Origin of the sequence: Escherichia sp. MOD1-EC5950 (assembly GCF_002965345.1) — a bacterium.
GTDB classification, from domain to species: Bacteria; Pseudomonadota; Gammaproteobacteria; order Enterobacterales; family Enterobacteriaceae; genus Escherichia; species Escherichia marmotae.
This window is the reverse complement of sequence record NZ_PTSR01000017.1, coordinates 1-57,671: the sequence shown is the minus strand read 5'-3', so window position 1 is coordinate 57,671 and position 57,671 is coordinate 1. Positions and strand designations below refer to the sequence as shown.

The following is a 57,671-nucleotide window of genomic DNA, read 5'->3' as shown; positions in this document are numbered from 1 at the left end:
GCTCTGGATCTTTTTTGTCCTTCGCTTCAAATACCAGCGCGTTGCTCTTCTCATTGAGCGTTTTCAGCACTGGTTGCAATTCACGCAAGACCTGATCAAGACGCTGCATATCCGCCACCATCTTGTTGTAAGCTGCGGAGCCAGGCTGGAAGCCCTGCATACTGCGATTCAGCTCACGCAACGTTGACTGCATATCCGTCGGCAACTGCTGCATCGACTGGCTGGCCAGAATCTTGTTCATACTATCCAGCGTAGTTTGCAGGTTTTTCATCGTGCGCTGGCTTTCCGACAGCGTGCTGGTCGCCTGCTCAATCATCGGATTCAACGGAAGTTTGTTGATCTTATCCAACGCCTCCATCAGACGCTGCTGGATTTGCGCCAGGCCGCCGCTAACGGTCGGGATAATCTGATAACCATTAAACTCTCGGATCCCGGTTATCGCTGGCGTATTCGGGTAGAAATCGAGATCAACATAGAGTGCGCCAGTAACCAGATTTCCGGTTTTCAGCGATCCACGTAAACCACGCTTCAACAACTCTCCGAGATGCTTAACGACATCCGCATTTTCGCCAAGCTGCATTTTCAGTCGTTCCGGTTCAATGCGAATGAGTACCGGAATACGGTAATCATCATTAAATGTCTGACGCATATTCGGCGCAAAGAAAGGCACCTTACTTACTGTACCCAGGCGAATACCACGGAATTCCACTGGTGCGCCAGGCTGCAGGCCGCGTACCGAATCTTTAAAGAACATCAGATAATCAATGTGATCGGTGTACAGCGAATCCTGAATGCTCTTCTGATCGTCATACAAAACGAATGCTGTTTTCGGTGCAACAGGCTGCCCTAAATCCAGCCCTTCAGGCACGTCAAAGCTGACACCGCCGCTGAGTAGCGTTGTCAACGAACCCATCTCCACGCGCATTCCCGCTGACGTGAGATCAACCGCAATGCCACTGTCCTTCCAGAAGCGAACATTGCTGGTCACCAGTCGGTCGTAAGGCGCGTTAACAAAGAGCTGGTAACTAATATTACGTTTTTGGGTATCAAACGTGCTGGTTTCCACCGAGCCAACCCGAAAGCCGCGGAATAACACCGGATCCCCCGGAGAAAGTTGCCCGGCTTTTTTACTGTCGAGTATCACCCGAATCCCTTTCGCATCCGGCGGAGCCAACGGTGGTGAATCAAGCAAATCGTATCTCGTCTGCTTGCCCCCTTTCGCCCCAGGCTGCAGCTCAATATAAACCCCTGACAGCAGAGTCCCCAGGCCGCTAATGCCCTCGCGACCAATCTGCGGTTTTACTACCCAAAAAACGGTATCTTTATGCAGCAGTTTTTCCATACCTGCGTTCAAACGCGCTTTGATTTCAACGTGCGTCAAATCATCAGCCAGTGTGGCGCTTTCAACCACGCCGACATCAACACTACGGCTTTTAATAGTGGTCTTGCCACCTTCTATCCCTTCCGCATTCGCGGTGATCAGGGTCACTTCCGGCCCCTGATGGCTGTAATGATAAAAAAGAACCCACGCTCCTATAAGCGCCGTGACGATAGGAAATATCCACACGGGAGACCAGTTCTTCACTTTCTGGATTTTGGCTTCCCCATTATTAGATTCCATACTGTCAGGACTCCTCATGCTCTGGTTCAGGTTGACGATCCCACGACAAACGCGGGTCAAACGTCATCGCAGAAAACATTGTCATTATGACGACTAAAGCAAACATTAATGCACCCATTGCCGGATAAATACTCATTAAACCTCCCATACGCACCAGCGCCGAGAGCACCGCAATCACGAAAACGTCAATCATTGACCAGCGGCCTACAAACTCAACAACTTCGTAAATCAAATGCATTCTTTCGCTGTCACGCTTGCCGTGTCCTTTGGCATCCCAGCACAACCAGCCAATGGCGATCATTTTTAAGGTCGGAACCATGATACTGGCCAAAAAGATAACCGCAGCGACCGGATAAGAACCTTCGCTCCACAGCAAGATCACCCCGGCGAGAATAGTCGACGGCATCTTTGAACCTAAAAAATCGGTCACCATGATGGGCAAGATATTGGCAGGGAGATACAGCATGATCGACGTAACGAGCAACGCCAGCGTCCATTGCAGACTGTTTTTACGTCGAACATATCCTTTGGTGCTACAGCGTGGGCACACCGGTTCATCGGCAGGAAGGATTGCTGTGCAACAAGAACAGGAGCGCAGCCCCTGGTTAATACCTGTCACCCCCGGTTTCAGCGGCTGATTCAGCGCAGGCATAGGAGCAATATCATCCCATAACCAACGGCGATCGACACACTGAAAGGCACGCAACTGAAGCACGCAGAACAAACACCAGGGAATAAAACTGCTGCCTACGCCAATGCTGCCATAAGCCATCAGTTTAACGAAACTCACCAGTACACCAGCGAGGAAAATCTCCGCCATTCCCCAGGTTTTAAGTTGAAAAAGCACCCGTCCTAAGTGCTCTTTCAGGCGAACTGGCAATTCCGCGCGGTTGACCAATAACAAAATAGTTATCAGGCAAAACGCAGGAACCAGTTGCACAAATAACAGAAAGAAAGTGCCAAGGCTGGCATAGTTTTCGGAAAACAACACGCCAGGAATTTCCAGCAACGTAATTTCGCTGGTTACCCCGGCGACGTTCATTTTCACAAAAGGAAACAGGTTGGACAGCAACAGCATAAACAGTGCAGCCAACGCGTATGCTGTGGGGCGCTGACGTGGGGCATCCCACGCAACAGTTAACGTCGTGCCACACCGGGGACATGCCGCTTTCTGACCATGCTCAAGGTGGGGTAACGCCACCAGCATGTCACACTGCGGGCACAAAATATGCTTCGCGGCATGATGATGTTCGCACATTGGTACTCCTTAATGATGCGCTATTTTACAGATTGCTGACAAAGTATTCGTTTTTCATGCCGGATGCGGCGCGAGCGCCTTTTCCGGCATGATAAATTGTACAAATCCAATAAATTGAGGTTTCCCTCATGCCTGATAAGCGTAGCGCATCAGGCAATTTATCTTTGTCATCAGCCTCTATATCAAACAACTGTTTTGCGATCAGCCACCATTTTTCAACGCTTCAAGATACTCCCAACGCTCAAAAGCTTGTTCCAGCTCCTGCTCAGCAGCAGCCAGATCGGCAAGCACTTTTTGCGTATGTTCATGAGACTGACTGAAGAAGGAGGCATCTGCCACCTGTGCCTGTAAGGCTTCCAGCTTTGCTTCCAGCTCTTCAAGTAATTGCGGGAGCTGTTCCAGTTCGCGCTGCAGTTTATAGCTTAGTTTGCTCGTGCTGCGTTTTACAGTTTCTGCTTTTGGCACAGGCACTTCTTCGGTTTTCTTCACCGCTGGTTGCTTAAGCGCCACATACTGTTCTTGCTGACCGCGAGCGTCGTGATAACCGCCAACATAACGACCGATTTTACCTTCACCTTCAAAGATCCAGCATTCTGTTACGGTGTTATCGACAAACTGACGATCGTGGCTCACCAGCAACACCGTGCCCTGGTAGCTGTCGATGAGTTCTTCAAGCAGTTCCAGCGTTTCGACGTCAAGGTCGTTGGTCGGTTCATCAAGGATCAGTAAGTTACTTGGTTTGAGGAACAGACGCGCCAGCAGCAGACGGTTACGCTCCCCACCAGAAAGTGCACGTACCGGCGTCATCGCCCGTTTCGGATGGAACAGGAAGTCCTGCAAATAGCCCAGCACGTGGCGTGGTTTACCGTTAACCATCACCTCTTGCTTACCTTCTGCCAGGTTATCCATCACCGTTTTATCGGGATCGAGTTCCGCACGATGCTGATCGAAATAAGCCACCTCCAGTTTCGTCCCGACATGGATGCGCCCGCTGTCTGGCTGAAGTTGCCCCAGCATCAGTTTTAACAACGTGGTTTTTCCGCAACCATTCGGGCCAATCAACGCAATTTTGTCGCCACGTTGCACCTGAGCGGAAAAATCTTTCACCAGTTGTTTGCCCTCAACCTGATAGCAAACATCTTCTATTTCAAAGACGATTTTACCGGAGCGGCTGGCCTCTTCGACCTGCATCTTCGCTGTGCCCATTACCTCGCGGCGCTGGCTACGTTCACGACGCATCGCTTTCAGGGCACGTACACGACCTTCATTACGGGTACGACGCGCTTTGATCCCCTGACGGATCCACACCTCTTCCTGTGCCAGTTTGCGATCAAACTCAGCATTTTGTAGTTCTTCAACGCGCAGAGCTTCTTCTTTTTCCAGTAAATACTGGTCGTAATTCCCAGGATAGGTCACCAGCTTACCGCGATCGAGGTCGACAATACGCGTCGCCATATTGCGAATAAATGAACGATCGTGGGAGATGAAAATTATCGTCCCGTTGAATGTTTTAAGGAAACCTTCCAACCAGTCGATAGTTTCGATATCCAGATGGTTGGTCGGTTCGTCGAGCAGTAACACGCGCGGATTGCTAACCAGCGCACGTCCTAATGCCGCTTTACGCAACCAACCGCCAGAAAGCGACGACAGCGCAGCATTGGGATCTAATCCCAATTGTGCCAGTACTTCGTTGATGCGGTTTTCCAGTTGCCACAGGTTATGGTGATCAAGCTGTTCCTGAACTTTCGCCAGTTCGTTAAGATTTTTCTCGCTCGGGTCATTCATCACCAGGCGTGAAATATCGTGGTAGCGTTTCAGGTATTCCGCTTGTTCTTCAATACCTTCAGCGACGAAATCATAAACGCTTCCCTCAACGTTACGCGGCGGATCTTGTTGCAGACGAGCAACGATTAAATCTTGCTCGTAAATAATGCGACCGTCATCCAGCCCCTGTTCACGGTTGAGGATCTTCATTAACGTCGATTTGCCCGCGCCATTACGGCCCACCAGACAAACACGTTCGTTATCTTCGATATGCAGCTCTGCATTATCGAGAAGTGGCGCGTCGCTGAACGACAGCCATGCGCCATGCATACTGATTAATGACATTACTATTCCTTTCAGGCTGCGGTAATCAGCCAGCAGTTGTGGATCTGGCGGTTACGGGCAAAATCCTGGGAAAGTGTTTTTTGCGTAATTTCTTGTGCTTTCAGCCCCAGTTTTGCCAGTCCGTCGAGATCCATACGAAAACCGCGTTTGTTGTTTGAGAACATAATCGTCCCCCCTGCGCGCAGCAGACGCTTCAGATCTTTCATCAGCGCCAGATGATCGCGCTGAACATCAAACGCATCTTCCATTCGTTTTGAGTTAGAGAAGGTTGGCGGATCGATAAAGATTAGATCGAACTGCTCATTAGCCTCACGCAGCCACGCCAGGCAATCGGCCTGAATCAGTCGATGCGCACGGCCAGTTAAGCCATTCAGACGCAGGTTGCGTTCTGCCCACTCCAGATACGTACGCGACATATCCACCGTAGTGGTGCTGCGTGCGCCGCCTAATCCCGCATGCACGGTGGCGCTACCGGTATAGGAGAAGAGGTTGAGGAAATCTTTGCCTTTGCTCATTTGACCGAGCATACGGCGTGCGATGCGGTGATCGAGGAACAGACCAGTATCGAGGTAATCCGTCAGATTCACCCATAAGTGAGCGTTGTATTCAGTGACTTCAAGAAACTCACCTTTTTCGCCCAGTTTCTGATACTGATTTTTACCCTTCTGCCGTTCACGGGTTTTCAGCACCAGTTTGTTTGGCGCAATCCCCAATACCGAAATGGTCGCGGCGATAATATCGAACAGGCGCTGACGCGCTTTGTGCGCATCAATCGTTTTCGGCGGCGCATACTCCTGCACCACCACCCAGTCAGCATAGCGGTCAACGGCAACGTTGTATTCTGGCAAATCGGCGTCATACAGGCGATAACATTCAATCCCTTCCTGGCGTGCCCACTTCTCGAACTTTTTCAGGTTTTTACGCAGACGGTTAGCGTAATCTTCCGCCACCATCGCTGGTTTGCTGTCCGGAGTACTTTCGGCAACGTGGTAATTTTTCTGCACGCAGTCCAGCGGTCCGTTTTTCGCTTTGTACTGTTTGTCTGCGCGCAGTTGCAGGCAACTTAACAGATCCGGCGAAGCGCTGAATAAAGAGAGATTCCAGCCACCAAACTGGTTTTTCATGGTTCGACCCAGCAGGCTATGTAGCGCAATCAGCGCCGGTTCGCTGTCCAGACGTTCACCGTATGGCGGGTTGCTCAGTACTGTACCGTACGGCCCTTTTGGCAGCGGATTGGTCAGTTGCGCGACATCTTTCACTTCAAAAGTAATCAGTTCGCCAATACCGGCGAGGCGGGCGTTAGTGCGTGCGCGTTGAATCACCCGCGCATCGCTGTCGGAACCGTAAAAATGAGAGCTGTATTCCGCCAGACCTTTACGGGCACGGGTCTGTGCTTCAGCTTTTACTTCCTGCCAGATGGCTTCGTCGTGCTGCGCCCAGCCGCTAAATCCCCAACGCCCACGGTGCAAGCCCGGTGCGCGATCGGTCGCCAGCATCGCCGCTTCAATCAGCAACGTACCGGAACCACACATCGGATCGAGCAGTGGTGTTCCCGGCTGCCAGCCGGAACGCATTACAATAGCCGCCGCCAGGGTTTCTTTGATTGGCGCAATACCCGCACGATCGCGATAGCCACGCAGATGTAAACCGTCACCGCTTAAGTCGAGAGCAATGCTGGCGGTTTCTTTATTCAGCCAGACGTTAACGCGGATATCCGGCGTATCGCGATCAACATTCGGACGCGGCAGATTCTTACGCGTGAAAGCATCAACGATGGCATCTTTCACTTTCATCGCGCCATACTGGCTGTTACGGATGGTGTCATTCAAGCCGCTGAAGTGAACAGCGAAGGTCGCGCCTGGATTAAACATCTCTGTCCAGTTGATCGCCTGAACACCGAGATAGAGGTCTAAATCGCTGTAAACCTTGCACTCGCTCAGCGGCAACATAATACGCGAGGCCAGGCGGCTCCACATCAGGCTCTGGTAAACAAGCCGCGTGTCGCCCTTGAAATGGACCCCACCCTGAACCACCTGGCATTCAACGGCCCCCAGGTTTTCCAGTTCAGTTTTTAACAGCTCTTCCAGCCCACGGGCCGTACTGGCAAACAGAGAATTCATATCGTCACTTTTACTCTAAGAGCCTACCGCAGTAGGCGTAATTGTTGCAGTCAGTCAGGAGATGGGCAGCGCGGAGAAACCGGTGCGTACACGTAGCACCTAATGATTTCGGGCGCAGCCCAGGGCCGAACTGACAAATAAAATAGCCTATTGGTATAGGCTCTAAGAAAATTGTTGCGCATTATAGCTAATAAGTGCGTCATGTCATAAAGTTGAGGGCTTATTTTCATTTGAGGACCGCTCCGTGGCGACATTAACCCGGCTTTTTATTCATCCTGTTAAATCCATGCGCGGCATTGGTCTGACACACGCTCTTGCAGATATCAGCGGGCTGGCCTTCGATCGAATTTTTATGCTGACAGAACCCGACGGCACATTTATTACCGCCCGTCAGTTTCCACAGATGGTGCGATTTACCCCCTCTCCCGTTCATGACGGTCTGCATCTCACTGCGCCCGATGGCAGCAGCGCGTGGGTACGCTTTGCCGATTTCGCCGTACAGGACGCACCAACGGAAGTGTGGGGCAACCATTTTACTGCACGTATTGCTCCAGCCACGATCAACACATGGTTAAGTGGATTTTTCTCCCGCGAAGTGCAGTTGCGCTGGGTGGGGCCGCAGATGACGCGGCGCGTAAAACGCCACAACACTGTACCCCTGTCATTCGCTGATGGCTATCCGTATCTACTCGCGAATGAATCCTCATTACGTGATGTACAGCAACGCTGTCCGGCAAGCGTCAGAATGGAACAATTCCGCCCCAATCTGGTTGTTTCTGGCGTGCCTGCGTGGGAAGAAGACACCTGGAAAGTGATTCGTATTGGCGATGTGGTGTTCGATGTGGTGAAGCCATGTAGCCGTTGTATTTTCACCACCGTTAGCCCGGAAAAAGGGCAAAAGCATCCGGCTGGCGAACCATTAAAAACGTTGCAATCTTTCCGTACTGCCCAGGATAACGGTGATGTCGATTTCGGTCAGAACCTGATTGCCCGCAACAGCGGTGTTATTCGTGTTGGCGATGAAGTGGAAATTCTGGCAACGGCACCGGCAAAAGCCTACGGCGCAGCCGCAGCGGACGACACTTTCCCAGCGACACAACAAGCGGACGCAAATGTAGATATCGACTGGCAAGGGCAGGCATTTCGCGGTAATAACCAACAGGTATTACTGGAACAATTAGAAAATCAAGGGATTCGTATTCCCTATTCTTGCCGTGCTGGCATCTGCGGAAGTTGTCGTATCCAGCTTCTGGAAGGCGAAGTCACCCCGCTGAAAAAATCAGCTATGAGCGACGACGGAACAATTCTTTGCTGTAGTTGTGTGCCGAAGAGTGCATTGAAACTGAAAGGTTAAACGGCTTGTTCAAGGCTGACGCTGTCATAACTCACGTGCGGTCTCAGCCTGTCATTCATAATTTTGATAGCGTCACCCAGTTGCATGGCGCGCCCGGCGATGACGACGCAAGGCTGTGCCAGCAGGCACAGTGCAGCATTTTCGCCAGATTCAATAACCAGTAAATTGACTTGCTCATTGGTGTCGCTTAACCAGACACAGGCTGCATCACCCGATACTGGTGCCCACATTTCGCCATGAGAAACAAAATGCCAGCTTTTCGGCATTTGCGGTTTGAGGTAACGAATCGCCACCAGCGCATTAAGCACCAGTTCGGCTTTTTGTTCTTTTGATAAGTTAAGGTCGCGGCATTTTTCTTCAAACGTGAAATAGAGCGCGGCGTCATCAACGCAAAATCCCGCAGGAGAAAAAGCATCCGGTGTCAGCATTTTACGAGCAAAACGTGAGCGAAATAGCATACCATTGGCTAAATCAAGCATCATTCGATCATGCTCTTCATCGTAATACCAACGCCAGTTATCATCTGGTTTAATTCGCATATGCCTCTCCTCTACCCTATAAATCTACCGCAACACATTCCATTGTCGCTTTGCTTAATAACCTCAACAAGAAAAGTACAAAATATCTAAATAAGTAACAGGAATGAATATAAAACAACCAGGGCTGAAAATAAAGCCCTGATTATCTTATAAAGAGAAAATGAAAGAAATAATTAGATATGGGTAATGATTTCTTTAATCAGCGGCGGGCCTTTAAAAATAAAACCAGAATAAATTTGCACCAGTGATGCACCCGCAGCAATCTTCTCACGGGCGGCGATGACCGAGTCAATACCACCAACACCAATGATTGGTAAACGGCCGTTTAATTCCTGCGACAAGCGGCGAATAATTTCTGTACTCTTTAATTGTAACGGGCGACCACTTAAACCACCGGTTTGCTCGCAATTTTTCATTCCCTGAACTAAAGAACGATCGAGGGTGGTATTAGTCGCAATAACACCATCAATATTATGGCGAACCAAACTATCGGCCACCTGGATCAACTCCTCTTCAGAAAGATCCGGCGCGATCTTCACTGCAATTGGCACATATTTATGGTGGATCGCCTGTAAATCATTTTGCTTATTTTTAATTGCAGTTAATAAATCATCCAGTGCTTCGCCATATTGTAAAGTGCGTAATCCTGGGGTGTTTGGCGATGAAATATTGATGGCAATATATCCCGCATAGGCGTAGATTTTTTCCATACAAATCAGATAGTCATCTTTACCCTGCTCTACCGGCGTATCTTTATTTTTGCCGATGTTAATTCCCAGAACACCGTCATAATGGGCTTTTTTAACGTTCTCTACGAGATTATCAACGCCGAGGTTATTAAAGCCCATACGGTTGATCAAACCTTCCGCATCCACCAGGCGAAAGAGACGAGGCTTATCGTTTCCTGGCTGTGGACGCGGGGTGACAGTACCGATCTCGATCGATCCAAATCCCATTGCACCTAAAGCGTCAATACACTCCCCGTCTTTATCAAGACCGGCAGCCAGACCAAGCGGGTTTTTAAAGGTCAGTCCCATGCAGTTAACCGGTTTCGCTGGAACGTTCTGCCGAACAAGTGCTTCAAACGGCGTTCCGGTAATGCGGCGTAATTGCTGAAAAGTAAATTCATGAGCGCGCTCAGGATCGAGCTGGAAAAGGGCTTTACGAACGAAGGGGTAGTACATGAACTCTCCTGGATTCCCGGTGTGCAAACCGGGGGCGTATTATGTGCAAGTTCAGCCAAAAAGGGAATTGACCTGCGGCAATAAATAGCAAACGTTTTCTTATTGCGCCTTTTTTATGCTTTTTTTGGCTTTCCTTCACCAGATAAATCATTTCGACTCACCAGCTCCCTCTGTCAGACTGACCCAATTGTTATCAATGTTAACGAAATAAGAACAATTAGTTATAAGGAGAGAGTATGCGTGTCATTACCCTGGCTGGAAGTCCTCGCTTTCCTTCTCGCTCCAGTTCCTTACTGGAATATGCGCGAGAAAAGCTGAATAGCCTGGATGTGGAGGTTTATCACTGGAATCTGCAAAACTTCGCCCCGGAAGATTTGCTCTATGCACGTTTCGACAGCCCGGCTCTGAAAACTTTCACTGCACAACTGCAAGAGGCTGACGGGCTGATTGTCGCGACCCCCGTCTACAAAGCGGCTTATTCCGGGGCGTTAAAAACCCTTCTCGACCTGCTACCTGAACGCGCACTGCAAGGCAAAGTGGTTTTACCACTGGCAACAGGCGGCACAGTGGCTCATCTATTGGCGGTCGATTACGCACTCAAACCGGTACTAAGCGCTTTAAAAGCGCAGGAGATCCTGCATGGTGTGTTTGCCGATGACTCGCAGGTGATTGATTTCCAGCATAAACCGCAATTCACGCCGAATCTGCAATCCCGTCTTGATGTCGCACTCGAAGCCTTCTGGCAGGCGTTGCACCGTCGTGATGTCCAGGTTCCTGATCTTTTCTCTCTACGAGGAAACGCCCATGCGTAACATATTTAAACTGGCGCTGGCGGGATTACTTAGCGTCACTACGCTCGCGGTTGCTGCGGAGTCTTCGCCTGAAGCGTTACGGATAGGTTATCAGAAAGGCAGCATCAGCATGGTGCTGGCAAAAAGCCATCAACTCCTGGAAAAACGCTATCCGCAAACAAAAATTTCATGGGTGGAATTTCCTGCGGGTCCGCAGATGCTGGAAGCACTCAACATCGGCAGTATTGATCTTGGCAGCACGGGCGACATTCCACCTATCTTTGCCCAAGTTGCTGGTGCGGATTTGGTATACGTCGGTGTCGAGCCGCCAAAACCAAAAGCCGAAGTCATTCTGGTGCCAGAAAACAGTCCCATAAAAACCGTGGCTGAACTGAAGGGCCACAAAGTCGCATTTCAGAAAGGTTCCAGTTCGCACAACCTGTTACTACGCGCACTGCAACAGGCCGGGCTTAAATTCACCGATATCCAGCCCACTTACCTGACACCTGCTGATGCCCGCGCGGCCTTCCAGCAAGGTAACGTAGATGCCTGGGCCATCTGGGATCCTTACTACTCTGCTGCATTATTACAGGGTGGTGTGCGGGTATTAAAAGATGGTACTGGTCTGAATCAGACCGGGTCGTTTTATCTGGCGGCCCGCCCCTATGCAGAAAAAAACGGTGCCTTTATTCAGGGCGTACTGGAGACCTTTAGCCAGGCCGATGCGTTAACCCACAGCCAGCGCGAGCAAAGTATCACCTTGCTGGCAAAAACGATGGGCTTACCGGCACCGGTAATAGCCTCTTATCTTGGCCACCGTCCTCCCACCACCATCAAACCAGTGAGTGCCGAGGTTGCCGCTTTACAGCAACATACTGCCGACCTGTTTTATGAAAATCATCTGCTGCCGAAAAAAGTCGATATTCACCAGCGCATCTGGCACCCCACTCAACTGGAAGGAAAACAATTATGAGTCTGAATATATTCTGGTTTTTACCTACGCACGGTGACGGTCATTATCTGGGAACGGAAACAGAGTCTCGTCCGGTTGATCACGGTTATCTGCAACAGATCGCGCAAGCGGCGGATCGTCTTGGCTATACCGGCGTGCTGATCCCTACGGGCCGTTCCTGCGAAGATGCGTGGCTGGTGGCGGCGTCGATGATCCCGGTTACGCAAAGGCTGAAGTTTCTTGTCGCCCTGCGCCCTGGTGTAACGTCACCTACCGTTGCCGCCCGCCAGGCCGCCACGCTCGACCGTCTGTCGAATGGCCGTGCGTTGTTTAACCTGGTAACAGGCAGCGATCCACAAGAACTGGCGGGAGACGGCGTGTTCCTCGACCACAGCGAGCGTTACGCAGCCTCGGCGGAATTTACTCAGGTCTGGCGACGTTTATTGCAGGGAGAAACTGTCGATTTCAACGGTAAGCATATTCATGTGCGCGGGGCAAAACTACTCTTTGCACCGATTCAACAACCGTATCCTCCGCTTTACTTTGGCGGATCGTCAGACGTCGCCCAGGATCTGGCCGCAGAACAAGTTGATCTTTATCTCACCTGGGGCGAGCCGCCAGCACTGGTAAAAGAGAAGATCGAGCAAGTGCGGGCAAAAGCGGCCGCACATGGTCGCAAAATTCGTTTCGGTATTCGCCTCCATGTGATTGTCCGCGAAACCAACGACGAAGCGTGGCAGGCCGCAGAACGGTTAATCTCCCATCTTGATGATGACACCATCGCCAGAGCACAGGCTGCATTTGCCCGCACGGATTCCGTGGGGCAACAGCGAATGGCTGCGTTACATAACGGCAAGCGCGACAACCTGGAGATCAGCCCCAATTTATGGGCAGGCGTTGGTCTGGTACGCGGCGGTGCGGGGACGGCGCTGGTAGGCGATGGTCCGACAGTCGCCGCACGAATCAACGAATACGCCGCGCTTGGCATCGACAGTTTTGTCCTCTCAGGATATCCACATCTGGAAGAAGCGTATCGGGTTGGCGAATTACTGTTCCCACATCTGGATGTTGCCATTCCACAGATTCCCCAACCACAGCCATTGAACCTGCAAGGCGAAGCGGTAGCGAATGAGTTCATCCCACGTAATGTCGCGCAAAGCTAAGGAAGAAAATGATGGCAACGCCAGTGAAGAAGTGGTTATTGCGCGTTGCCCCCTGGTTTTTACCGGTGGGCATCGTGGCGGTGTGGCAACTGGCCTCCTCGGTTGGCTGGCTGTCGACGCGTATTTTGCCCTCTCCGGAAGGAGTGGTGGCCGCGTTCTGGACGCTCTCGGCCAGCGGTGAGCTGTGGCAGCATCTGGCGATCAGCTCCTGGCGGGCGCTGATTGGTTTTTCGATTGGCGGATCGCTGGGGTTGATTCTGGGATTGATTAGCGGCCTGTCGCGCTGGGGAGAACGGTTGCTGGACAGCTCAATTCAAATGTTGCGCAACGTGCCGCATCTGGCGCTGATCCCGCTGGTGATTTTGTGGTTTGGCATTGATGAGTCTGCAAAAATTTTCCTGGTAGCGCTCGGCACGCTGTTCCCCATTTATATCAATACCTGGCACGGCATCCGTAATATCGATCGCGGGCTGGTGGAGATGGCGCGTAGCTATGGCTTATCCGGCTTGCCGCTGTTTGTGCATGTGATCCTGCCTGGTGCCCTGCCCTCAATTATGGTCGGCGTGCGTTTTGCGTTGGGCCTGATGTGGCTGACGCTGATTGTTGCCGAAACCATCTCTGCCAATTCTGGCATTGGTTATCTGGCGATGAATGCGCGGGAGTTTCTGCAAACGGATGTCGTCGTCGTCGCCATTATTCTCTACGCCCTGCTCGGCAAACTTGCTGACATTAGCGCCCAATTGCTAGAGCGTCTCTGGTTGCGCTGGAACCCGGCTTATCATCTGAAGGAGGCCACGGCATGAATACTGCCCGTCTGAACCAGGGTACACCACTGCTACTTAATGCGGTGAGCAAACATTACGCAGAAAATATCGTGCTGAATCAACTGGATTTGCATATTCCGGCAGGTCAGTTTGTGGCTGTTGTTGGTCGTAGCGGCGGCGGTAAAAGTACTCTGCTGCGTCTGCTGGCGGGGCTGGAAACACCAACCGCAGGTGATGTACTGGCGGGTATAACACCGCTGGCCGAGATTCAGGATGATACGCGGATGATGTTTCAGGATGCGCGTCTGCTGCCATGGAAATCGGTGATTGATAACGTTGGGTTAGGTCTTAAAGGCCAATGGCGCGATGCGGCGCATCAGGCACTGGCTGCTGTAGGGCTGGAAAATCGTGCCGGGGAATGGCCTGCCGCACTTTCTGGCGGGCAGAAACAGCGTGTGGCGCTGGCAAGAGCGTTGATTCATCGTCCGGGTTTATTGTTGCTCGATGAACCGCTGGGCGCACTGGACGCCTTAACGCGACTGGAGATGCAGGATTTAATTGTGTCACTTTGGCAGGAGCACGGCTTTACCGTCTTGCTGGTGACGCATGATGTGAGCGAAGCGGTAGCGATGGCTGACCGGGTGCTGTTGATTGAAGAGGGAAAGATTGGCCTGGATTTGACGGTGGATATTCCTCGCCCGCGCCGATTAGGGTCGGTACGGTTAGCGGAACTGGAAGCGGAAGTGTTACAGCGGGTGATGCAGCGAGGGCATTCTGAACAACCAGTTCGGCGTCATGGTTAACATGCCAGATGCGGCGTGAACGCCTTATCAGCCTACAAAACCAACAATTCCAACGGGTTTGTAAGCCTGATAAGACGCGCCAGCGTCGCATCAGGCACTTTTGTATTAAGCCAGTGCTTTGGTGATCTTCTCGTAAAGATCGCCAGAGAGATTATCCAACCCTTTCAATTGTTCCAGCGCCGCACGCATTTTCTCCTGACGTTTGACATCGTAACGTTTCAGGCGAATCAGCGGCTCAATCAAACGTGAAGCCACCTGCGGATTACGGCGGTTCAGATCGGTGAGCATTTCCACCAGGAACTGGTAACCACTGCCATCTTCAGCATGGAACGCTGCCAGGTTGCTGCCTGCAAACGCACCAATCAACGAACGAATACGGTTCGGGTTGCTCATGGTGAATGAGCGATGCTGTAACAGACCACGCACCGTCTCCAGCACATTCGCCGCTGGACTGGTGGCTTGCAGGATAAACCATTTATCCATCACCAGACCGTCCTGATGCCACCTGTCGTCGTACTCCTGCATCAACGCGTCACGGCACGGTAACTGCGCAGCAACCGCCGCCGAAAGTGCCGCCAGCGAATCGGTCATATTGTTCGCTTTATGGAACTGCTTACTCACTAACACGTCAGCCAGATGCGTTTCACCAAAGGCGAGGAAGCGCAGGCAGGCATTACGCAGAGTACGTTTCGCAATGTCTTCATGTTCAACACGATACTCACTCTGGTGATTGGCGTTATAGATAGCCAACAATTCATCCGCCAGTTCAGTCGCCAGTGTACGGGTGAGTGCTTCGCGAACTTCGGCAATGGCAATCGGATCGATGATATCGAATAGTTCCGCCATTTCATTGACAGAAGGCAGTGTCAGGATTTCTGCCGCCAGCGCCGGGTCGATCTTCTCATCGAGCAGCACAGCGCGGAAAGCATCTGCAACATGTGCTGGCAGCGATAACGGCTGCCCTTGTTGATGGCGAGCGACATTCAGTTTGATGTACGTTGCCAGCAGACTTTGCGCCGCATCCCAGCGGGAAAAATCATTGCGCGCATGACGCATCAGGAAGGTCAGTTGCTGATCGCTCCATTTATATTCCAGTTTCACCGGCGCGGAAAATTCACACAGCAGCGCAGGCACCGGCTGGAAGTAGACGTTATCAAAAACAAAAGTCTGTTCCGCCTGGGTGACATTCAGCACTGAATTGACCGGATGACCGTCCTTCTGCAACGGGATTACTTTGCCCTCGTTGTCATACAACTCAATAGCAAACGGAATATGCAGCGGCAGTTTTTCTGCCTGATCTGGCGTAGCTGGCGTGCGCTGACTGATGGTCAGGGTGTACTGCTCAGTTTCTGGATCGTAGTCGTCTTTAACAGTCACAATCGGCGTGCCGGACTGGCTGTACCAACGGCGGAAATGAGAGAGATCGACATTTGACGCATCTTCCATCGCCTGGACGAAATCGTCACAGGTTGCCGCACTGCCATCATGACGCTCGAAATAGAGCTGCATCCCTTTCTGGAAATTTTCTTCGCCCAGCAGGGTGTGGATCATTCGAATCACTTCTGCGCCCTTCTCGTAAACGGTCAGGGTATAGAAGTTGTTCATCTCAATGACCATGTCCGGGCGGATTGGGTGAGCCATTGGGCTGGCGTCTTCCGCAAACTGCAACCCGCGCATGGTGCGCACATTGTTGATGCGATTAACGGCACGGGAACCCAGGTCAGAGCTGAACTCCTGATCGCGGAACACGGTTAAACCTTCTTTCAGGCTAAGCTGGAACCAGTCGCGGCAAGTCACACGGTTACCGGTCCAGTTGTGGAAATATTCATGGCCAATAACGCGTTCAATGTCGAGATAATCTTTGTCGGTAGCGGTGTCGGTGCGCGCCAGTACATATTTGGAGTTAAAGATGTTAAGACCTTTATTCTCCATTGCGCCCATGTTGAAGAAGTCCACGGCAACGATCATATAAATATCAAGGTCATACTCCAGACCAAAGCGCTCTTCATCCCACTTCATGGAATTTTTCAGCGAGGTCATCGCCCACGGCGCGCGGTCAAGGTTGCCGCGATCGACATACAACTCCAGCGCCACTTCACGGCCAGAACGCGTGGTGAAGGTGTCGCGTAGCACATCAAAATCGCCTGCCACCAGCGCAAACAGATAGCACGGTTTCGGGAACGGGTCCTGCCACTGTACCCAGTGACGTCCGTTTTCCAACTCACCTTGCGCAACGCGGTTACCGTTAGAAAGCAGGAACGGGTATTTGGTTTTATCGGCAATAATTTTAGTCGTAAAACGCGCCAGCACGTCCGGGCGATCGAGATAGTACGTAATGTGGCGGAAACCTTCGGCTTCACACTGGGTGCAAAGCGCATCGCCTGACTGGTAAAGCCCTTCCAGTGCAGTGTTGGACGCAGGGCTAATTTCATTAACGATCTTGAGCGTAAAACGCTCCGGTAAATTACTGATGACCAGTGCGCCCTCTTCTTCTTTCCAGGCGGACCACGGCTCATCATTAATATGAATAGAGACCAGTTTAAGATCTTCGCCGTCAAGACGAAGTGGAGCATCTGATGCACCATGACGGACAGCCTGGCTGATCGCGGTAACCACCGTCTTTTGCGCGTCCAGGTCAAAGGTCAAGTCAATATCAGTAATCTGGTAATCCGGCGCACGATAATCGTGACGGTATTTGGCTTGTGGCTGTTGAGTCATAAATAACCTTTAGCATCTTTTATAGAGTCAGGTGTTCAGTCTATTCCTGTTGTATAAATCTCGCTACGCAGAATCTTCATCTTTTCAGGTACAAACGCTTTTATTGCTACATTTTTATAACATACAGAGCGCAACGCCATCGACCATAAACGTGGCATATGGTGTGATCGGGGTTCAATAAATTGCGAAACAAGGTATACTCCAGCAGTTCCTGAAGATGTTTATTGTACTAAACGCTCCCGTACGAGGACGCTACTGCGCACCTATGACACAATTCGCTTCTCCTGTTCTGCACTCGCTGCTGGATACAGATGCTTATAAGTTGCATATGCAGCAAGCCGTGTTTCATCACTATTATGATGTGCATGTCGCGGCGGAGTTTCGTTGCCGAGGTGACGATCTGCTGGGTATTTATGCCGATGCTATTCGTGAACAGGTCCAGGCGATGCAGCGTCTGCGCCTGCAGGATGATGAATATCAATGGCTCTCTGCCCTGCCTTTTTTTAAGGCCGACTACCTCAACTGGTTGCGCGAGTTCCGCTTTAACCCGGAACAGGTCACCGTCACCAACGATAACGGCAAGCTGGATATTCGTTTAAGCGGTCCGTGGCGTGAAGTCATCCTCTGGGAAGTTCCTTTGCTGGCGGTCATCAGTGAACTGGTACATCGCTACCGCTCACCGCAGGCCGACGTTGCGCAAGCCCTTGATACGCTGGAAAGCAAATTAGTCGACTTCTCGGCGTTAACTGCTGATCTCGATATGTCGCGCTTCCATCTGATGGATTTCGGCACCCGCCGACGTTTTTCCCGCGAAGTCCAGGAAACCATCGTTCAACGTTTGCAACAAGAATCTTGGTTCGTTGGCACCAGTAACTACGATCTGGCGCGTCGGCTTTCCCTCACGCCAATGGGAACTCAGGCTCACGAATGGTTCCAGGCGCATCAACAAATCAGCCCGGATCTTGCCAACAGCCAACGTGCCGCACTTGCCGCATGGCTCAATGAATATCCCGATCAACTGGGAATTGCGTTAACCGATTGCATTACTATGGACGCATTCTTGCGTGATTTCGGCGTGGAATTTGCCAGCCGCTATCAGGGGCTGCGTCATGACTCTGGCGACCCGGTAGAATGGGGCGAAAAAGCCATCGCGCATTATGAGAAGCTGGGAATCAACCCTCAGAGCAAAACGCTGGTTTTCTCTGACAATCTGGATTTACGCAAAGCGGTCGAGCTTTATCGCCACTTCTCTTCCCGTGTGCAATTAAGTTTTGGTATAGGTACACGCCTGACCTGCGATATCCCCCAAGTCAAGCCACTGAATATTGTGATTAAGCTGGTGGAGTGTAACGGTAAACCTGTGGCGAAACTTTCTGACAGTCCTGGCAAAACAATCTGCCACGACAAGGCGTTTGTTCGCGCACTTCGTAAAGCGTTCGACCTTCCGCACATTAAAAAAGCCAGTTAATATCATCAGGGAGCCATAACGGCTCCCTTTTTTACCTTTAATTCCGAAATCTTTCGCTGCATCTGCGAATTCTGCTTGTCTGATTGCGGATGCCAGGTAACATAGGTATCCCCCCATTTCACGGGTGGACAAGTGTTTATTTTTTCCGACTATTAACAGAGAGAATATTATGAGCGTTGTGCCTGTAGCCGACGTACTCCAGGGCCGCGTAGCCGTTGACAGCGAAGTCACCGTACGCGGATGGGTACGTACCCGCCGAGATTCAAAAGCTGGCATCTCCTTCCTCGCCGTTTATGACGGTTCCTGCTTTGATCCTGTACAGGCTGTCATCAATAATTCTCTGCCCAATTACAATGAAGACGTACTGCGTCTGACCACCGGTTGCTCGGTCATTGTGACGGGTAAAGTCGTGGCGTCGCCGGGCCAGGGGCAACAATTTGAAATTCAGGCCAGCAATGTTGAAGTCGCTGGTTGGGTTGAAGATCCAGACACTTACCCGATGGCAGCAAAACGCCACAGCATTGAGTATCTGCGTGAAGTCGCTCACCTGCGTCCACGTACCAACCTGATTGGTGCCGTTGCGCGCGTTCGCCACACGCTGGCGCAGGCACTGCATCGATTCTTTAACGAACAAGGTTTCTTCTGGGTTTCTACACCGCTGATCACCGCATCCGATACCGAAGGCGCTGGCGAAATGTTCCGTGTTTCAACACTGGATCTGGAAAACCTGCCACGTAACGATCAGGGCAAAGTTGATTTCGACAAAGATTTCTTCGGTAAAGAGTCGTTCCTGACCGTATCAGGCCAGTTAAACGGCGAGACTTATGCCTGTGCGCTGTCTAAAATTTATACCTTCGGCCCGACTTTCCGTGCAGAAAACTCCAACACCAGCCGTCACCTGGCGGAATTCTGGATGCTGGAGCCGGAAGTCGCGTTTGCTAACCTGAACGATATCGCCGGCCTGGCAGAAGCCATGCTGAAATACGTCTTTAAAGCGGTTCTCGAAGAACGTGCTGACGATATGAAATTCTTCGCTGAACGCGTGGATAAAGATGCAGTTTCACGTCTGGAGCGTTTCATTGAGGCAGACTTCGCGCAGGTGGATTATACCGACGCGGTAACCATCCTCGAAAACTGCGGTAAGAAATTTGAAAACCCGGTTTACTGGGGTGTGGATCTCTCTTCCGAGCATGAACGTTACCTGGCAGAAGAACACTTTAAAGCGCCGGTAGTCGTGAAAAACTATCCGAAAGACATTAAAGCGTTCTACATGCGCCTTAACGAAGACGGTAAAACCGTTGCAGCAATGGACGTTCTGGCTCCGGGTATCGGTGAGATCATTGGTGGTTCCCAGCGTGAAGAGCGTCTGGACGTTCTGGACGAACGTATGCTGGAGATGGGCCTGAATAAAGAAGATTACTGGTGGTATCGCGATCTGCGTCGCTACGGTACTGTTCCACATTCCGGTTTCGGTCTTGGTTTTGAACGCCTGATCGCCTACGTGACTGGCGTTCAAAACGTGCGTGACGTAATTCCGTTCCCACGCACTCCACGTAACGCCAGTTTCTAATTTAACTTTTCCGAGAGCCAGCACCCGCTGGCTCTTTTTTATCCCCTTCTGTCAAGTTATCTGTTTGTTAAGTCAATCAATCTAATTGCAACCCTGCCAAAGCAATCTTCCTGTTACGGAATGTTTCTTTGCAACATTTGCGAACAAAAAATAACCCATAGCCTTATTGCGGATTAGTCATTTCTTATCTGATAGCACAATTTTTATACTTATTATTGGCTTTCTGGATGGCTGAAAGTGTATTAGAGAGAAGTCACAGAGAGAAATCATCAGAAAGAAAATTTCTGTTTAGTTAGATTTAATATAAGTAAATCATATACATATATAAGATCCGCCATAAATATCATTAAATCCTGGTGGAAATATGACGGTGTTCACAAAGTTCCTTAAAATTAATGCTTGGTTACACATTTTTTCTTTTTGTAACTATATCTTTATCTTTGTAGCACTTTCACGGTAGCGAAACGTTAGTTTGAATGGAAAGATGCCTGCAGATACATAAAGACACCAAACTTTCATCAATAGCTCCGTAAATATTTATTGACGAAACTTATTGACGGCAGTGGCAGGTGTCATAAAAAAAACCATGAGGGTAATAAATAATGATGAAGCGCAACATTCTGGCAGTGATCGTCCCTGCTCTGTTAGTAGCAGGAACTGCAAACGCTGCAGAAATCTATAACAAAGATGGCAACAAAGTAGATCTGTACGGTAAAGCTGTCGGTCTGCACTATTTTTCCAAGGGTAACGGTGAAAACAGTTACGGTGGCAATGGCGATATGACCTATGCCCGTCTTGGTTTTAAAGGGGAAACTCAAATCAATTCTGATCTGACCGGTTACGGTCAGTGGGAATACAACTTCCAGGGTAACAACTCTGAGGGTTCTGATGCCCAAAATGGCAACAAAACCCGTCTGGCGTTCGCTGGTCTGAAATTTGCTGATGCTGGCTCAATCGATTACGGTCGTAACTATGGTGTTGTTTATGACGCACTGGGTTACACCGATATGCTGCCGGAATTTGGTGGTGACACTGCATACAGCGATGACTTCTTCGTTGGTCGTGTTGGCGGCGTTGCAACTTACCGTAACTCCAACTTCTTTGGTCTGGTTGACGGCCTGAACTTCGCTGTTCAGTACCTGGGTAAAAACGAACGCGACACCGCACGTCGTTCTAACGGCGACGGTGTTGGCGGCTCCATCAGCTACGAATTCGAAGGCTTTGGTATCGTTGGTGCTTATGGTGCTGCTGACCGTACAAACTTGCAGGAAGCCCAACCTCTCGGCCAGGGTAAAAAAGCTGAACAGTGGGCTACTGGCCTGAAGTACGATGCGAACAACATCTACCTGGCAGCAAACTACGGTGAAACCCGTAACGCTACGCCGATCACCGGCGGCTTTGCTAACAAAACGCAAGATATCCTGTTAGTTGCACAATACCAGTTTGACTTCGGTCTGCGTCCGTCCATCGCTTACACCAAATCTAAAGCGAAAGACGTAGAAGGTGGTATCGGTGATGTTGATCTGGTGAACTATGTTGAAGTGGGCGCAACCTACTACTTCAACAAAAACATGTCTACCTATGTTGACTACATCATCAACCAGATCGATTCTGACAACAAACTGGGCGTAGGTTCTGACGACACAGTTGCTGTGGGTATCGTTTACCAGTTCTAATAGCAGACCTCTTTGTTAAATGCCGAAAAAACAGGACTTTGGTCCTGTTTTTTTTATGCCTTCCAGAGCAATCTCACGTCTTGCAAAAACAGCCGGCGTTTTCATCAGTAATAGTTGGAATTTTGTAAATCTCCCGTTACCCTGATAGCGGACTTCCCTTCTGTAACCATAATGGAACCTCGTCATGTTTGAGAACATTACCGCCGCTCCTGCCGACCCGATTCTGGGCCTGGCCGATCTGTTTCGTGCCGATGAACGTCCCGGCAAAATTAACCTCGGGATTGGTGTCTATAAAGATGAGACGGGCAAAACCCCGGTACTGACCAGCGTTAAAAAGGCTGAACAGTATCTGCTCGAAAATGAAACCACCAAAAACTACCTCGGCATTGACGGTATTCCTGAATTTGGTCGTTGCACCCAGGAACTGCTGTTTGGTAAAGGTAGCGCCCTAATCAACGACAAACGCGCCCGCACAGCTCAGACCCCTGGTGGTACTGGTGCGTTACGCGTGGCTGCCGATTTCCTGGCAAAAAATACCGACGTTAAGCGTGTGTGGGTGAGCAACCCTAGCTGGCCGAACCATAAGAGCGTCTTTAACTCTGCAGGTCTGGAAGTACGTGAATACGCTTATTACGACGCGGAAAAACATACTCTGGACTTCGACGCCCTGATTAACAGTCTGAACGAAGCCCAGGCTGGCGACGTGGTGCTGTTCCACGGTTGCTGCCATAACCCAACCGGCATTGATCCTACACTGGAGCAATGGCAAACGCTGGCGCAGCTTTCCGTTGAGAAAGGCTGGTTACCGCTGTTTGACTTTGCTTACCAGGGTTTTGCTCGCGGTCTGGAAGAAGATGCTGAAGGTCTGCGCGTTTTCGCAGCTCTGCATAAAGAACTGATCGTCGCCAGTTCCTACTCTAAAAACTTTGGTCTGTACAACGAGCGTGTAGGCGCATGTACGCTGGTTGCTGCGGACAGTGAAACCGTGGATCGCGCATTCAGCCAGATGAAAGCGGTGATTCGTGCGAACTATTCTAACCCACCCGCGCACGGAGCTTCGGTTGTTGCCACTATCCTGAGTAATGATGCGTTACGTGCTATCTGGGAACAAGAGCTGACTGATATGCGTCAGCGTATTCAGCGTATGCGTCAATTGTTCGTTAATACGCTGCAGGAAAAAGGCGCAAACCGCGACTTCAGTTTCATTATCAAACAAAACGGCATGTTCTCTTTTAGCGGTCTGACTAAAGAACAGGTACTGCGTCTGCGTGAAGAGTTTGGCGTGTATGCTGTGGCTTCCGGTCGTGTGAACGTAGCCGGGATGACGCCAGACAACATGGCTCCGCTGTGCGAAGCGATTGTGGCTGTGCTGTAAGCATTAAAACCAATGAAGCCCGCTGTGAAAGCGGGCTTTTTTATGCGCCTTTACCAGACGGGAATTTCGTCTTGCAGGAAGGGGTTATGCAACCGTTCATAGCCGAGGGTGGATAACGGCCCGTGCCCTGGAATAAACGTCACATCATCGCCAAGCGGCAGCAGTTTATCTTTGATAGAGGAGATCAGTTGATTATGGTCGCCACGTGGGAAGTCACTGCGCCCTACTCCACCTTTGAAAATGACGTCGCCAGAAATCAGCAGTTTTGACTGATTATCAAAAAAGACCACATGACCCGGTGTATGCCCTGGGCAATGTAACACCTGTAAAGTCACATTCCCTATGCTGATCGTGTCGCCTTCATTCAGCCAACGATCCGGCGTCAGTGGCTGACACTCATCCAGGCCAAACATGCGGCTTTGCGCAGGCAAGCCTTGCAGCCAGAACTCATCTTCCTTTTCCGGACCAAGTACTGGCACGCCGTAATGTTTTGCCAGTTCCGCCGCTGCACCAACGTGATCCAGATGGCCATGTGTCAGTAGGATCTGCATCAGCGTCAGGCCGCTGGCATCAACTTCCTGTTTAATTTTTTCCGCATCACCGCCAGGATCAACCAGTGCTGCCAGGCGAGTTTGTTCACACCAGATCAATGAGCAGTTCTGGGAGAATGCAGTGACCGGAATAATACGATAATTCATACTGCCCCTGTTTCGTTAAGCGATTGCTACCAGTGCCGTGCAGGTCCGGTATCAATATGCACAAAGTTACTACGTGGGTAATATCCTACACCACCTGCGCGCATAGATAACGCGGCTTTGCGAATATTGCTTAACGCGACGCCTTCAATATGGAAATCCATCGCCTGGCCTTTGGTGTGATAGCTTTTCTTCGCTACTCCACGGCTGTGTGCGCGTAATTCATTATTGGTGTCGATAGAACGGTAACCAGAAATTAACTGTACCGGCTTGCGAGTACCTAACAGGCCTTGCAGGCGATACAACTGGTCGAATAATCCTGGATCGATGGACTTTATTTTGTTCGCGCGGAAATCGCGGAAAAAATGGTTTAGTTTTGCCAATTCTTCCTGAATATAGCCTCTGCCATCGAAAAACTCCGCTTTAATTGACTCTCCAGTATGGAGATTGTTGAGTGTCAAAATACGCGGGCGTGGGGTGGAGAGTGTCGCAAACGCAGGGGTCGGCAAGATGGCAGCACCAAGTGCAACGCCACCAAGCGCCAGTAGTTTGCGGCGATTAGCGTCGAATTTGTCCATGGTAATCAAGTCTACAGGTCAATGTTATCGTTTATATGCACTTCTGGCGCACAAGAGTGCACCTTAACCGCCCATAAAGCTAACGTCAAGGTGACTCAACCCCAGCAGTGATGGGGGCTACAAGGAATAGCCCCCAATCATGCCAATTATTACGACAACTGATTTCCCCGAACTACTTCATTTACCTGATTAATTGTTCCGCTTTCGATACAATTTGCGAGCTGGATCGCGCAGGCAGATCATAATTGTAAATATCTGTACGATATTGAGTACGCCCATCTGCGCCGACAAATGCTGTCAGGTAGTAGAGATTAACCGGGATAGACTGACGGATATTGACGTAACGGGTATCTCCCTGCTTCAGAGCATCGGAAATACGCTTGTCATTCCAGCCTGCATCCTGCAACAGCATGTTTGCCAGATCGGATGCCTTATTCACCCTCACACAGCCAGAGCTCAACGCACGCGTATCACGCTTGAACAGATTGTGATTAGGCGTGTCATGTAAGTAGATAGCGTCTGAACTCGGCATATTAAATTTATACCGTCCTAGCGAATTTCGTGGGCCTGGAGCTTGCTGAAAGCGGAACGGTAAATTCGACGCGGTAATCGTCGACCAGTCAACCTGCCACGGGTCAATTGCTTCTTTGCTGTTCCAGCCACGCATCACCGTATAGCCATGGCTTTCCAGATAGCCCGGATCATTACGCACTTTCGGCAGAATATCTTTGCGTGCCAGCGTCGGCGGTACGTTCCACGGCGGATTCACTACCACATTGTTTAAGGCACTGCTCATCATTGGTGTTTTGCGGTCAGGACGGCCGACAATCACCCGCGAGTCCAGCACCTGATTACCGTTCTGGTAATAGACCAAAGAATAGGCCGGTATATTGACCATGATGCCGGTAGAAAGCTCCGCAGGCAGCAAACGTAAACGCTGGATGTTGAGCGCCAACACACCTGCACGCTGTGCAGGTGTCACATTGAGCCAATCACGTGTGGCTGGACCAATAGCACCATCTGCCCCCAATCCTTGCCATGCCTGAAAACGTTTAACCGCTTCAACAAGCTCATTATCGTAGGCGGCACGTACAGTTGGCTTAGGTTTACTAAGAAACTTTGTTTGCTTTTCCGCAGTTTCGACGGCAACGGCAGATGGGCTAACGACTGCATCAGCGGGTGTTTCATCGCCAGGCAGCGTAATTTTCGGCCCACCATCGAGCATACCTGTGCGCTGCAATATTTCGCGCAGTGCTGGTACGTCATTACTCCACTGGCCAGGACGCAACGTTGCTTTACCGGTTAGTTGTGGCCACGGTTTGGTATCACTGAGCAAGGTCAGTAAAGATTCATGCATCGCGGCATATTGCGGATGCTGCGGTGCCAGTCCTGCAACAAACGTTGGCAATTGGCCATTATTTAGCGCCACCTGCCATTGGTTAATGACCGAGAGCGGTGGTGTTGAGAGCGCATAAGGTTTACTGCTGTATAGCCAGCGCGTGCCTTTGACCGGAATGTTAGCAACGAAATGAAGGTAACCCAGCATTGCATCCGACAACACTACGTCACGTGCCAGACCGTTAACACCTGGGTCAGTCAGTAACTCTACCCATTTATTAAACTGCGGCTGAAAACCGGCAATCGCCACTTCCGCCAGTTGCTGCTGGAAAGCTTTAACCGCATCACGGTTTTCCCACATCGGCTGCATATCACGTGCGGCATACAGCAGTTGAAGCTGGTTAAGATAAACCGGCTTATAACCTGCGGGTAATTGAGATTCGATTTGTGTGCGAGCGTTTTCCGCCGCACCCTCTGGTAGCGGTTGGATCCCCGCCATAATTGCCGTCGCTTGCGCTTGCGGCAGTACATCTCCCTGTTCGCTGACAGCCACCGGGCTGTCGCCAGGGATTACTTCAGGCTCATCAGCCTGCACACTGAACAGTGGAGCGAATGTTACGGCCAGACAAAAACTTATTGCCGAAAGCCGACGACCACACATCATGTTAAGCAACATCCCTTGCCCCCTGTTTTTATCATACTTTGAATAGCCAGGCTGCTTTTCTCTACTTGCCTGTACAACGCCAATACTCACGAAAGTATGACGAGCAAGCCTGTTACTTATCAGGCTTACCTTCAGTATATAAACGTCGATACGTTTTTACACAACCTAATGTAAAGAAGTTTAAAGAAAAGCGCACCGTAATGCGGCATTTTTTTAGTGCAGAAACGGAGTTTTCGAAAAAAAAGGCGACATCGCTGCCGCCTTAATCTTAACTTGCCTGGGAAGACGCTTCGTCAGTTCCTGGAAGCGTTTCAGGAAGCTGCGGCGCAAAGCCACGCAAACCAACCACATGTACGTGTTCGGTATTCTGGAATACCTTACGCACCAGTTTGTAGGTGGTGCCTTTTTCCGGACTAATATTTTCTGGTGCCGCGATGATGAGCTGCATTTGCAAACGTTCACACAATTCAAACAACGTGGCGATAGAACGGGCATCCAGGCGCGCTGCTTCATCGAGGAACAGCAGACGACAAGGAGAAATATCTTTACCGCGCAGACGACGGGATTCATCTTCCCAGCTCTGTACCACCATCACCAGAATCGACATCCCTGTACCGATGGCCTCACCCGTTGACAACGCGCCTGACTCCGCACGCAGCCATCCATCGGAACCACGGTTAACTTCAACTTCCATCTCCAGGTAGTTGCGATAATCCAGCAGCTCTTCACCAATGGTCTGCGGCGTGCGCTGCCCCATATCAATTTGCGGGTTAAGGCGCTGATACAGTTTCGCCAGCGCTTCCGAGAAGGTCAGACGGTTGCTGTTAAACAAATCCTGATGTTGTTCATGCTGTTCAGAAAGCACATCCAGCAACATGGCGTGCGTTTCACGCACATTCACGTTCAGACGTACGCTGTTCACCTGGCCGAACGACACGTTCTGCAAGCCCTGGTTGAGCATACGGATACGGTTCTGTTCGCGCTGAATGGTTTTGCGAATAATGTTCGACACACTGCGGGAACTGATCGCCAGTTTCTGCTCACGGGAGGTTAATTCTTCGGTCAGACGGCTAAGTTCGATCTCCATCTGCTCGATAGCTTCTACCGGATCATCGGTACGAATAATATCCTGGCGAATTCGTTCGCGCAGATGCTGGTAAACCGCCACGAAGAACTGGATTTTACGTTCCGGACGTTTTGGATCTTCCGACATACGCAGCACGTCGCGTAGATGTTCGTTATCCGCTACTGCCAGACGCAGCGCACCTAACGCCTTATCCGACATGGAACGCAAATCATCAGCAGAAAGATAAGCCAGCTCGCGACGGTGCAAGCGGCGTTCGACGCCGTTGTCTTTCACCATGCGCATTACCGCGCACCAGCCCGCTTTGGCGGTCACCACCTGCTCGCGCATCTCGTGATAATCACGCTCCAGCTTGCGCAGTTTACGGGTCAGGTTGTCCATCTCCGCTTCGCAGAAGGTGAGCGCTTTTTCCAGTTGGTTGCGACGGGAACGGTTATTACTGAGTTGCGCATGTAGCTCGTCACGGCGAATACGCGCGCGCTCTTCTGCGCCGCTATCGGCACGCACACCGATATCCTGCAATTCGCGTTGCAGATCGTTAAGCAGTTCTTTTTTAGTGTCATAAGAACTTTTCAGCGATGCCAGCACCTGATTGTACTGGTTCAACTGTGTAGCATGACCACGCAGTGCTTCACGAGCACGGGTACGCTCTGCTTCCGCATGTTCCAGACGTTCACGCAATTTTTCGTTGAGATCGCTGTTACCACTGAGCATTTCTGCCGAGTCGGAGTAGCTAAAGTGTGCGCGACGCTGCACCACTTCCGTCAGGGCAAATGCCTGCTGACGGGCATCGCGCTGCATCTGCTGGGAGTATGCGTAATCTTCTTTTAACTGTTCAAACTGTTCCGGATCGCTTTGCAACACTGAAACGATTGGCTCCAGTTTCGCCAGTTGATTACCGAACTGCTGAACAAAACGCGCCGCTTCCTGGGCTTCATCCAGACGTTCGCGGATTTCATCGACGCGATCTGCCAACGTATCGTCAGTCAACAGGTTAAGGCGTGGCAGGATGCGGTTAAGCGCTGTCACGCCCTCTTTCGCCTGCTCAAACTGAATGCGTTGCTGCTGGTTATCATTTTCATGATTACTCAACGCCCGCTCCAGTTCGACGCGGCGGCTGTTCAGTTGACGGATTTCAGCTTCCGGATCGGACTCAAATGCCACCGCCAGATGGCTGCCGATAAAGCGACTGAAAGCCTGATGCAGGCGCTGAGTTTTCTGTACATCAAAGGAGAGCGTGGCGAAGCGTTCGGAAAGCACTTCACGTTCGGCATGAAGGCTTTCAATACGGCTTTCGCGCGCCGCACGACCAAACAACGGCACTTCAGGGAAGCGCGAATAACGCCACTGACGGTCGGCAATTTTCACCACCACCGCTTTTTCCAGTTCATCAACGCTGAACACGCTGTCATCGAATGACTGCGGATCACCTTCGATCAGATAGAGATCTTCCGGGCAATCGGTTAAACCTTCCAGTTGTTCGGCAATCTGCGACAGATCGGGCACTACGATGGCGTGACGAGAGGGGCCATACAGCGCCGAGAAGTACGGCGCATCTTCCAGGCTAACGTCGTCATAAATTTCTGACAACAGCACGCCGCCAAAACGTTCCGCCAGCGCATTCAGGCGCTGATCTTCAGAGCCCCCCGGCTGACTTAAACGCTCGATCTCTTCGACAACGGCGTTTTTGCGCGCGCCCACTTCGTCACGTTCAACAATCGCCTCGCGCTCGCGCTCCAGCAACTGTTGCATGTATTCAGTGACATCCTGACTGGAGGTGAACTCTTCACCGCACTGCTCGCTCAACTGATTGAGGCTGTTTTGCGCAGCCAACCAAACCGGCGCACGCTGCATCAGACTCTGAATGCGTGATTGCAGTTGTTCCTGTTCCTGACGCAGCGCCATGCGCTCTTCACGGGCATTAGACACGCTGTCAGAAAGGGAGGCAATGCGTGCTTCCAGTTCCTGATGCAGGGCTTCCAGTTCATCGATATCAAAGTTCTTGCCCTGGCGTTTGCAGAAATCCGCCAGCAGGCGCTCGGCTTCCTGTTGCTCACGCAGGCGCTGTTCCAGTTCGCTTAAGCGCATCCGCAGCGGCTGAACCTGTTCTGCAAGGTGACGTTGTTCGACCCCTTCGCGCAGCAGTTCACGAGCAACATCCCACGCTTCGTTACGCGCCAGCGGACCGTTAATGGCTGCGACTAACTGATAAGCCTGCTCAAACTGGCTATGCGCGGTTTGTGCCATGCTCATTTTCTGCTCAAGAGAGAGCATTTTTTCGGTGGCTTCCAGCTCTTTCGCCTGGAAGGTTTCCAGCCACTCGGCGGCGCTGTCGGCAGTTAAGTCCGGCAGATGACACAGTTCTTTAGCGCGGTTAAGTGCAGTAATCGCCTGGTTGTACTGGATCGCGCGCGTTTGCTGGACGTCCAGTGCCTGCTGGTAGTCAGCAAGCTGGTTTTTCAGCTCGTCCACTTCCAGTTCGGCGGCTTCCGCGCGCGCTTCATTCTCTTCCTGACGTTCGATGGCCTCTGCCACCACTTCGTTTTGCTCTTCGAGACGGATCTGCAATTCATCGAGATCCGCTTCGTAACGTTCGATCTTTTCCTGCTGACGCAGTGCGGTTTGCACGAGGTTCAGGTGATCGCTGGCTGCCTGATAATCTGCTTCCAGATCGCCTTCCGCACCGTTGTGCTCTGCCAGTTCACGCGCCATATCGACGTGTTTGTACTGCTCCGCCGCTAGTTGCTGACGAGAAGTGTGTAGCTCACGACGAAACTCTAGTGCCTTATCCAGATGAACGCGACGTTCGTTGGCGTGACGCATATAGTCCGCCGCCACATAGTTGGTGGCTTCACTGATCAAATGCTTAAACAGGTCGCGATCGGACTGCGTTACACGAATCGCTTCCAGCGTCATGCGGTTTTCACGCAGCGCTGCTTCCATATCCTGGAACGCTTTACGCACGCCGCTGTTTTCTGGCAGCAGGTAGTCACGCAGAGAACGGGTAATGGCACTGGAAATACCGCCGTACAGTGAGGCTTCGATCAGACGATAGAATTTACTACGATCAGACGCCGAGCGCAGACGACGCGCAATGATGCCCAGATCGAACATCAGTGAATGGTAATCGGTGATGGAATTGAACTGCTTAAACTGCACGCCTTCCATCGCTTCGAGCTTCTCTTTCAGCTCATTAAGCGGCAGCACGCGCGCCTGGCGTTCGTTCAGGGTTTCTGTCACCAGTTGCGTCGGCAGCACCGACATCGGTAGCCCCTGAATCGCAAACGGTTTGATATCCACTTTACGATCGCGCCCGGCAACCTGTTGCAGACGCACACCGACCACCACGCGCTGATGGCGCGAGTTGATGGTGTCGAGCATCGAATAACAGACGCCCGCTTTTAGCTTACCGTGCAAACCTTTATCGCGCGAACCACTGGTGGCCCCGGCTTCCGTGGTGTTACGGAAGTGCAGCAGGGTCAGGTCAGGAATAAGCGCCGTAACAAACGCCGCCATAGTGGTGGATTTACCTGCACCGTTACCGCCGGAAAGCGTTGTGACCAGCTCATCGAGGTCAAAGGTACGGGCAAAAAAGCCGTTCCAGTTAATCAGCGTCAGTGAGCGAAATTTACCGCGTTCAATCATTATTCTTCCTCTCCGCTATCTGGCTGATTCTCTTCGGTTTCGTCGTTGAGTTGCAGGTGATTTTCCAGAGACATTGCTTCACCATCGCGAATCAGGCGACGTTGGGCTTCGCGCGGATCGTCACCAGCACGCACATCCGCACCAAAACGGAACACCGATTCTGTAATGCGGAACTTGCTGCTGTCGTGGCCCATAAACCACACCATGCCCAAACGACGCAGACGATTTAGCGAAGAACGTACTTTTTCCTGCAACTTCTGGCGGTCAACGTCTGAACCGGTAGAACGGTTGTTTACCAGTTTCAGCAGTTTCGCTTCGTCAGCCAGGGTGAGCAGTTCGTCATACAGTTCCTGCTGAGTAAAGATCCCCTCGTTCGCCAGCCGTTCCGGGCTGAGATAGAGATAACAGAGGATTTTCCCAACCATCATATCCAGTTCGGACAACACGGAACGAGGGATCAACGTGGTGGAACGTGGACGCAAATAGAAGAAACCTTCCGGCGCGCGAATAAGCTCAACGTTATAACGCGCGTAAAACTCTTCCAGGTATTCCTGAAAATCCATCAGGAATGCATGGTTGTCCAGTTCGTCAAGACCGATATGGCGACCTGAACGTAAGGCGCTATCCAGCGCCGGAAATAACGGATTCGCCAGCGCTTGCGCCAGCTTAACCGGCATCACTTGTTCAATATTTGTCGATGACATGCGCCTGTACCTTGGCTCCGTAATCATTAATCGGCTGCCATTTCGCTGGCAGTCCGGTGAAGTCTGCTTGCGCTACGCCGAGGCGTACCGCCTGATCAATAACAATGCGCGCAACATCAAAGTGACGCGCACGCGGATACTGCGCCAGATATTCGCGTACCACCAGACCAAGATCCAGCGGTACTTGTCTGGTTTTATAGACGGCGAGCTGCTCTTCGATGATTGCCGCCAGTTGTTCGCGGATCTCGTTAAACTCTTCGTACTCTAAATCTGGCGGAAGTTCCCCGGTCACTTCTTCGTCACGCAGTGCCATCTCTTCGTCACGCATATCCAGCAGACGATCGGCATTGGCGTAAGTCAGCGCCCACGGGTCATCAAAATAGGTTTGTACCGACTGACGTAATCGCTGGGCAAAGACACGGTTTTTATCCATATCGATCGCGGTACGGATAAATTTATGTACGTGGCGGTCATAACCGATCCATAAATCGATGGATTGCTGACCCCAACTGATAATACGATCGAGTTTGCTTTGCAGGTCGTACACCAGACGATCGACAAAATGCAGATCGTCATGGGTCATGGTCGCATCCTGGATGCGCAACAGGTTAGCCTGTAATTTGTCGCCCGCCGCTTCCAGCGTATCTTGCAATTCACGCAGCGTACCAGAGGTTTCCGAAAGCAACATTTCACAGCTTGAGATCGCCGCCCGCCAGTCTTTATTCAGTAACTGGGCGATATCGTCTTTCACCTGTTGCTGCTGTTCGTCCATCAGACGTTGCGTCAGGTCGATACTGTCGAAAATTTCTGCTACCGAGTATTTCAGCGGCGCATAGACGTTACGGTGCCAGTGAAACTCATCGCCGCCCTCTTCTGCCGCATCCGCCGCACGCTTCAGTTCGCCTGCAACGATCGACAATTGCATAGAAAGACGCAGCGTAGAAAACTCGCGCTGACGGATGTAGTAATCAGTAATGCCGATGCCGAGCGGCGTCAGACGGTAAATGGCGTTCCCTTCCGCCTGTTCGCTTGTAAAGCGGTTCAGCAGACGTTGACGCACCATATCGTTGATCGCGTTGTTGGCGCGCACGCCGATGGTTTCGCTGGTTTGCTCAAACGCATCACTCACGTGGCGGAATGCATCCACCAGCTCACCTTCACTCATCTCGCCGTCCAGACGCTCGCCGTTCAGCGTGGCCACCGCCAGCAGAAAAGAGAGACGGTCTACCGGCAGCGAGATGGAGAAGTCGTTTTTTCTGGCCCAGGCAACCAGTTCGGGGACTGTCTGGGAAAATTCACTCATACTTTATCCTTGCTCTGCGGTTTGCGCGCGGTGACATGAATATAACGCCCCAGGCTAATGTAAGGTTCCTGACGGCAATAACGCGTTTCTAATTCAAGTAATGCTTCGTAGCAATCGCGCTGTTGGTGCTTTTCACGCAGATAATCATGAAACACGCGAACGCCGGTCTTGCCGGTAATTTGCCAGCCAGCTTCTTCCAGCCACTGATATACCTGCGCCGGATCGCGCGGAGAGTCTGGCGAAAGCGTCCGTTTTTTCTTTTTCGGCATTCCCGCCTGCACGTAATCAAAATTCCCTGCAACCATGTTGTGCATCAGCAAACCGTGCGCATTGTAGAACATTAACGACAACATGCCTCCTGGGCGCAACACTGACCACAGAGTCTGTAACACGCTACGGGGGTCCGCGACCCACTCCAGCACCGCATGGAACAATATCAGATCAACGGGCGTTTCCAAATGCGAAGCAACATCCTGAGCAGCGCAATGTATAAATTGCATGTTGCCGCTCACACCTTTTGCTTCTGCCGCCTGCTTTGCGCGGTCGATCATCTGCGCAGAAAGATCGCATAAAATGACCTGATGCCCACGCCCGGCCATTTTGATCGCCGTCTGCCCTTCACCACCGCCAGCATCCAGCACTCGCAATTTTTGCGAGCCTATTTCCGCCAGCACACGATCGAGATCCTGCCACAGAATAGCCTGTCGAAGCTGTCCTTTGGTGGTGCCGTAAATGTTACGGGAAAACTTTTCCGCAATATCATCAAAATTGCGATCCTGCATTGCTTTCTCCACCGGTTGGCTAAGACGTTTTCTGATAAAGGCGCTATTTTGTCACAGCCGAGGCGAGAATGAACCCGTCTGGTGTAATATCACTGCCGATCCCTCGCTATATGGTTAAAAAAGGAACCAGAAAGGATGCTTTTTACACTGAAAAAAGTGATTGGCGGTATGCTGCTGCCACTTCCGCTGATGTTGCTGATTATTGGTGCTGGCCTGGTGCTGCTGTGGTTTAGTCGTTTTCAAAAAACCGGGAAGATATTTATTAGCGTAGGATGGCTGGCACTTTTGTTATTAAGTTTGCAACCGGTAGCAGATCGTCTGCTGCGCCCCATCGAAAGCACCTATCCGACATGGAACAATGTACAAAAAGTGGACTATATAGTGGTGCTGGGCGGCGGCTATACCTGGAACCCGCAGTGGGCGCCAAGTTCAAATTTAATCAATAACAGTCTGCCACGCCTGAATGAAGGCGTGCGTTTGTGGCGTGAAAATCCGGGATCAAAGTTAATCTTCACGGGTGGTGTGGCAAAAACCAATACGGTGAGTACAGCAGAAGTGGGGGCCAGAGTGGCGCAATCGCTGGGTGTCCCACGCGAGCAGATTATTACGCTGGATTTACCGAAAGATACCGAAGAAGAAGCCGCAGCAGTGAAACAGGCAATTGGTGACGCCCCTTTCCTGTTGGTGACCTCTGCGTCTCATTTGCCGCGCGCGATGATCTTTTTTCAACATGCAGGGTTAAATCCGCTACCTGCCCCCGCCAATCAACTGGCGATCGATTCACCGCTTAACCCGTGGGAACGGGCAATCCCGTCTCCGGTCTGGTTGATGCATAGCGATCGGGCCGGTTATGAAACGCTTGGCCGCATCTGGCAGTGGTTAAAAGGTTCATCAGGCGAGCCACGGCAAGAGTGATTTTGATGCCAGATCGAAGTTGCTCCGACTAAACCGTCCGGTATTGACCAGTTGCGCAACTTCATCCCATAACACATATAGCCAACGTCGCCAGATGAACGACTCCGCCACTGGCGCGCGTTGCAGGTAACTCCAGAGTAAATCTTCTGCCAGCGTATTATCCATTAGTCGGAACAGTTCATACTCTCGCGGTGCCCAAAGCATTAATCCCGGCCCGACCATCGCCAGTAGTTGATCGCTGCGCGAATCTTTCAACATGCTACGCAAACAGAAATTGCCGTGAATCAGCACACAATTGTCGTTAAATCCTTCAAATAATGCTGGAAGACATTCGCGGGTGCGGAACAGAATCCGCTTATCCTGCATGGTTAAACCGGTGTTATTGAACTGATTGAGCGTGGTCCATAACACTTCAATATGTTGCCGATACCAGGAGGGCCAGAAATTTTCCTGGGTATTATCCACTGCGCCAACGCAACCGCGACTGTCCTGTCGGTGCCAGGCCAACAGAGCTTCAACAATTTGCTCTTTCAGATGCTCCCAACGTTCCGGTGTACGTGCAGGTGCTTCCACAGAAACACCACGCATCCGCTCCAGTAACAGGACATCGGGGCCTGGGTGTTCTTCATGTGTCATCACACCATAAATAGTTGGCATACGGATAGTCCCGCTGCGCGCCAGCATGGTGGTTTTCCATGCCAACTGTCGTGCTTGCCCTGGCGTACTAAAGCTTCTTGCCAACAGCGGCATTGGGTTTCCCTGGCTGTCATACAAAGCCCACAACGCCGTATTCGCTTTTTCATTGACACACTCAATACGACTGAGTTTTTCACCCAGTAAATGGCTTAATTCGGCACGCAGCTGTTCCATTCAGATTACCCTCATAAAAGCTACTGCCTTCATAATGAGCGCCAATGTAAAAGATGTCACCTGAATGAGATCAATTGTTGAAAAGAAAAATGAGGAAAATCGTAACGGTACGACACTCCCCCGAAAATCGGGTGGAGTGTCGTGAAATTAACTTAGCGCATTTCAGCGCGAACGCGCTCGAGATCTTCAGGGGTATCCACACCTGTACCAGGAACTTCCCGGGCGACAGCAACATGGATTTTTTCGCCGTACCACAGTACGCGAAGCTGCTCTAACATTTCGATGTGTTCTAACGGGCTTGGCTGCCAGTTAACATAACGGCGGATAAAACCTGCACGGTAGCCATAAATACCGAGATGCCGCAGGAAGTTATCACCAACGGTTTCCAGACTTTTTGCAAAACGGTCACGATCCCACGGAATGGTGGCACGTGAAAAGTAAAGCGCATAACCTTCAGCATCAAGAACCACTTTAACCGCATTCGGATTAAAGACTTCTTCCGCATTGTGGATAGGTACAGCCAGGGTAGCCATTCCCACTTCACGCTGGGCGAGATTATCGGCAACCTGACGAATGATTGTTGCAGGGATCATGGGTTCATCACCCTGCACATTAACAATCACCGTATCGTCACTGAACGCGCATTTTTCGACAACTTCCGCCAGACGCTCAGTGCCTGATTGATGATCGGCGCGCGTCATGCATACTTCACCACCCGCAGCTTCAACGACGCGGGCGACATCGTCATGATCGGTTGCCACGATGATGCGATCGGCACCTGATTCGCGGGCGCGCTCAAGGACATGAACGATCATGGGCTTGCCGTTAATATCGACCAGCGGTTTACCGGGCAGACGCGTAGAAGCGTAGCGCGCGGGAATAATGACCACAAAACTCATGATTTACTCTCATCGGCAGTCAGTACACGGGCTTCCGTTTCCAGCAGAACTGGAATGCCATCGCGCAGCGGGAAAGCCAGGTTATCCAGTTTGCAAATCAGTTCTTGTTTTTCCTGGTTATACCAAAGTTTGCCGTTGCAAACCGGGCAGGCAACGATTTCAAGCAGACGATGATCCATAGTTCCTCCAGATGGATCGGGTTATGAATGCATAAATCTTATCATAATCATTTATGCGTAGGGGGCTATTTCCCAGCCAGTGCGGCAATCGGTAAAAAGATCGGGTGGGCAGCGCCCTAATGTCACTCGCGTCGCCTGCTGCCAGCTAGCAAAATCGGTAATCGCCAGGCGTAACCCTTTTTGAAGAGAAGCTGTCGGTTTGATGCCATCCTGTAACCAGAGGGAGATAACTTCAAGAATGCCCGCCTGGCGATGTATTTTGGCATCCATTCGCCCGACTAATTGCCCACGATGTAGTAACGGCAGAACGAAATAGCCATACTGGCGTTTCGGCGCTGGCGTGTAGCATTCCAGCCGGTAGCTAAAATCAAAAAGTTGCTCTGCACGTTTACGATCCCAGACGACAGGGTCAAAAGGTGACAGTACAGTGCTATGCGTCGCGGTTAGTTTCCCCGCGAGAGCTGTTTCGAGAAGAGGCAACAAGTCAGCATGCAGCCAGAGTTGTCCTAATCTCTCCACATTTATGGGGATAATTTGTTGCTGTTCAGCACATAGATCACGCCAGGCCGACAGTGCAGGACGTTTCAAACGATAATAATCCGCCAGCCACTGTTCGCGGAATATTCCCAGGCAACGCGCGCTGTTATCCAGCATGGCGATTTCTGCTTCTGTTTGCGAAACGAGATCACGCTCATCATCCCAGTGAGGCATGACGCGATGGGTTAGATCATAAACTCGCTGGAAGTTGCGCCGTTCAACTACCATGACTTTTCCGGCAGTAAATAAGCCTTCCAGATGCCGTTTATGGGGCTTCCACTCCCACCAACCGCTTGCCCCTTTTCGGGGATGTTCAAAATCGGCTGAACGTACCGGTCCGTTATCTTGTATGTGCTGAATTAACTGTTCAATTTCTGCTACATGTTCCTGCATCCAGGCGTCTTTGTATTTCCAGCCCATTTTTTCAGGTGCCAGCATTCGGTGGCGAATAAGACGAAAATCGCTACGCGGCATAAAGCAGGCTTCATGCGCCCAGTACTCCATTAATTCGCCACGTGTCAGTGACTCATCCAGCCACTGCGGAGAATAATTACCAAGGCGACTAAAAAGTACCAGATAAGGGCTGCGGGCAACGATATTGATAGTGTCGATTTGTAGCAGGGAGATACGGGAGATAGTTGACAGGATATCTTCTGGCGACGCACGACGGCGGGATTTGTTTAACAGGCCTTGCGCGGCAAGGTGAAGATTACGCGCATCGGCAAGGGAAATATACGGCAGCGTCATCATGGCTCCATCTATTGAACGCTGCCGCGGCGGAATTAGTTGCCAGAAGCCAGCGAGGAAAGTTGCGCGAGCAGTTTCTCTGGTTCATCGCCCGAAAGCTGTGCGTCAACGGGCAAATACCACCAATTTTCTTCTGCAAAGGCCCGGCATTTCACCGCATCTTTTTCAGTCATGATCAGCGTTTGCCCGGCACTTAACAGTGCGCTGACATCCGCATGATTCAAAGACTGATGATCGGCCAGCGGAACACATTTTTCTGGTTGAACACCGCACATCTTCAGCGTGGCAAAAAAGCGCGGCGGGTGACCAATCCCCGCCATTGCTACCACATGTTCAAGTTGTGCAACATCACAACGCGTACCAGTACGCAAATTCACAGCCTGACCCGGCAGCAGATGCATTGGGATTTCACCATTGTGCGGTACACCGCCGTTGACGATTACCGCATCAACCGATTTTAAGCGCCCCGCTCGCTCACGCATTGGCCCCGCGGGCAACCACCAGCCATTACCAAAGCGACGCACACCATCGATGACGACAATTTCTACATCTCGCGCCAGGCGATAATGCTGTAGACCGTCGTCAGTCACGATGAGTTGTACATCAGGATGCTGCGCCAGAATCACTTTTACTGCATCAGAACGTTCGGGAGAAACCGCAACAGGCGCACCAGTGCGCTGATAAATAAGCACCGGTTCATCACCCGCCTGTGCCGTGGTGGTATCTGCCGACAGTAACAACGGATACGACTCGGCCTTACCGCCATACCCTCTTGACACCACACCAACGCGAACACCGCATTTTTGCAGTTGTTCCACCAGCCAGACAACGACCGGGGTTTTTCCATTGCCACCTGCGGTGAGGTTACCGACCACCACAACTGGCACTGGCGCGCGCCATGCGCGTTTCAATTTTAATTTGTAGCAAAGACGGATTGCACCACTCACCAGGCCATACAGCCAGGAGAGTGGCAGCAACAGCCGCCACAAAGGCGATTCACCAGACCAGATTTTTTCAATCATTGGCCAAACTGCATTTTGTGAAGTTGCGCGTAGACACCACGGTGTTCAAGCAAATCGTTGTGCGTACCGCGTTCCACAATGACCCCGTCCTCGACGACCACAATTTCGTCTGCCTTTTCAATGGTAGACAAACGGTGGGCTATCACCAGTGAAGTACGGTTTTTCTGCAACTCATCCAGCGCCGCCTGAATTGCACGTTCAGATTCAGTATCCAGTGCCGAGGTGGCTTCGTCCAGAATCAGAATCGGGCTGTCACGCAACAAAGCACGAGCAATAGCAATACGCTGACGCTGACCGCCAGAAAGCAGTACACCGTTTTCGCCAATTACCGTATCGAGACCGTTATCCATCTTATTGATAAAGTCCATGGCATAAGCCATACGCGCCGCTTCTTCAATTTGCTCACGGCTGTACTGGTCAGTACGTGCGTAAGCAATGTTGTTGGCAACCGTATCGTTAAACAGATGGACATTCTGCGACACCAGCGCAACCTGATTACGCAATGACGCCAGGGTATACTCGCGTAGATCGTGACCATCCATCAGGATCTCGCCTTCATCGATATCGTAGAAGCGAGTGATTAAACTCGCGATGGTCGATTTACCCGAACCAGAACGTCCAACCAGAGCAACTGTTTTCCCTGCCGGGATTTTCAGGTTGATGTTACGCAAAGCAGGAACTTCACGCCCTGGATAGGTGAAGGTAACATTACGGAATTCCACATCGCCGGTAGCACGCTCAATCTCACGCTTACCTTCGTCTTTCTCCTGTTCACTATCCAGAATGGTGAACAGCGTCTGACAGGCCGCCATACCACGTTGGAACTGGGCGTTAACGTTGGTCAGCGATTTCAGCGGACGCATCAGTGCAATCATTGAAGAGAAAACAACGGTAATCGTACCGGCTGTCAGGCTATCCATCACACTTGGGAAGCTCGCCGCATACAGAACAAACGCCAGCGCCAAAGAAGCGATCAATTGAATGATCGGGTCAGAGATGGACGAGGCGGACACCATCTTCATCCCCTGCAAACGCATTTTGTTGCTGACCTTATCAAAACGCTTCGTTTCCACTTCCTGGCCACCAAAAATCAGCACTTCTTTGTGGCCTTTCAGCATCTGTTCCGCACTGGTGGTCACCTGCCCCATCGTGTTTTGCATGTTTTTACTGATGCTGCGAAAACGCTTCGATACGATACGAATTGCAATCGAGACAATGGGTGCCAGCACAATCAAAATGATCGATAACTGCCAACTGTAATAGAACATCATGGCGAACAAACCAATGATGGACGCACCTTCACGTACAACAGTAATCAGTGCGCCGGAAGATGACGAAGCAACCTGTTCAGAATCGTAAGTAATACGTGAAAGCAGAGTCCCGGTTGACTGTTTATCAAAAAATGAAACCGGCATTCCCATCATATGACCAAACAGGCGACGACGCATGGTCATTACCACTTTGCCAGATACCCAGGAGATACAGTAGCTGGAGATATAACTGGTGATACCACGTAAAATCATCAGCCCAATAACCACCAGCGGCATCCACATCAGCACGGAGCGATCTGTTTTACCAAAGCCATCATCAAGAAGTGGCTTAAGGAGCGATAACATGAAGGTATCGCTGGCCGCGTTGAGGATTAACGCTATGCCCGCCACGATCAGACCCGCTTTAAAAGGCGCAATGGTTGGCCACAGTCGGCGGAATGTCTGCCACGTAGAGAGATCTTTGTCGTTATGCATTCAAAAAACCAGCATTTGTTGAAATAGCCGCATATTCTACCCGTTATCCACTGGCACGCCAAACCACTGATGATACCAACGAGGTAAAATTTGCTCCCTTAGGCTGCGTACCAGCCAACCTTGCGCTGAAAAATCGACGGTTATTTGCCCCTGATTAGGGGTGTCAACCCATTGATATCCCTGAAGTTGATAGCGTCTTTTAACTTTACTGGAGGGTAGTCGCCACGCGTTATAGCGCGATGCCGATGCCAGTGCCACTTTTCCATTCACACGCTGAATTAATGGCAATGATGATGAGGTATTACTACCGTGATGGGGCACCTGAAGTAATGTCGCCTGCACATGCTGCCAGTAACGACTTAGCATTTTTTGTTCAGCTAGTGCTTCAATATCACCAGTTAAAAGAATGCTATACATTCCGTCATCAACCTTAACCACACAGGAATGGTTATTTCCTTTATCGTTGCTACCTTGTAAAGGCCAGTGCACACTAAAACGTAATCCTTGCCACTGCCACGCTTCGCCACGCACACAGGGCTGATGATGCTCCCCATTTAAAGGGCTTCTGACCCATAACGTCGGCCAGGTACGTAATATCGAGTCCAGTCCTCCCCGATGATCCAGATGTTCATGGCTAAGAATGACGCCTTCCGGTTCAAGGTTATGCCAGCGTAGCCAGGGGATAATAATTTGTTGCCCGCTGTCGCCCTCCGGCCAGGCAAGTCCCGTATCATAGAGAATCGCTTTGCCATTTCTCGCAATCACCATTGCCAGTCCCTGGCCGACATCAAGCATATACACCTGCCACTCGTCGGGCTGTGGTTTTTGCCACAGCGGCCAGCACATCATAATGCCTCCAGCCACACACACCACTGGCAGTGTTCGCCATACGTTTAGTCGCCATACTATCAACAATAACCAGGGAGAAAATGATAGCCATTGCCAACGTTCAGCAATGTTGATCCATCCTTCCGGCAAACTCTTTAACCCCCAGAAAAGTAAAGCCAAAGACCTGTCGGCAAGCAACCATAATCCTTGCTCCACAATTAATGGTCCGCTTAAATGCACGATCATCGCGGCAAGCGTCAACGGAACAGTAATAAATGTCACTAAAGGAATGGCAAATAGATTTGCTATAAACGAGGTCAGGCTAATGCCATGAAATATGACGATTTGTACAGGCATTAACAGGAGCGTTATTCCCAGTTGCAGATGGATGAGAGAAACCATCGCACGCACTGCAGGTGGCAGCGACCATACCGGACAGGGAAACCACTGATACCAAAAAATAAGCGCCGCCACCGCGGCGGCAGAGAGCCACAAGCTTTGCGAGAGAATGGCAACAGGGTCCATCAGCAATATTACTGCAAGGCAGCATATCCACACATCCCAGCCACTCCATTGTCGACCACTTAACTTAAGCATTCCCCACGTTGCAAGCGCCACTACGGTACGCAATGCGGGAGGTTGCATACCAGTCAACCATGCATAAAAAGCAGCACAGCAAATTCCGCCAATTAATGGTATCTGCCAATGGATCCAACGCCCAGGAAGGAAAATTTGCCCACTGCGAATAAGCCCTGCCGCCAGTAATGCCACAAAAGCAATGTGTAATCCCGATATCGCCATTAAATGCTCTGTACCGGTATTGCGCATAATATTTTTGATTTCTCTGGGTACAGATAACCGTTCACCCATACCTAAACCAAGAATGACCGTTTTCCACGGATAGGGTTGCAGAGACGTTTGTAAAGAGGCCAGATATTGCGCTCGCAGACTACAACTCGCTTCAATGACGCTTGCCTGCAGAAAGCGCCCGGTGAGCGGCTGATGCTGGGCAATGGCATAACGCTGGCTGTCAAAGCCGCCATCATTAAGCTGGCCGTGAACCGCACGAACGTTGAGTTTCATTGACCATTGTTGTCCGGCACAAACTGCTTGCGGCAGATATTCGCCATACAGCACGATGCCTGGCGCAGGGAAAAGACGTCGGCCTTGTAAGTGGGTAATTTGAGCGTAATGAGTGGTCATGCCATCAGTGGCAGTAATCTCGACGATTGCATCCTGCGTCGCACCAGCTAAGGCTTCTCCTACCCACATAACTTGCTTCGCCGCCAGTACGCCCCAAAGAAAAAACAGCAATATCAGCGTGAAATAACGAACAGCTTTAACAAGAATAAATGCCAGTACGCAGGCGAAAGTTGTAAGAACTGCAGTGGCTAACGTCCCGGGTAGTTGCGGTAATACCTGCAGTGGAAAAATCCCACAAATTACGCATACGCTGATCGTCGTTACTTTCATGCACCCCTCCCTGTTTTGGAAAGTGTGCAACTTTGTTCGGCAGTTGTCTGGTGGGTGTTTTGCTTTGCCCGAGGCGCGTTCAGAAGAATTTAACAGGAAGATGAAAACTGTACACAACTCTGCGAGACATCTTCCAGATTCAGATTACAGAAATGAAAAAAGCACCCGACAGGTGCTTTTTTCGCGTTCAAGTTTGTGTAAAAACTCAACCGTAAATATTGGCGCGATCGCGCAGTTCTTTACCTGGTTTAAAGTGAGGAACGTATTTTCCTTCCAGTTCTACTTTATCGCCAGTTTTCGGATTACGTCCGGTACGAGGTGCGCGGTAGTGCAAAGAGAAACTGCCGAAACCGCGGATTTCAATACGCTCGCCCTGCGCAAGAGTCGAGGCCATATGCTCCAGCATCTCTTTTACTGCATCTTCAACCGTCTTGGCGGGAATGTGCGATTGCTGGGTGGCAAGTCTTTCTATCAATTCTGACTTGGTCATGATTCCTCCGGTTCCTTAAAGGCAAATTTAGCGGCTGCTGTTGCTGCATTGATTAAGGGCGGCCGTAGCCGCCCTTAGTGCTTGATTACAGGACGAAACCTGCAATCTGTCAAGTAAACTCAACAAACTTCGGAATAAAAATCCCGAAGAGTCAGAGAATTACTCGCCTTTAGCTGCTTTGAAAGCTTCAGCCATTGCGTTGTTGGAGAAGTTTGCATCTTCCTGTTTGTTAACAGTTGCGATTGCATCTTTCTCGTCAGCTTCGTCTTTCGCACGAACAGACAGGCTGATTGCGCGGTTTTTACGATCAACGCCAGTGAATTTAGCTTCAACTTCGTCGCCAACGCTCAGAACCAGGGTAGCATCTTCAACGCGGTCACGGGATGCTTCAGAAGCACGCAGGTAACCTTCAACGCCGTCAGCCAGTTCTACGGTTGCGCCTTTAGCGTCAACTGCAGTTACTTTACCGGTTACGATAGCGCCTTTCTTGTTCAGAGCAACCCAGTTGTTGAACGGATCTTCTGCGAGCTGCTTAACGCCCAGGGAGATACGTTCACGTTCTGCGTCAACCTGCAGAACAACTGCAGCGATTTCGTCGCCTTTTTTGTATTCACGAACTGCTTCTTCGCCTGCAACGTTCCAGGAGATGTCAGACAGGTGAACCAGGCCATCGATGCCGCCGTCCAGGCCGATGAAGATACCGAAGTCAGTGATAGACTTGATTTTACCTTCAACACGGTCACCCTTGTTGTGGGTTTCCGCGAACTGCTGCCACGGGTTAGCTTTGCACTGTTTCAGACCCAGGGAGATACGACGACGTTCTTCGTCGATATCCAGAACCATAACTTCCACTACATCGCCAACGTTAACAACTTTGGACGGGTGGATGTTTTTGTTGGTCCAATCCATTTCGGAAACGTGTACCAGGCCTTCAACGCCTTCTTCGATTTCAACGAAGCAGCCGTAGTCGGTCAGGTTGGTTACGCGACCAGTCAGTTTAGTACCTTCCGGATAACGTTTAGCGATAGCTACCCACGGATCTTCGCCCAGTTGTTTCAGGCCCAGGGATACACGGGTACGTTCGCGGTCGAACTTCAGCACTTTAACAGTGATTTCGTCGCCCACGTTGACGATTTCGCTCGGATGCTTAACGCGTTTCCAGGCCATGTCAGTGATGTGCAGCAGGCCGTCAACGCCGCCCAGATCAACGAATGCACCGTAGTCAGTGAGGTTCTTAACGATACCTTTAACTTCCATGCCTTCCTGCAGGTTTTCCAGCAGTTGATCGCGCTCTGCGCTGTTTTCGGATTCGATAACGGCACGACGAGAAACAACAACGTTGTTGCGCTTCTGATCCAGCTTGATTACTTTGAATTCAAGCTCTTTGCCTTCCAGGTGCAGAGTGTCACGCACCGGACGAACATCTACCAGAGAACCTGGCAGGAACGCACGAATACCGTTCAGCTCAACAGTGAAGCCGCCCTTAACTTTGCCGTTGATAACACCGGTAACAGTTTCAGCATCTTCGTAAGCTTTTTCCAGCGTGATCCAGGCTTCGTGACGTTTAGCTTTCTCACGGGACAGCAGAGTTTCACCGAAGCCGTCTTCTACTGCGTCCAGAGCAACGTCAACTTCGTCACCTACCTGGATTTCCAGCTCGCCCTGGGCGTTTTTGAACTGCTCAGCCGGGATGGCAGACTCAGATTTCAGACCAGCGTCAACCAGTACTACATCTTTGTCGATAGCAACAACAACGCCACGAACGATAGAACCCGGGCGGGTTTCGATTTCTTTTAAGGACTCTTCAAAGAGTTGAGCAAAAGATTCAGTCATGTTTAATCTTCAGGTTTATATTTAACGTCCACCTGGCTCCGTGCCGGATGGGGTTGTTTAACATACCCGCTGTCATTCCATTGCAGCGGGGGTACTGCAAATTCGGTCGCTTATGCGAGAGCCAATTTTTGGCGCGCGTAGTGTAACGCTTTTTCAATCACTTGCTCAATGCTTAAGGTGGTGGAATCCAACACTAAAGCATCGGCTGCCGGAACCAACGGCGCTACCGCGCGATTACGATCGCGGTCGTCGCGTTCTTTGATCTCGGCCAAAAGGCGCTCAAAGTTAACACTAAAGCCCTTCTCCTGCAACTGTAGCATGCGGCGATGTGCACGTTCTTCTGAGGAGGCGTCAAGGAAAATTTTCACTGGTGCATCAGGGAATACCACCGTTCCCATATCGCGGCCATCGGCAATCAGGCCAGGTAATTCGCGAAATGCGCGTTGGCGACGCAATAATGCTTCGCGAACACGGGGAAATGCCGCGACTTGTGAAGCGGCATTCGCCACTTCCTGGGTGCGAATTTCACCACTGACATCTTCCCCTTCGAGGATCACTTCCAGATTGCCATTGGTCGATACAAAACGTACATCCAGGTGGGATGCCAGTGGCACCAGAGCATCTTCCGACGCCACATCAACATGGTGATGTAATGCCGCCAGTGCCAGTACGCGATAAATTGCACCCGAGTCCAGCAGATGCCATTGCAACGCTTCCGCCATAGCCTTACACAAAGTGCCTTTCCCTGCACCGCTTGGGCCATCAATGGTAATAACCGGGGCAATTGCCGTCATCTTTATCTCCTTAAAACAGGCGTACCGTTAACATAACCGCGCGCATTATACGCGCCAGCGCCACAAATCGTTAACGTTGTGTGCAAAAACCAGTTTTGTCTGTATTCAGATGGGGATTTATTGCGCAATTATAGCGGGCTGGCGAAAGACCAGCCCGAAAGATGACAATGATTTACTTACCAGAGGCGATACGGTCACGGATGTGTTGTGCACGCTCTGTTGATGGTGGATGAGAGTCAAACATAGACTGGGTACGACCGCCATCCAGGCTGGCCAGTTTTTCAAAGCTACCGACCAGTCCCTGGGTGTTGATGCCACGTTTCTTCAGCAGATCAAAGGAGAAATCATCTGCTTCGGACTCTTTATCGCGGGAGTACTTAGCATTGATAGCGCCTTCTGCGATATCGCCTAATTGTGAACGGGAAAGCTGAGAAGCCACACCGCTGGTTGCGGAAATCGCATCACGTGCGGCAACAATCGCATAAGAGGCTTTCATTTCAGCCAGAGAGTGACCCAATGCAACGTGCCCCAATTCATGGCCCAGAACGCCTTCAATTTCATTGTCGTTCATCATGTCCATCAGGCCACTGTAGACACGAACACAGCCGTTTGCCATCGCCCATGCGTTAACGTCGCTGGTCATATATACCTTATAGTTGACCGGCGTACCGTTAATATTGCTACCCAATGCTTTGGCGATTTTTGCCAGACGTTTACCGTACTTGCTGGATTTGCTAGCGACTTTGTTGCCGCTGTCCATTTCGACACAACCCTGATTGGCAATCGCTTTTGCATCGGCATCGCTTAACGTTACAGCTTTATAGGCATTTAAACCGGAGCTGATAGCCAGATCGGTATTAATACCGTGCGTATTCTGACACCCTGTCAGTAATGCTGCAGAGGCCGCAATCGCCAGCAGTAATTTAGTATTCTTCATGTGAATCATCCGTTGATTAATCATACATAAATATTATGTATCAACAACTTACATTGACAACTAACGCTACCATTAATACGAATGGCTCACAATGTCCGAAAAAAAACGCCGACAATAAACCGACGTTTTGATAAAGAAAGATCTGTCTATTTATTGCCTGATATTCGTTCAGGCTGGTTGGCTAATACGTTCCAGTTGCTCGAAGTAATCCGGGAATGTTTTAGCCGTACATTTAGGATCAAGAATCGTCACCGGCGTATCTGACAATGCTACCAGCGAGAAACACATTGCCATTCGGTGATCGTTATAAGTGGCGATCCCGGCAAATTTCAGTTTTTCTGGCGGCGTAATGCGAATGAAATCATATCCCTCTTCCACTTCTGCGCCGACCTTACGTAATTCGGTCGCCATCGCAAACAGACGATCCGTCTCTTTAACACGCCAGTTATAAATATTGCGCAGCGTGGTAGTGCCTTTAGCAAATAGCGCCGTCGTAGCGATAGTCATCGCCGCATCGGGAATATGGTTCATATCCATGTCGATAGCGTTCAGTTCACCACGCGTGCAGGCAATATAATCATCGCCCCAGCTAATGGTCGCCCCCATTTTTTCCAGTACGTCAGCAAAGCGAATATCACCCTGCATACTGTTGCGTCCAATGCCAGTCACTTTTACCGTACCGCCTTTAATCGCTGCTGCAGCGAGAAAGTAAGACGCCGAGGATGCATCCCCTTCCACTAAATAGTGGCCCGGTGACTGATAAGATTGACCGCCTTTTACTACAAATTGTTGATATTGCTTATTTTCAATCTCAACACCAAACGTCTTCATCAGGTTGAGCGTGATATCGATATAAGGTTTAGAAACCAGATCACCTTTAATCCGAATAACCGTATCTTCCGGCGCAAGCGGTGCGGTCATTAATAGTGCGGTGAGGAACTGACTGGAAACAGAGCCATCAACTTCGACATTGCCGCCAGTAAAACCACCCTGTAAACGCAACGGTGGATAATTTTCTTGTTCCAGGTAAGCGATTTTTGCCCCGCCCTGGCGCAGCGCATCGACCAGATGACCGATCGGGCGTTCTTTCATACGCGGTTCACCGGTCAGGACAATATTATTGCTTCCCAGACAAAGTGCCGCCGCCAGAGGACGCATCGCTGTCCCCGCATTACCGAGAAATAACTCCAGCGCACTTTCTGCGTGTAATGGACCGCCGTTACCGATAATTTCGCAACGCGTACGATCAGCAGAAAGCGTATAGCTCACCCCCAACGCCTGCAGTGCATTCAGCATATGGCGAACATCGTCGCTATCCAGCAGATTGGTTAATACGGTTTTGCCGTGTGCTAATGCCGCCAGCAATAAAGCGCGGTTAGAAACGCTCTTGGAACCGGGCAGATTAATGGTGCCATCAACACGGGCGATGGGTTGTAACGTCAGGGATTCCATGAACTCAACTCTCTACAACAGAAATAAAAACCCCACAGTCTGGCTGTGGGGGATTAAGCAAAATTTCGGCATTAGCCGTGACGGCGTTCGAACTCAACCATGAAGTCTGTCAGCGCTTTAACACCTTCCAGCGGCATGGCATTATAAATAGACGCGCGCATTCCGCCGACCACACGGTGACCTTTCAACGCATGAAGGCCCGCAGCGAAAGACTCTTCGAGGAACAACTTGTCAAGCGCACTGTCCGCCAACTGGAACGGCACATTCATCCGCGAACGGTTATCTTTTGCGACATCATTACGATAGAAATCGCTGTTATCTATTACGCCATACAGCAGTTCTGCTTTTTGCTGATTGATGTTGTCCATTGCAGCCACACCGCCGTTCGCTTTCAGCCATTTGAAGACCAGGCCAGATAAGTACCAGGCAAAGGTCGGCGGCGTATTAAACATGGAATCGTTATCGTTAAGGATGGAGTAATCCAGAATCGACGGGCATGCGATATTCGCTTTACCCAGTAAGTCTTCGCGAACGATGACGATCGTCAGGCCAGCCGGGCCGATATTTTTCTGCGCGCCAGCGTAAATCACGCCGTAGCGGCTGACATCAATCGGGCGGGAAAGAATCGTTGAAGAGAAATCGGCAGCGACTACCACATCTTTACCAAAGTCTGGCGTTTCATCGATGGCAATACCATCGATAGTTTCATTCGGGCAATAATGCATATAAGCAGCATTATCAGAGAGTTGCCATTCACGCATTGGCTTAACCGCGCGCAAACCATCAACAGTCACTTTGGCGTCAAACACATTTGGCGTGCAGTATTTTTTCGCTTCTTTGATGGCGCTTGCCGCCCAGTAGCCGGCATCAACATAATCTGCAGTGGTTTTATCACCGAGAATATTCAGCGGTACAGCCGCAAACTGACCCCGACCGCCACCATGGCAGAACAATACTTTATAGTTGGAGGGGACGTTAAGAAGATCGCGAAAATCCTTCTCGGCTTCCTCTGCAACCTGAATGAATTCTTTGCCGCGGTGGCTCACTTCCATCACCGACGTACCAAGACCGTTCCAGTCGCGCAGTTCCTGTTGAGCCTGTTTAAGCACCTCTGCCGGTAGCATTGCCGGACCAGAACTAAAATTGAAGATTTGAGCCATTTCCCCTCACCACGTTGCGTTGTTATTGACCCACGGTAATCGATTGCGACCCTGGGTAATACGTTATTCCTGTGACTATCGGTTTTATCATTCAGTGACGCGCGTCGCAATGGGTAAAACTGTTGCGGGTAAAAATGTGGTCCGCGTCACACAACAGAATATCTCGGATTCTAGTCAAAAAGCCGCTGTTTTTGCTGTCAGGTCACCCGTTTTACCCGACTTGCCTTCGTCCATTCTGGATTTGCACAGCGGGGACATAATTGTTTTTCACCTGCTTCCATATGAATGATTTCACTGCAACGGATACAGGCGTAGTCCGCCGACTCCGGCACCACTTTATAACGCTGAGTACAATCACTGGGTAAAATAAGTAATCCCGGTTTCACCTTTTCATCTTCAAAGAAATAGACGCTGATTTGCCCGTTGGTTTCAAGAATAGCCAGACGAACCTGTCCCAGTTGTTCCACACCACGCAACCGTAGCTCCATAAAAAACTCAAATTCCGTCATGTTGGAGTTATTAAGTTTCGACCAGGCCAGCTCACCATCTTCAATAATGACAACCGGCTTACCCTCCAACAGATCTTCCAGTTTTTCACTGTGCGCCATCGACCACATCACCAGGCGATATAACAACGCCAGAGTAATAAAGACAATAAGTACCGGGATCATCGGCACATCGTCATAAAATGCCACATCCCCAGCCGCCGACCCTAGTGTCAAAATGATTAACACTTCAAACAGCGACATTTGCCGCACGCCGCGTCTTCCGGTCATTTTGAGGAACAGAAAGACCAACACAAAGGTATAGAGACTGCGTAGGGCAACTTCGCCAAGGAAATCAAAAGGCACTTTATCGAATGCCATACGGTGGAGATCGAACGCCTTCATTTTTATGCTCTTATCGTGGTTTATCCACTAAAAGCATAGTCAACAGTTCATCGGCATGGCGGCGGTGATAGCGCCTTTGAGATAAAACCCGTATTATTGCGCGCTTTCCGTACGACTAAAGTGATTTTCATGACACAAACATTTATCCCCGGCAAAGATGCCGCTCTGGAAGATTCCATCGCTCGCTTCCAGCAAAAACTCTCCGACCTCGGTTTTCAAATTGAAGAAGCTTCCTGGCTGAATCCGGTGCCTAACGTCTGGTCTGTACACATCCGCGATAAAGAGTGCGCGCTATGTTTTACCAACGGTAAAGGCGCAACCAAAAAGGCGGCGCTGGCTTCTGCCCTCGGTGAATATTTCGAGCGTCTCTCTACTAACTACTTTTTTGCTGATTTCTGGCTGGGCGAAACCATCGCCAACGGCCCGTTCGTGCATTATCCCAACGAAAAATGGTTCCCACTGACCGAAAACGACGATGTGCCGGAAGGCCTGCTTGATGACCGTCTGAGGGCATTTTACGACCCGGAGAATGAACTGACCGGCAGTATGCTGATTGATCTGCAATCCGGTAATGAAGATCGCGGTATTTGCGGCCTGCCGTTTACTCGCCAGTCCGACAATCAAACCGTTTATATTCCGATGAATATTATCGGTAACCTGTATGTTTCCAACGGTATGTCCGCTGGTAATACCCGCAACGAAGCGCGCGTCCAGGGATTATCCGAAGTTTTTGAACGCTATGTGAAAAACCGCATCATCGCTGAAAGCATCAGCCTGCCAGAGATCCCGGCTGATGTGCTGGCACGTTATCCGGCGGTGGTTGAAGCCATCGAAACGCTGGAAGCGGAAGGTTTCCCAATCTTTGCTTATGATGGTTCGCTTGGCGGTCAGTATCCGGTGATCTGCGTGGTACTGTTCAACCCGGCTAACGGCACTTGCTTTGCCTCTTTCGGCGCACATCCTGATTTTGGCGTTGCACTGGAACGTACCGTGACTGAACTGCTGCAGGGCCGCAGTTTGAAGGACCTGGATGTATTTACTCCGCCAACCTTCGACGATGAAGAAGTAGCTGAACATACCAACCTCGAAACGCACTTTATTGATTCCAGCGGTTTGATCTCCTGGGATCTGTTCAAGCAGGATGCCGATTATCCGTTTGTCGACTGGAATTTCTCCGGCACCACTGAAGAAGAGTTCGCCACGCTGATGGCTATCTTCAATAAGGAAGGTAAAGACGTTTATATTGCTGATTATGAGCATCTGGGTGTCTACGCTTGCCGTATTATCGTGCCGGGCATGTCCGATATTTATCCGGCAGAAGATTTGTGGATGGCGAATAACAGTATGGGCAGCCATTTACGAGAAACGATTCTGTCGCTGCCAGGCAGTGAATGGGAAAAAGAAGATTACCTGAACCTCATCGAGCAACTGGATGAAGAAGGTTTTGACGATTTTACCCGCGTACGTGAGCTGCTGGGTCTGGCAACGGGGTCGGACAACGGCTGGTATACCCTGCGTATCGGTGAACTGAAAGCCATGCTGGCGCTGGCTGGTGGCGACCTGGAACAGGCTCTGGTCTGGACCGAATGGACGATGGAGTTTAACTCATCGGTGTTCAGCCCGGAGCGCGCGAACTATTATCGCTGCCTGCAAACCTTACTGCTGCTTGCTCAGGAAGAAGATCGTCAGCCACTGCAATATCTGAACGCGTTTGTTCGCATGTACGGTGCTGATGCGGTAGAAGCTGCCAGCGCAGCCATGAGTGGCGAAGCCGCGTTTTATGGCCTGCAACCGGTAGACAACGATCTACATGCGTTTGCCGCACATCAGTCACTGCTGAAAGCTTACGAAAAACTGCAACACGCCAAAGCGGCATTCTGGACAAAATAAAATCAAATAGCCTACGCAATGTAGGCTTAATGATTAGTCTGAGTTATATTACGGGGCGTTTTTTTAATGCCCCGCTTTACATATATTTGCATTAATAAAATAATTGTAATTATAAAGTTAAATATCGGTAATTTATATTTAATAAATACGATCGATATTGTTACTTTATTTGCCTGATGCCCCCCTTTTAATTAACTGTTTTAGCGGAGGATGCGGAAAAAATTCAACTCATTTGTTAATTTTTAAAATTTATTTTTATTTGGATAATCAAATACTTACTCCGTATTTGCATAAAAACCATGCGACTTACGGGCCTATAAGCCAGGCGAGATATGATCTATATCAATTTCTCATCTATAATGCTTTGTTAGTATCTCGTCGCCGACTTAATAAAGAGAGAGTTAGTGTGAAAGCTGACAACCCTTTTGATCTTTTACTTCCTGCAGCAATGGCCAAAGTGGCCGAAGAGGCAGGTGTCTATAAAGCAACGAAACATCCGCTTAAGACTTTCTATCTGGCGATTACCGCCGGTGTTTTCATCTCAATCGCATTCGTCTTCTATATCACAGCAACCACTGGCACAGGCACAATGCCCTTCGGCATGGCAAAACTGGTTGGCGGCATTTGCTTCTCTCTGGGGCTGATTCTTTGTGTTGTCTGCGGTGCCGATCTCTTTACTTCTACCGTGTTGATTGTTGTTGCCAAGGCGAGTGGGCGTATCACCTGGGGCCAGTTGGCGAAAAACTGGCTGAATGTCTATTTTGGCAACCTGGTCGGCGCGTTGTTATTTGTACTTTTAATGTGGCTTTCCGGCGAGTATATGACCGCCAATGGTCAATGGGGGCTGAACGTCCTACAAACCGCCGACCACAAAGTGCACCATACTTTTATTGAGGCCGTCTGCCTCGGTATCCTGGCTAACCTGATGGTATGCCTGGCGGTATGGATGAGCTATTCTGGCCGCAGCCTGATGGACAAAGCGTTTATCATGGTGCTGCCGGTCGCGATGTTTGTTGCCAGCGGTTTTGAGCACAGTATCGCAAACATGTTTATGATCCCGATGGGTATTGTAATCCGCGACTTCGCTACACCGGAATTCTGGACCGCTGTCGGTTCAGCACCGGAAAATTTTTCTCACCTGACCGTGATGAACTTCATCACTGATAACCTGATTCCGGTTACGATCGGCAATATTATCGGCGGTGGTTTGTTGGTTGGGTTGACATACTGGGTCATTTACCTGCGTGAAAACGACAACCATTAATGGCTGTCGAAGTACGCAGTAAATAAAAAATCCACTTAAGAAGGTAGGTGTTACATGTCCGAGCTTAATGAAAAGTTAGCCACAGCCTGGGAAGGTTTTACCAAAGGTGACTGGCAGAATGAAGTAAACGTCCGTGACTTCATTCAGAAAAACTACACTCCGTACGAGGGTGACGAGTCCTTCCTGGCTGGCGCTACTGAAGCGACCACTACCCTGTGGGACAAAGTAATGGAAGGCGTTAAACTGGAAAACCGCACTCACGCGCCAGTTGACTTTGACACCGCTGTTGCTTCCACCATCACCTCTCACGACGCTGGCTACATCAACAAGCAGCTTGAGAAAATCGTTGGTCTGCAGACTGAAGCTCCGCTGAAACGTGCTCTTATCCCGTTCGGTGGTATCAAAATGATCGAAGGTTCCTGCAAAGCGTACAACCGCGAACTGGATCCGATGATCAAAAAAATCTTCACTGAATACCGTAAAACTCACAACCAGGGCGTGTTCGACGTTTACACTCCGGACATCCTGCGTTGCCGTAAATCCGGTGTTCTGACCGGTCTGCCAGATGCTTATGGCCGTGGTCGTATCATCGGTGACTACCGTCGCGTTGCGCTGTACGGTATCGACTACCTGATGAAAGATAAACTGGCACAGTTCACCTCTCTGCAGGCTGATCTGGAAAACGGCGTAAACCTGGAACAGACCATTCGTCTGCGCGAAGAAATCGCTGAACAGCACCGCGCTCTGGGTCAGATGAAAGAAATGGCTGCTAAATACGGCTACGACATCTCTGGTCCGGCTACCAATGCTCAGGAAGCTATCCAGTGGACTTACTTCGGCTACCTGGCTGCTGTTAAGTCTCAGAACGGTGCTGCAATGTCCTTCGGTCGTACCTCCACCTTCCTGGACGTGTACATCGAACGTGACCTGAAAGCTGGTAAAATCACCGAACAAGAAGCGCAGGAAATGGTTGACCACCTGGTCATGAAACTGCGTATGGTTCGCTTCCTGCGTACTCCGGAGTACGATGAACTGTTCTCTGGTGACCCGATCTGGGCAACCGAATCTATCGGTGGTATGGGTCTCGACGGTCGTACGCTGGTTACCAAAAACAGCTTCCGTTTCCTGAACACCCTGTACACCATGGGTCCGTCTCCGGAACCGAACATGACCATTCTGTGGTCTGAAAAACTGCCGCTGAACTTCAAGAAATTCGCCGCTAAAGTGTCCATCGACACCTCTTCTCTGCAGTATGAGAACGATGACCTGATGCGTCCGGACTTCAACAACGATGACTATGCTATCGCTTGCTGCGTAAGCCCGATGATCGTTGGTAAACAAATGCAGTTCTTCGGTGCGCGTGCAAACCTGGCGAAAACCATGCTGTACGCAATCAACGGCGGCGTTGACGAAAAACTGAAAATGCAGGTTGGTCCGAAATCTGAACCGATCAAAGGCGACGTCCTGAACTACGATGAAGTGATGGAGCGCATGGATCACTTCATGGACTGGCTGGCTAAACAGTACATCACTGCACTGAACATCATCCACTACATGCACGACAAGTACAGCTACGAAGCCGCTCTGATGGCGCTGCACGACCGTGACGTTATCCGCACCATGGCGTGTGGTATCGCTGGTCTGTCCGTTGCTGCTGACTCCCTGTCTGCAATCAAATATGCGAAAGTTAAACCGATTCGTGACGAAGACGGTCTGGCTATCGACTTCGAAATCGAAGGCGAATACCCGCAGTTTGGTAACAACGATCCGCGTGTAGATGACCTGGCTGTTGATCTGGTAGAACGTTTCATGAAGAAAATTCAGAAACTGCACACCTACCGTGACGCTATCCCGACTCAGTCTGTTCTGACCATCACTTCTAACGTTGTGTATGGTAAGAAAACCGGTAACACCCCAGACGGTCGTCGTGCTGGCGCACCGTTCGGACCGGGTGCTAACCCGATGCACGGTCGTGACCAGAAAGGTGCTGTAGCTTCTCTGACTTCCGTTGCTAAACTGCCGTTCGCTTACGCTAAAGATGGTATCTCTTACACCTTCTCTATCGTTCCGAACGCACTGGGTAAAGACGACGAAGTTCGTAAGACCAACCTGGCTGGTCTGATGGATGGTTACTTCCACCACGAAGCGTCCATCGAAGGTGGTCAGCACCTGAACGTAAACGTGATGAACCGTGAAATGCTGCTCGACGCAATGGAAAACCCGGAAAAATATCCGCAGTTGACCATCCGTGTATCTGGCTACGCAGTACGTTTCAACTCGCTGACTAAAGAACAGCAGCAGGACGTTATTACTCGTACCTTCACTCAATCTATGTAATTAGATTTGACTGAAATCGTACTGTAAAAAGCGTACAATAAAGGCTCCACGAAAGTGGGGCCTTTTTTAGCAAGAGAGCCTTTTTTGTCAGCTATCTATACTTTAAGGTGACTGCCAAAACAGACTCGACGTAGCCTTCGAGCTGCGCACCAACACGGCCTCAGATGGGCCACATCTGGAGAAACACCGCAATGTCAGTTATTGGTCGCATTCACTCCTTTGAATCCTGTGGAACCGTAGACGGCCCGGGTATTCGCTTTATCACCTTTTTCCAGGGCTGCCTGATGCGCTGCCTGTATTGTCATAACCGCGACACCTGGGACACGCATGGCGGTAAAGAAGTTACCGTTGAAGATTTAATGAAAGAGGTGGTGACCTATCGCCACTTTATGAACGCTTCAGGTGGCGGCGTTACCGCATCTGGCGGCGAAGCAATTCTGCAAGCTGAGTTTGTTCGTGACTGGTTCCGCGCCTGCAAAAAAGAAGGCATTCATACCTGTCTGGACACCAACGGTTTTGTTCGTCGTTACGATCCGGTGATTGATGAACTGCTGGAAGTAACCGACCTGGTAATGCTTGATCTCAAACAAATGAACGACGAGATCCACCAAAATCTGGTAGGCGTTTCCAACCACCGAACGCTGGAGTTTGCCAAATATCTGGCGAACAAAAATGTGAAAGTCTGGATCCGTTATGTCGTAGTACCTGGCTGGTCTGACGACGACGATTCCGCCCACCGTCTTGGTGAATTTACCCGTGATATGGGTAACGTCGAAAAAATCGAACTCCTCCCCTACCATGAGCTGGGCAAACACAAATGGGTGGCGATGGGCGAAGAGTACAAACTCGATGGCGTGAAACCACCGAAGAAAGAGACCATGGAGCGCGTGAAAGGCATTCTTGAGCAGTATGGTCATAAAGTGATGTTCTAAAACATCACGTGCAGGTTGAATTTCGCCCTGCAATTTTGGCTCCCCTCCTGTTAGTGATAATCAGTAAGCCAGCGTTAGGAGCATTCTCAACGCTGGCTTGCTCGACTTAATTTCCGCGTCGTAATCTTCTGATTCTAGCTCGTTACCAGTCGGCGTAAGGTATCAGCGGCTGCGGCGGTAAATCCATGTCGCCCTGCCATCCGGCGGCGGAATACCGTA

General features: G+C 50.6%; 43 protein-coding genes and 1 pseudogene (1 of these 44 running past the window's edge). 15 read left to right on the top strand and 29 right to left on the bottom strand.

The window, feature by feature from the left end; genetic code table 11:
- The 4 genes from pqiB to rlmKL form a co-directional block, all read right to left on the bottom strand.
- Window positions 1-1,621, bottom strand: partial view of an intermembrane transport protein PqiB gene (pqiB, locus tag BEA93_RS16275; protein WP_000445524.1) — the 5' portion only. Its footprint begins 20 nt before the window's first position; only the first 1,621 of its 1,641 coding nucleotides appear in the window; the start codon lies at window positions 1,619-1,621; its stop codon lies off the left edge, out of view.
- A gap of 4 nt (window positions 1,622-1,625) precedes the next feature.
- Complete coding sequence (gene pqiA, locus BEA93_RS16270; RefSeq protein ID WP_000333137.1) at window positions 1,626-2,879, bottom strand: membrane integrity-associated transporter subunit PqiA; 1,254 nt, start codon at window positions 2,877-2,879, stop codon at window positions 1,626-1,628.
- A gap of 201 nt (window positions 2,880-3,080) precedes the next feature.
- The gene (locus BEA93_RS16265) at window positions 3,081-4,988 is read right to left on the bottom strand and encodes an ABC transporter ATP-binding protein (protein WP_000053064.1); all 1,908 of its coding nucleotides are present in this window, start codon (window positions 4,986-4,988) and stop codon (window positions 3,081-3,083) included.
- Between the two features lie 11 nt (window positions 4,989-4,999).
- Window positions 5,000-7,108, bottom strand: a complete 2,109-nt coding sequence (gene rlmKL, locus BEA93_RS16260; RefSeq protein WP_001086563.1) for a bifunctional 23S rRNA (guanine(2069)-N(7))-methyltransferase RlmK/23S rRNA (guanine(2445)-N(2))-methyltransferase RlmL — start codon at window positions 7,106-7,108, stop codon at window positions 5,000-5,002.
- A 244-nt stretch (window positions 7,109-7,352) separates the two neighbouring features.
- On the opposite strand from rlmKL, the gene BEA93_RS16255 reads away from it, so the two are divergent.
- The gene (locus BEA93_RS16255; RefSeq protein ID WP_001516128.1) at window positions 7,353-8,462 is read left to right on the top strand and encodes a YcbX family protein; all 1,110 of its coding nucleotides are present in this window, start codon (window positions 7,353-7,355) and stop codon (window positions 8,460-8,462) included.
- Here BEA93_RS16255 and zapC read toward each other — a convergent pair.
- Both zapC and pyrD read right to left on the bottom strand, forming a co-directional pair.
- Window positions 8,459-9,001 (bottom strand): cell division protein ZapC, encoded by a 543-nt coding sequence (zapC, locus tag BEA93_RS16250; protein ID WP_001220666.1) that lies wholly within the window; start codon window positions 8,999-9,001, stop codon window positions 8,459-8,461. The genes BEA93_RS16255 and zapC overlap by 4 nt on opposite strands.
- 173 nt (window positions 9,002-9,174) lie before the next feature.
- Window positions 9,175-10,185, bottom strand: a complete 1,011-nt coding sequence (gene pyrD, locus BEA93_RS16245) for a quinone-dependent dihydroorotate dehydrogenase (protein ID WP_001516127.1) — start codon at window positions 10,183-10,185, stop codon at window positions 9,175-9,177.
- 236 nt (window positions 10,186-10,421) lie between these two features.
- On the opposite strand from pyrD, the gene ssuE reads away from it, so the two are divergent.
- The 5 genes from ssuE to ssuB are packed head-to-tail and all read left to right on the top strand — an operon-like array spanning window position 10,422 to window position 14,658.
- Complete coding sequence (ssuE, locus tag BEA93_RS16235) at window positions 10,422-10,997, top strand: NADPH-dependent FMN reductase (RefSeq protein ID WP_001516126.1); 576 nt, start codon at window positions 10,422-10,424, stop codon at window positions 10,995-10,997.
- Window positions 10,990-11,949: a sulfonate ABC transporter substrate-binding protein gene (locus BEA93_RS16230; protein WP_105224794.1), complete on the top strand. Its 960-nt coding sequence runs from the start codon at window positions 10,990-10,992 to the stop codon at window positions 11,947-11,949. The genes ssuE and BEA93_RS16230 overlap by 8 nt, the downstream gene beginning before the upstream one ends.
- Window positions 11,946-13,091 carry an FMNH2-dependent alkanesulfonate monooxygenase gene (gene ssuD / locus BEA93_RS16225; protein ID WP_001516124.1) on the top strand — a complete coding sequence of 382 codons (1,146 nt, stop codon included), beginning with the start codon at window positions 11,946-11,948 and terminating at the stop codon, window positions 13,089-13,091. Before BEA93_RS16230 ends, ssuD begins: the two co-directional genes overlap by 4 nt.
- Before the next feature lie 11 nt (window positions 13,092-13,102).
- Complete coding sequence (gene ssuC, locus BEA93_RS16220) at window positions 13,103-13,894, top strand: aliphatic sulfonate ABC transporter permease SsuC (protein ID WP_000235185.1); 792 nt, start codon at window positions 13,103-13,105, stop codon at window positions 13,892-13,894.
- Window positions 13,891-14,658: an aliphatic sulfonates ABC transporter ATP-binding protein gene (gene ssuB / locus BEA93_RS16215; protein WP_001516122.1), complete on the top strand. Its 768-nt coding sequence runs from the start codon at window positions 13,891-13,893 to the stop codon at window positions 14,656-14,658. Before ssuC ends, ssuB begins: the two co-directional genes overlap by 4 nt.
- A gap of 105 nt (window positions 14,659-14,763) precedes the next feature.
- Here the strand turns inward: ssuB and pepN are convergent, their stop codons facing one another.
- The gene (gene pepN, locus BEA93_RS16210; protein ID WP_105224795.1) at window positions 14,764-17,376 is read right to left on the bottom strand and encodes an aminopeptidase N; all 2,613 of its coding nucleotides are present in this window, start codon (window positions 17,374-17,376) and stop codon (window positions 14,764-14,766) included.
- Between the two features lie 265 nt (window positions 17,377-17,641).
- On the opposite strand from pepN, the gene pncB reads away from it, so the two are divergent.
- The 4 genes from pncB (at window position 17,642) to aspC (ending at window position 23,465) form a co-directional block, all read left to right on the top strand.
- Window positions 17,642-18,844, top strand: a complete 1,203-nt coding sequence (gene pncB / locus BEA93_RS16205) for a nicotinate phosphoribosyltransferase (protein ID WP_010376903.1) — start codon at window positions 17,642-17,644, stop codon at window positions 18,842-18,844.
- Window positions 18,845-19,013: 169 nt separating this feature from the next.
- Entirely contained in the window at window positions 19,014-20,414 is a 1,401-nt protein-coding gene (asnS, locus tag BEA93_RS16200) for an asparagine--tRNA ligase (RefSeq protein WP_000117892.1), read from the top strand.
- 602 nt (window positions 20,415-21,016) lie between these two features.
- On the top strand, window positions 21,017-22,090 hold the full coding sequence (gene ompF / locus BEA93_RS16195) for a porin OmpF (RefSeq protein ID WP_000977929.1): 1,074 nt from the start codon (window positions 21,017-21,019) through the stop codon (window positions 22,088-22,090).
- A gap of 184 nt (window positions 22,091-22,274) precedes the next feature.
- Window positions 22,275-23,465, top strand: a complete 1,191-nt coding sequence (gene aspC / locus BEA93_RS16190; protein WP_105224796.1) for an aspartate transaminase — start codon at window positions 22,275-22,277, stop codon at window positions 23,463-23,465.
- Window positions 23,466-23,515: 50 nt separating this feature from the next.
- On the opposite strand, the gene gloC is transcribed toward aspC, so the two are convergent.
- From gloC to cmoM, 7 genes are all read right to left on the bottom strand, one after another.
- Window positions 23,516-24,163: a hydroxyacylglutathione hydrolase GloC gene (gene gloC, locus BEA93_RS16185; protein WP_001109447.1), complete on the bottom strand. Its 648-nt coding sequence runs from the start codon at window positions 24,161-24,163 to the stop codon at window positions 23,516-23,518.
- Window positions 24,164-24,189: 26 nt separating this feature from the next.
- A complete protein-coding gene (locus BEA93_RS16180; RefSeq protein WP_001516120.1) occupies window positions 24,190-24,738 on the bottom strand; it encodes a YcbK family protein in 549 nt (182 codons plus the stop codon).
- A 181-nt stretch (window positions 24,739-24,919) separates the two neighbouring features.
- Window positions 24,920-26,752 (bottom strand): L,D-transpeptidase, encoded by a 1,833-nt coding sequence (ldtD, locus tag BEA93_RS16175; protein WP_000925970.1) that lies wholly within the window; start codon window positions 26,750-26,752, stop codon window positions 24,920-24,922.
- A gap of 256 nt (window positions 26,753-27,008) precedes the next feature.
- Window positions 27,009-31,469 (bottom strand): chromosome partition protein MukB, encoded by a 4,461-nt coding sequence (gene mukB, locus BEA93_RS16170; protein WP_105224797.1) that lies wholly within the window; start codon window positions 31,467-31,469, stop codon window positions 27,009-27,011.
- On the bottom strand, window positions 31,469-32,173 hold the full coding sequence (mukE, locus tag BEA93_RS16165; protein ID WP_010329756.1) for a chromosome partition protein MukE: 705 nt from the start codon (window positions 32,171-32,173) through the stop codon (window positions 31,469-31,471). The genes mukB and mukE overlap by 1 nt, the downstream gene beginning before the upstream one ends.
- Window positions 32,154-33,476, bottom strand: coding sequence for a chromosome partition protein MukF (gene mukF, locus BEA93_RS16160; protein WP_001288861.1), 1,323 nt, complete (start codon window positions 33,474-33,476; stop codon window positions 32,154-32,156). The genes mukE and mukF overlap by 20 nt, the downstream gene beginning before the upstream one ends.
- Window positions 33,473-34,258: a tRNA uridine 5-oxyacetic acid(34) methyltransferase CmoM gene (gene cmoM, locus BEA93_RS16155; protein ID WP_001516118.1), complete on the bottom strand. Its 786-nt coding sequence runs from the start codon at window positions 34,256-34,258 to the stop codon at window positions 33,473-33,475. The genes mukF and cmoM overlap by 4 nt, the downstream gene beginning before the upstream one ends.
- Window positions 34,259-34,393: 135 nt before the next feature.
- Between cmoM and elyC the strand changes: the two genes are divergently transcribed.
- Window positions 34,394-35,173, top strand: coding sequence for an envelope biogenesis factor ElyC (gene elyC / locus BEA93_RS16150; RefSeq protein WP_105224798.1), 780 nt, complete (start codon window positions 34,394-34,396; stop codon window positions 35,171-35,173).
- Here the strand turns inward: elyC and BEA93_RS16145 are convergent.
- The 14 genes from BEA93_RS16145 to BEA93_RS16080 all read right to left on the bottom strand — a co-directional run bounded on the left by BEA93_RS16145 (window position 35,150) and on the right by BEA93_RS16080 (window position 51,029).
- Window positions 35,150-36,043 (bottom strand): YcbJ family phosphotransferase, encoded by an 894-nt coding sequence (locus BEA93_RS16145; RefSeq protein WP_000436936.1) that lies wholly within the window; start codon window positions 36,041-36,043, stop codon window positions 35,150-35,152. The two genes, elyC and BEA93_RS16145, sit on opposite strands and share 24 nt — an antisense overlap.
- 152 nt (window positions 36,044-36,195) lie before the next feature.
- Window positions 36,196-36,942 (bottom strand): 3-deoxy-manno-octulosonate cytidylyltransferase, encoded by a 747-nt coding sequence (gene kdsB, locus BEA93_RS16140; protein WP_000011587.1) that lies wholly within the window; start codon window positions 36,940-36,942, stop codon window positions 36,196-36,198.
- Window positions 36,939-37,121: a protein YcaR gene (gene ycaR, locus BEA93_RS16135; RefSeq protein ID WP_000350069.1), complete on the bottom strand. Its 183-nt coding sequence runs from the start codon at window positions 37,119-37,121 to the stop codon at window positions 36,939-36,941. The genes kdsB and ycaR overlap by 4 nt, the downstream gene beginning before the upstream one ends.
- A gap of 51 nt (window positions 37,122-37,172) precedes the next feature.
- A complete protein-coding gene (ycaQ, locus tag BEA93_RS16130) occupies window positions 37,173-38,405 on the bottom strand; it encodes a crosslink repair DNA glycosylase YcaQ (RefSeq protein ID WP_105224799.1) in 1,233 nt (410 codons plus the stop codon).
- Window positions 38,406-38,440: 35 nt separating this feature from the next.
- Window positions 38,441-39,427, bottom strand: a complete 987-nt coding sequence (gene lpxK, locus BEA93_RS16125; RefSeq protein ID WP_016261878.1) for a tetraacyldisaccharide 4'-kinase — start codon at window positions 39,425-39,427, stop codon at window positions 38,441-38,443.
- Complete coding sequence (gene msbA, locus BEA93_RS16120; RefSeq protein ID WP_000551252.1) at window positions 39,424-41,172, bottom strand: lipid A ABC transporter ATP-binding protein/permease MsbA; 1,749 nt, start codon at window positions 41,170-41,172, stop codon at window positions 39,424-39,426. The genes lpxK and msbA overlap by 4 nt, the downstream gene beginning before the upstream one ends.
- A 36-nt stretch (window positions 41,173-41,208) precedes the next feature.
- Window positions 41,209-43,473: a ComEC family protein gene (locus BEA93_RS16115; RefSeq protein WP_105224800.1), complete on the bottom strand. Its 2,265-nt coding sequence runs from the start codon at window positions 43,471-43,473 to the stop codon at window positions 41,209-41,211.
- Window positions 43,474-43,678: 205 nt separating this feature from the next.
- Complete coding sequence (gene ihfB, locus BEA93_RS16110) at window positions 43,679-43,963, bottom strand: integration host factor subunit beta (RefSeq protein WP_000167336.1); 285 nt, start codon at window positions 43,961-43,963, stop codon at window positions 43,679-43,681.
- Window positions 43,964-44,122: 159 nt separating this feature from the next.
- Window positions 44,123-45,796 (bottom strand): 30S ribosomal protein S1, encoded by a 1,674-nt coding sequence (gene rpsA / locus BEA93_RS16105; protein WP_000140327.1) that lies wholly within the window; start codon window positions 45,794-45,796, stop codon window positions 44,123-44,125.
- Window positions 45,797-45,906: 110 nt separating this feature from the next.
- Complete coding sequence (gene cmk / locus BEA93_RS16100; protein WP_000125014.1) at window positions 45,907-46,590, bottom strand: (d)CMP kinase; 684 nt, start codon at window positions 46,588-46,590, stop codon at window positions 45,907-45,909.
- 172 nt (window positions 46,591-46,762) lie between these two features.
- Window positions 46,763-47,527, bottom strand: coding sequence for a metallopeptidase YcaL (ycaL, locus tag BEA93_RS16095; RefSeq protein ID WP_016248550.1), 765 nt, complete (start codon window positions 47,525-47,527; stop codon window positions 46,763-46,765).
- Between the two features lie 168 nt (window positions 47,528-47,695).
- A complete protein-coding gene (aroA, locus tag BEA93_RS16090) occupies window positions 47,696-48,979 on the bottom strand; it encodes a 3-phosphoshikimate 1-carboxyvinyltransferase (protein WP_000445220.1) in 1,284 nt (427 codons plus the stop codon).
- Between the two features lie 71 nt (window positions 48,980-49,050).
- Entirely contained in the window at window positions 49,051-50,139 is a 1,089-nt protein-coding gene (gene serC, locus BEA93_RS16085; protein WP_000057146.1) for a 3-phosphoserine/phosphohydroxythreonine transaminase, read from the bottom strand.
- A 197-nt stretch (window positions 50,140-50,336) separates the two neighbouring features.
- Window positions 50,337-51,029: a DUF421 domain-containing protein gene (locus tag BEA93_RS16080; protein WP_000642842.1), complete on the bottom strand. Its 693-nt coding sequence runs from the start codon at window positions 51,027-51,029 to the stop codon at window positions 50,337-50,339.
- A 129-nt stretch (window positions 51,030-51,158) separates the two neighbouring features.
- On the opposite strand from BEA93_RS16080, the gene ycaO reads away from it, so the two are divergent.
- From ycaO to pflA, 4 genes are all read left to right on the top strand, one after another.
- Window positions 51,159-52,919 carry a 30S ribosomal protein S12 methylthiotransferase accessory factor YcaO gene (ycaO, locus tag BEA93_RS16075; protein ID WP_001516111.1) on the top strand — a complete coding sequence of 587 codons (1,761 nt, stop codon included), beginning with the start codon at window positions 51,159-51,161 and terminating at the stop codon, window positions 52,917-52,919.
- A gap of 406 nt (window positions 52,920-53,325) precedes the next feature.
- Window positions 53,326-54,183, top strand: a complete 858-nt coding sequence (gene focA / locus BEA93_RS16070) for a formate transporter FocA (protein ID WP_000642551.1) — start codon at window positions 53,326-53,328, stop codon at window positions 54,181-54,183.
- A 54-nt stretch (window positions 54,184-54,237) separates the two neighbouring features.
- Window positions 54,238-56,520, top strand: coding sequence for a formate C-acetyltransferase (gene pflB, locus BEA93_RS16065; RefSeq protein ID WP_001292821.1), 2,283 nt, complete (start codon window positions 54,238-54,240; stop codon window positions 56,518-56,520).
- A gap of 191 nt (window positions 56,521-56,711) precedes the next feature.
- The gene (gene pflA, locus BEA93_RS16060) at window positions 56,712-57,452 is read left to right on the top strand and encodes a pyruvate formate lyase 1-activating protein (RefSeq protein ID WP_000111043.1); all 741 of its coding nucleotides are present in this window, start codon (window positions 56,712-56,714) and stop codon (window positions 57,450-57,452) included.
- Between the two features lie 142 nt (window positions 57,453-57,594).
- Here pflA and BEA93_RS26370 read toward each other — a convergent pair.
- Window positions 57,595-57,671, bottom strand: a pseudogene (locus BEA93_RS26370) (hypothetical protein); the annotation flags it as partial.

Coding starts and splice junctions, on each gene's coding strand:
- msbA (WP_000551252.1), bottom strand. CDS start 41,172: ATGCATAACGACAAAGATCTCTCTACGTGGCAGACATTCCGCCGACTG.
- BEA93_RS16145 (WP_000436936.1), bottom strand. CDS start 36,043: ATGGAACAGCTGCGTGCCGAATTAAGCCATTTACTGGGTGAAAAACTC.
- ycaL (WP_016248550.1), bottom strand. CDS start 47,527: ATGAAGAATACTAAATTACTGCTGGCGATTGCGGCCTCTGCAGCATTA.
- ssuB (WP_001516122.1), top strand. CDS start 13,891: ATGAATACTGCCCGTCTGAACCAGGGTACACCACTGCTACTTAATGCG.
- mukF (WP_001288861.1), bottom strand. CDS start 33,476: ATGAGTGAATTTTCCCAGACAGTCCCCGAACTGGTTGCCTGGGCCAGA.
- pyrD (WP_001516127.1), bottom strand. CDS start 10,185: ATGTACTACCCCTTCGTTCGTAAAGCCCTTTTCCAGCTCGATCCTGAG.
- ldtD (WP_000925970.1), bottom strand. CDS start 26,752: ATGTTGCTTAACATGATGTGTGGTCGTCGGCTTTCGGCAATAAGTTTT.
- BEA93_RS16230 (WP_105224794.1), top strand. CDS start 10,990: ATGCGTAACATATTTAAACTGGCGCTGGCGGGATTACTTAGCGTCACT.
- BEA93_RS16180 (WP_001516120.1), bottom strand. CDS start 24,738: ATGGACAAATTCGACGCTAATCGCCGCAAACTACTGGCGCTTGGTGGC.
- ompF (WP_000977929.1), top strand. CDS start 21,017: ATGATGAAGCGCAACATTCTGGCAGTGATCGTCCCTGCTCTGTTAGTA.
- rpsA (WP_000140327.1), bottom strand. CDS start 45,796: ATGACTGAATCTTTTGCTCAACTCTTTGAAGAGTCCTTAAAAGAAATC.
- ycaO (WP_001516111.1), top strand. CDS start 51,159: ATGACACAAACATTTATCCCCGGCAAAGATGCCGCTCTGGAAGATTCC.
- pflB (WP_001292821.1), top strand. CDS start 54,238: ATGTCCGAGCTTAATGAAAAGTTAGCCACAGCCTGGGAAGGTTTTACC.
- pflA (WP_000111043.1), top strand. CDS start 56,712: ATGTCAGTTATTGGTCGCATTCACTCCTTTGAATCCTGTGGAACCGTA.
- asnS (WP_000117892.1), top strand. CDS start 19,014: ATGAGCGTTGTGCCTGTAGCCGACGTACTCCAGGGCCGCGTAGCCGTT.
- ihfB (WP_000167336.1), bottom strand. CDS start 43,963: ATGACCAAGTCAGAATTGATAGAAAGACTTGCCACCCAGCAATCGCAC.
- pepN (WP_105224795.1), bottom strand. CDS start 17,376: ATGACTCAACAGCCACAAGCCAAATACCGTCACGATTATCGTGCGCCG.
- ssuD (WP_001516124.1), top strand. CDS start 11,946: ATGAGTCTGAATATATTCTGGTTTTTACCTACGCACGGTGACGGTCAT.
- pqiA (WP_000333137.1), bottom strand. CDS start 2,879: ATGTGCGAACATCATCATGCCGCGAAGCATATTTTGTGCCCGCAGTGT.
- ycaQ (WP_105224799.1), bottom strand. CDS start 38,405: ATGACGCTGCCGTATATTTCCCTTGCCGATGCGCGTAATCTTCACCTT.
- mukB (WP_105224797.1), bottom strand. CDS start 31,469: ATGATTGAACGCGGTAAATTTCGCTCACTGACGCTGATTAACTGGAAC.
- mukE (WP_010329756.1), bottom strand. CDS start 32,173: ATGTCATCGACAAATATTGAACAAGTGATGCCGGTTAAGCTGGCGCAA.
- ssuE (WP_001516126.1), top strand. CDS start 10,422: ATGCGTGTCATTACCCTGGCTGGAAGTCCTCGCTTTCCTTCTCGCTCC.
- cmoM (WP_001516118.1), bottom strand. CDS start 34,258: ATGCAGGATCGCAATTTTGATGATATTGCGGAAAAGTTTTCCCGTAAC.
- cmk (WP_000125014.1), bottom strand. CDS start 46,590: ATGACGGCAATTGCCCCGGTTATTACCATTGATGGCCCAAGCGGTGCA.
- gloC (WP_001109447.1), bottom strand. CDS start 24,163: ATGAATTATCGTATTATTCCGGTCACTGCATTCTCCCAGAACTGCTCA.
- lpxK (WP_016261878.1), bottom strand. CDS start 39,427: ATGATTGAAAAAATCTGGTCTGGTGAATCGCCTTTGTGGCGGCTGTTG.
- aspC (WP_105224796.1), top strand. CDS start 22,275: ATGTTTGAGAACATTACCGCCGCTCCTGCCGACCCGATTCTGGGCCTG.
- ssuC (WP_000235185.1), top strand. CDS start 13,103: ATGGCAACGCCAGTGAAGAAGTGGTTATTGCGCGTTGCCCCCTGGTTT.
- zapC (WP_001220666.1), bottom strand. CDS start 9,001: ATGCGAATTAAACCAGATGATAACTGGCGTTGGTATTACGATGAAGAG.
- elyC (WP_105224798.1), top strand. CDS start 34,394: ATGCTTTTTACACTGAAAAAAGTGATTGGCGGTATGCTGCTGCCACTT.
- aroA (WP_000445220.1), bottom strand. CDS start 48,979: ATGGAATCCCTGACGTTACAACCCATCGCCCGTGTTGATGGCACCATT.
- BEA93_RS16265 (WP_000053064.1), bottom strand. CDS start 4,988: ATGTCATTAATCAGTATGCATGGCGCATGGCTGTCGTTCAGCGACGCG.
- kdsB (WP_000011587.1), bottom strand. CDS start 36,942: ATGAGTTTTGTGGTCATTATTCCCGCGCGCTACGCTTCTACGCGTCTG.
- serC (WP_000057146.1), bottom strand. CDS start 50,139: ATGGCTCAAATCTTCAATTTTAGTTCTGGTCCGGCAATGCTACCGGCA.
- ycaR (WP_000350069.1), bottom strand. CDS start 37,121: ATGGATCATCGTCTGCTTGAAATCGTTGCCTGCCCGGTTTGCAACGGC.
- BEA93_RS16080 (WP_000642842.1), bottom strand. CDS start 51,029: ATGAAGGCGTTCGATCTCCACCGTATGGCATTCGATAAAGTGCCTTTT.
- pncB (WP_010376903.1), top strand. CDS start 17,642: ATGACACAATTCGCTTCTCCTGTTCTGCACTCGCTGCTGGATACAGAT.
- BEA93_RS16115 (WP_105224800.1), bottom strand. CDS start 43,473: ATGAAAGTAACGACGATCAGCGTATGCGTAATTTGTGGGATTTTTCCA.
- rlmKL (WP_001086563.1), bottom strand. CDS start 7,108: ATGAATTCTCTGTTTGCCAGTACGGCCCGTGGGCTGGAAGAGCTGTTA.